Here is a 57,671-nt window from a genome sequence, read left to right on the forward strand (position 1 = left end):
ACTGCCAAGGAAGCGGGCGTGCGCTTCTTCGTCACTATTCTCTTTTCCGCCCTGATGGGGCCGGCCCTGGTCGTGGTCGTGCGCAACTGGATGCCTGGTCTGTTCGACAGCGCGCGCGCCGTCGCCGTGCTGTACGGCAGTGATCCGGCGCTGGGCTTCCTGTTTATCGCCGCGCCGCTGATGGTGGCCGCCGGCTTGCCCGCCTGGTGGGTGCTGGGCGCCACGGTCCGCTGGCTCGACAAGCGCCGCGACAAGGACATCGGCGAGCTGGCGCGCGACGCGGCCGCTGTCGTCCGTGACGTGCGGGGTGGCTTGTGAACCTGAGCCCCCATTTCAGTCTGGCCGAACTGGTCGCCTCGCAGGTGGCCACCCGTAAGGGCATCGACAACGCGCCGGCGCCCGCCATCGTCGCCAACCTCACGCGCCTGGCCGCGCTGCTGGAGCAGGTGCGCGCGCTGGTGGGCGCGCCCATCACCATTTCCAGCGGCTACCGCTCGCCGGCGCTGAACAAGGCCGTGAGCGGCGCAGCCAGCAGCGCCCACGTGCTGGGCTTGGCCGCCGATATCAGCACGGCCAAGCTGGCGCCGAAGGCCCTTGCCCTGCTGATCCGGCAAAGCGATATCGCCTTCGATCAGCTGATCTACGAGGGCACGTGGGTACACATCGGCCTGTCGGTGGGCACGCCGCGACGCCAGGTGCTGACGGCCAAGTTCGCTGGCGGCGGTGTCAGCTACGTGGCGGGCATCGTATGAGCGCGCTGTTCAAGCTCGCTGACAAGGTGCCGAGCTGGCTGTACGGCGCCGTGCTGCTGTGCGTGCTGGCCGGCGCTGGCATGCTGTACCAGCGCATCCTCGGCAACGCCCATGGTCGGGCGGAAGTGCAGGCGTTGTGGGACGCTGATAAGCAATTCCGCGCTGCAGCAGAAACAAAGGCGGTGGCGCAGCGCGCCGCCGAGAACCTGGCGCAAGCCAGGCAACAGGCCGCCGTCGCGCTGGCCATCACGAAAGCCTACGATGAAGAAATCAACGATGTTCGCGCTCGCCTTGTTGCTGCTGAGCGCATGCGCAAGCCCGCCTTCTGTGCAAGTACAGGACCTGCCGCCCCGGCCGGTGCCGGTGGCGCCGAAGGAGGCACTGCAGCCAATCCCGCCGGCGGGCTACTTCCTGACGCGGTGGCGCGAAATATTCAAGCCTTGATCCTGCAGACGGAAGAGGTGGCGGCGACAGGCCGCGCGTGCCAGAGCTTTGTGCGTGAAAATGGCATGGCGCCATAGAAGGGATGGCTGATTGTCGCTGCGCTAACAGCTACAATCAGCCTGTGCCTGGTGAATAGGCTTGGATTACCTCGTGGGAGGAATTCGACTCTACCACTAGGAGGAACACATTTTGGCATTACCTATCATTCCCTGGATCGGCGGCAAACGACGCCTGGCCGACCGCATCATCCCGCAATTTCCACTGCACACCTGCTACGTCGAGGTCTTTGCCGGCGGCGCAGCCCTGTACTTCATGCGGCCGCCGGCCGAGGTCGAGGTGCTGAACGACGTGAACGGCGAGCTGATCAACCTGTATCGCGTCGTCAAGAATCACTTGGAGGAGTTCGTGCGCCAGTTCAAGTGGGCGCTGTCGAGCCGTGAGGTGTTCAAGTGGCTGCAGGACACGCCGCCGCACACGCTGACAGACCTGCAGCGCGCTGCGCGTTTCTTCTACCTGCAGCAGCATGCCTTCGGCGGGAAGGTCGACGGGCAGACGTGGGGCACAGCAACCACCGCGCCGCCGCTCAACCTGCTGCGCATCGAGGAGAACTTGTCTGCCGCGCACCTGCGCCTGTCCGGTGCCTACATCGAGAACCTGGACTGGTACAAGTGCATGGAGCGCTATGACCGGCCGCATACGCTGTTTTACCTCGACCCGCCGTACTGGGAGACGGCTGGCTATGGCGTGGAATTTGAGTTCGAGCAGTATGAGAAGATGGCCGAGCTGATGGCCAGGCTGAAGGGTAAGGCTATCCTGAGCCTGAACGATCACCCGGACATCCGGCGCGTGTTTGCGCGCTTCCAGATGGATACCACTGGAATCCACTACAACGTTGGCGGAGGTGGCAGGGCAGTGGAGCGGAAGGAGTTGATTATTTACAGTTGGGATAGAACGGCTGAGCCGGTTGGGCTATTCTGAGGAGTTTTTCGGGTGGATGCCAGCGCTTATGGACGGCGAGATCGTCCTGGCGCTGGCGCGGGAGTGGCCTCGGAGCCGGAAGTACGAGAGCGAACTGACGGCAGCAATGGAAGGTTGTATGTAGGAACGAAAAAAAACCCGCATGGGCGGGTTTTTTAGAGTCATTAGAAATTACGCTGGTTGCTTGTCCCAGCCAAACATCTTGCCTAAAGCTCTTTGAAAATTCTTCTTGCTGTCTTCTGACCAGTCATTATGCATGCCGTCGCAAGGTGCGTTTGCGGAAAGTGCACCTGATGCCACCAAGTTACCGACATGTTCGCGGGCAAGTTGCTCTTCATTTGCAGCGTCACCTGCTGCCTTCGGAAATGGAAGATCCGGAGTACCCATTGGGGTTGTACGAATTTTCATAGCAATACCTCTCTTCATAATATTGGCACCGATAGTCTCAATAGTGAGATGTGCTTCTGCTAAATAGTCAGATACGTTTGTATCTGCTGTTGAAAAATTTACATATTTGACTTCGCCGCCGCTACAAGGGTCGACTAGCTTTGCGCTCTCCACGGCGCGCATCGAACACTTGTTCGATGTCCAGCAACCGTAGGCAGGGCGCGCGCCAGAGCCAGCACATAAGACGTTGTTAGTGTCGATGTCTTGCTCTTCCTTGACTTCGACCACTCCGGTTGCTTCATCTACCATGCATACCGACATCCCTTTGACGTCTGGCTGCGCAGAGAAATCAGTAGGATTGGAACGAATCCAATTTTTGTATTCTTGGATTTTTTTTCCATAGCCGGCGAACATAAGTGCCATCCCGTTCATGCGGACAATCTTGCTATAGCCTGTGTCGTCAAGATAAAACAACCATGAGCCGTATTCAATCGACCACCGGGAGTCGGTTGCCATCACAAGGGAGTTGCCATCAAATATGTTAGTTGTCATCGTATTGTTATTTTAGTTCTCGTGTAGCACGATTCACCATGACGATGTTGTCTGTAAAAGCACAAAAAAGCCTGCTAGTATAACGCGCTTCGCGCTAATTGTCTTGGCCACAAAAAAACGCCCAATGTGGACGTGTTCTCGCTTGACAGAATAGTACATTACCTTTTCACCAACTGCCAAGATATTTCGCAAGGGAAAGTGTATTGCTATTCTGCGAAGTTTTTTAATTGCCCCTGTCTATGACTGCACTCCGCCGTAACACATTAACGCAGCCGCAGCCGTAAATTTATGAGTCCGTGAGTGCCTGCGCAGGGCGGGCTCTTTTAGTTACAAATTTCACCTTCTGGTTTCCCTTGCTTGGCAATAAACTGTGTTTTTGCACAGTATATTTGAGATGAATGATGAAGGTTTGGGCATCAAGGCGTCGAGAGGATGGGGCGGTGCTGGCAGCCCCTGCACCGGTAGTGGAGGGCGCCATGCTGCTCGAATTGTTGGTGGTCGACGTAACGCTGGAGGGGAATCGACGCCCTTCAAAAGTGGCACGCCTGCAGACGATAGGCGCGCCGCGTATTCTGGCGCAGCTGGCCAAGCCCAAACTGGTGCGGGTTCAAGGATGGAATATGGTGCTCAGCGGCATTGAGGCAACGAGAGATGAGTCCGGCCGCACCCGCGAGGTCGCCCAGACCTGGGTATGCAAACTTTTCGTATCGGAAAACGCTATCGGATTCCGCGTCAGGAAGCTGTATAGATCTGGAGTGGCGCTACCGAAAAAACTTGCGCGTGAGAGCGGTGGCTTGCGCGGGTTGCTGGCGGTGGCTGATAATTACTCAAATGTTCTTCAGCGCCAGACCACGTGCGCTGAGCTGAGCAGCCATCAGATTGCGACATTTCCGGATGGCCGCCTGATCGACTGTTATATCGAGTGGATGTCGGAAGAGTCGCTCGAACTGGGCGGCCTGCAGTTGCGCTCGAATTCCGAGAGCCGTCCGGAGCAGCTGGAGCGCGGCGGGTGGCTGGTCAGCATCGACATGAAAGAACGCGAGTTGACGAAGAGCGAGGCGCGCATGCTGCGATAAAGTTACTTCAGCACGTCTTTTAGGCCTATCCCACCTTTCATGCAATGATTGCCCGATGACGCCCAGCCGGCCACACGTTGCTCCTGGTCGACCAGCACGATGACTTGGCAGCCGGCCGCCGCGCTGCCATAGTTCAGCTGCAGGTATTCGCCCTGGTGCTGGTAGGTGGTCGGCGTACCGTAGCGGGCGGCGAGGGCGAAGCTGTTCATGCCCAGCACTTGGTTGTGATTGAACGGTCTGTTTGGGCCTGAGCCGCATCCAGTTGTGAGGCACAGTGTGATGTACACTACAAAATTACGCATTCCACGCCCCTTTAATGGGTCTTCACCCATGTAACGATAGCGCCCTCAAGGATTTACGTTGCTGATATCACACAGACCTAAGGTTCTTTCATAACTCCGGAACCGAATCGGCTCCAGTTCTAGTTGCCAGCTCTAGATTCTTTTCGATGAGATTCAGTCTTCAGTTCTTTGCATTGGATAAAAACTCGCGTTTTTTTCTGCCATATTTTTGCCATTTTAGTTATTAAGTTGTTGATTTTTAAAAATAATTGATTCCGGCTCCGGGCACCAAGAACTCAGCCGTAAAAATCCAAGAACGTCCAAAAACCCGCCTTCGTCATAGGAGAGCGGGTTTTTTGTTGTCCATGTTTGTCCATCGGCGTACATTCAAAGCCATGAATTTTGTTGGTATTTTTTTGCTGGATTGAGGATTTTCTCTAAAAAATACCATCAGCGAGTGCGTCACGCCATTGTCCGATCTGCTTATCCGCCATGCCCTCTGCCAAGGTATGCCCGGTAGCGACAAGTCTCCCGGCCTGTACGTCAGGCTGGTTTGCTCGGGCGCAAGACTGGCGGGAGAGGATGAGCGGTTTTTTGCGGAGGCGCAAGAGAGCGTGGTCTGTTTTGCGCTCATGCCGTGATGCGTGCCCGCATGCCCGAAGCGGATCAGAATTCTTCCCAATCGCCTGCCGTCACGGCTTCCGCCTGCACTGCGCGCTGTTTCACCGGGGCTGCCGGGCGCTTGGCGGGCTTGCTGGCCGGCGCGGGTACCAGGCGCAGCGGCTTGGCGCTGGCGCGTGTCGCGGTGGGTGCGGGCGCGGGCGCTGCCACCTGGCTGTCGTGTGTCTTGAAGATGCTCACGGTTTGCACCAGGTGGCTGGCCTGGTCGCGCAGCGATTCGGCCGCCGCCGCCGCCTCTTCCACCAGCGACGCGTTTTGTTGCGTGACACTATCCATTTGCGCCACCGCCTGATTGATCTGCTCGATGCCGCTGGACTGTTCCTGGCTGGCCACCGTGATTTCCGCGATGATGTTGCTGACGCGGGCGACACTGGCGACCACCTCGGACATCGTCGTTCCCGCCTGCGCCGCCAGCCTGGCGCCGGCATCGACGCGGCTGACGGAATCGTCGATCAGCGTCTTGATTTCCTTGGCCGCGCTGGCGCTGCGCTGCGCCAGGCCGCGCACTTCGGTGGCCACGACGGCGAAGCCGCGGCCCTGTTCGCCGGCACGCGCCGCTTCCACGGCAGCATTCAGCGCCAGGATGTTGGTCTGGAAGGCGATGCCGTCGATGACGCTGATGATGTCGACGATCTTGCGCGACGATTCGCTGATCAGGTCCATGGTGCCCATCACTTGCCCCACCACGGCGCCGCCCTTGCTGGCGACGTCCGATGCCGTGCTGGCCAGCACATTGGCTTCGCGGGCGTTTTCCGCATTCTTGCGCACGGTGCTGGTGATTTCTTCCATCGAGGAAGCGGTTTCTTCCAGCGAACTGGCTTGCTGTTCCGTGCGCAGCGACAGATCGTTATTGCCGGTGGAAATTTCCTCGGCGGCCAGGGAGACCGTGTCGGAATCCTGGCGCACGGAAGACACTACCGAGGTCAGCGACACTTGCATGCGCTGCAGGGCGGACAGCACGCTGGCCGTATCGTTAGGCGCGACGTTCAGTTTGCCCGTCAGGTCGCCGCCGGCGAGCAGGCTGACGGCGTTGCACAACTGGCGCGGTTCGGCGCCCAGCGCCTTGAGCAAGCTGCGTGTGATGAGCCAGCCTGCCAGCGACGCCAGCACGATGGACAGCAGGCTGGCGCCGATGAGGATATTTCTGTTGAGAATGTACTGCTCGTTGTCTTCCTGCAGGATGACGGCGGAGCGCTGCTCCGTCAGGACAAAATACTCATCGCTGGCGGCCACGAGGGCGGCCAGCAGCGGACGGCATTCCTCGTTCATCTTGACGATGGCTTGCTCGTTCTTCTTCTGCAAGGCCAGGTCGACGATGGCCAATGCCACGGGGGAATAGCGTTTTTCGATGCTGTCGATCTTGTTGATGACGCCGCGCACCTGGTCCGATACGTCCGGGTCCTGCGCCAGTTGCAGCAGTTGCTGCATGTTCTTGACGACATCGGCCTGCGCCTGCAAGACATGCTTGCGTTCGATTTCCATGTCCTCCGGCCTGGAGACGAGCACCAGGTTCCTGGCCGCCACGGCGCGCATGTCGATCGCATCACGCACGCGGTGCGCCATATTGGCGCGGGCGGTGATGCCGTTGACATACCTGTCAAAACTGGTATTGAAGTTGGACAGACTCCGCACTGACAGGATCGACATGCCGATGAGGAAAAAGACCAGCAGGCCGAAAGCCAGGGTCAGCTGGGCGCGAACAGTTAATTTATCCATGATGCCTCTCCCAAATACGTGATAAAGATTAGAAAGTGTGCTTGCGCGGGGCGGGTGGCCGGATGTTGCCTGGCAACGGGACATGCCCTACGCAGTGCTTCTCTATCCTGAACACGGATTCGTGGTGCAAGGATCGTGCTATCTAAAAACCGATTCCATTAATTAATTTATTTATTTATTTGTTTTATTTGTTAAAATCATTGTTGCACAAAAAATTCGGTAAATCAATGAATTCTTGGGTGCCAAAAAACAACGTCATGCCATGGACAGTTTGTGCGGCCGCCGGCCGATGCGCGCCGCCCGGGCCGCTGGCGTGGGCGCGGCAGGGCGTCAGACGCCTACCGGCGTGCCTTGGTGAAATGCCATTTGCCAGCGGCCATCGCGCCACTTCCACAGCGAGCTGCGCAAACTGGCGCTGGCGGGCAGGGCGCCGCTTGCGTGACGCAGCGAGCGGTAGGTAACGAATGCAACATCGCAGGCGAGCCAGCGGGCCTGGAAATCGCTGATGCTGCGCGGGCAGAATTGCTCTGCCGGCAGGTCCGCCAGCGTGGCCGCGCGCGTCCAGATATTGCCGGAGCTGCCGAATTCGATGAACTCATCGGCCAGCAGCGCCGCCAGCCTGGCGCCGTCGGCGCGCACCGCCTGGCTCTGCAGCGCCGCTTCCAGCGCCTGCAGCTGCGCCGCCAAATCCGTCGCGTCCGGCGCCGCCGGCATCAGATGGGAAAGGCGCCCGCGCCCGAGACGTTCAGGCAGGCGACCTTGTCGCTGGAAAAGTATTTGATCTGGCCCAGGCCGATGGCGTAGCAGCCGTCTCCCAGGGCGCTGATGGGGCCCGTCAGTTTTTCACCATTTGCGAGCGTCACCACCCACGGCGTGGTGGCCGGTTTGGCCGCGTGGGCCAGTGCGTGTTGTACCAGGTCAGTCATGTGGCCTCCTATGCGTATGAAAGCCAGATGATAGCAGTGCCGACGGGCCGGCTGCTTATCTCATGCCGGCCTGGCGTGCGGATGGGAAGTCGCCCGGCGCCTCACGCGTCGGCCAGCAGATTCTTCGGCAACGCCACCGATACCAGCTTCCAGCGCCACAGGCCGTCGCGCGCCAGGGTCAGCTCGCCGATATGGCTTTTGCTGTGGGCGCGCTGCACCACGACGCTGTTCCACGAGGTATAGCGCAGTCTATAGTCGGGCTTGGTGTTGCGCTTGCGGCCGCTGATGTCGCTGACCTTGGCGATCGGCTTTTCGTAGCGGTCATTGAGTTTCATCAAGGCGACAATGCCTTCGGGCATCAGCATGGTATCGAGCAAGGGGGCGATGACGTCGGGGCTGATGTCGTCGGCCACTTCCGGCGCCGAAAACAGGGCGTGCAGTTGCTGCCCGAGGCTGCCGCGCAGCCGGGCCAGGTCGATCTGCGCGGCCAGCGCCTGCGTATCCTCGTCCATGGTGGCCGCGCGGATCTTGTTCATGGTGAAATACGGGCTGCCATAGAAGACGCCGGCCAGCGCGACCAGTGCCACTAGAGCAAGAAGCAAGGTTCTTTTCATCTGCGATCTCTCGGATGCCTGGCGACCCGGTGCGCCTGAAGTGTTGGCATTCTACATAATATTTCCGTAAATCAATATAGAGGTTTAAGTAAGTGTTGTTTTAGATCAAGTTTCTTTAGAGTAATTCCGGCGGCAGGGTAATGTCCGTCAATTTCCAGTCCCAGATGCCGTGGCGGCGCAGCAAGAATTGGCTGGCGGCGGGGCCGGCGCCGGCGCGCCGCAGCGCCACTTCATTCCAGGAGCGGTAGGCCATGCCGAAGTCGTGGCGCTGGCCATCGCTACCCTGCTTGCCGTGCAGGATCAGCACCGTGATGCCGGGCGGCGAGACGATGGTGTCGAGCATTTCCTTGAGTTCCTCCGCATCGCTCGTCTCGCCGGCCGCCTGCAACTGGCGCGCCACGCTGGCGCGGATGGCGGGCAGGTCGGCATGCTGCGCCAGGGCTTCCAGGCGCACGGATTTCGCCGCGATGCTGATGCGGTACATGGCGATGTAGGGACTGACCCAGGTAAAGCCGATGGCGGCAACGGCAAAAATGATCGCGGTGGCGTGCTTTCTTTTCATGGTCTGTGTCTTGGATTGAGCTGTGCCGCCGTGATTTTACCCGGCCAGCGGCAGTGGATGGTGTAGCATTCGTGCCGGCGCGGACCATCGCGCCGCAATATTGAGGACAACCATGAATATCACTATCAATCAGGTGCTGCAGTCGTATATCGACCCGCTTACGGCCAGCGAGTACGCGGCGCTCGAGCGCAGCCTGCTGGCCGAAGGCTGCCGCGATGCGCTGGTGCTGTGGAACGACGTGCTGATCGACGGGCATAACCGCTACGCCATCTGCCGCCAGCACGGCATCGAATTCAAGACCATCCAGAACACCAGCTTTACCTCGCTTGACGACGTCATGCTGTGGATGATCGACAATCACCTGGCGCGCCGCAGCGTGTCGGACTTCCAGCGCGGCGTGCTGGCCTTGCGCAAGAAGGAAATCGTCGCCGCGCGCAGCCCGGCGCCCGTCAGCGCCCAGGACGCGCCCGATGGCGAAAACGCGCCCAAGCCTCCCATGAGCACGCGCGAAGAGGTGGCCAAGGCGGCCAGATTGAGCAGCAACCAGATCAGCCAGATCGAGAAGATCCAGAAGGCGGCCTCGCCGGAACTGGTGGAAGCCGTCCGTTCGGGCACGATTTCCATCAATGCGGCGGCCACGGTGGCGTCGCTGCCGCCGGAAGAACAGGTGGCGGCCGTCGCCGGCGGCAAGAAATTGTTACGCCAGGCGGCCAAGGAAATCCGCGAACAGCGCGCCGCCACGCGCACGCCGCGCGAGCCGAAGGTCCACGTGTCGCAGGACACGCCGGAAACGGGCAACGAGCCATGGGCGGACAACGCGGCGCAAACGCCATCCGAAGCGGAGCGCCTGCGCGGCGAGATCGCCAGCCTGAAACAGAAGGTGGCGCAGCTGCAGGCGGAAAATGTGGAACTCAACCAGCGTATCGCCACGCTGATCGACGCATCCTGACCATTGGAGTAGTGCATGCCAGTTCGCCGTACCCTGCTCGCCGCCGTCGCCTGCGGCATCGTTGCCAGTGCTCCCGCGCTGGCGGCGCCCGCCGTTTCTGCCGCCGACATGGCCCGCTGGCAGGCGCAGGCCGCCCATGTCAGCATCGCGCGCGACACCTGGGGCATACCCCACGTGACGGGCAAGACGGATGCCGATGCCGTCTTCGGCCTGATGTATGCGCAAGCCGAGGATGATTTTCCCCGCGTGGAATTGAACTATATCAATGCCATGGGGCGGCTGGCGGAAGTGGAGGGCGAGCGGGAACTGTACCGCGACCTGCGCATGAAGCTTTTTATCGATCCGGCCGAGCTGCAGGCGCAGTACCGCGCCAGCCCGCCGTGGCTGCAGAAACTCATGGATGCGTTTGCCGATGGTCTCAATTTTTACCTGGCCACGCATCCGCAAGTGAAACCGCGGCTGATCGCGCATTTCGAGCCGTGGATGGCCTTGAGTTTCAGCGAGGGCAGCATCGGCGGCGATATCGAATCGGTCAGCCTGGCGCAGCTCGAAGCGTTCTACGGCCAGCAGGCCAGGCCTGCTGCCGTGGCGCTGGCCAGTGTGGACACCGGGTTGGCGTCAGGATTGGACCCCGAGCCGAGCGGCTCGAACGGCTTCGCCATCGCGCCCGCCATCACGAAAAACGGCCATGCGCTGCTGATGATCAATCCGCATACCTCGTTCTACTTCCGTCCCGAAGTGCAGATGACCAGCGGCGAAGGCCTGAACGCGTACGGTGCCGTCACCTGGGGCCAGTTCTTCGTCTACCAGGGCTTCAACGAGCGCCTGGGCTGGATGCATACCTCGGGCGGCGGCGACGTCATCGACGAATACCTGGAAAGCATCGTCGACCAGGACGGCGCCTGGTTCTACCGCTACGACGGCGCGCTGCGCCCCCTGAATGCCGTGCCCATCACCTTGCCCTATAAACTGGCCGATGGCCGCATGGGCTCGAAGACCATCACCGTCTACTACAGCCACCACGGCCCCATCGTGCGCGCGCAGGATGGACGCTGGGTAGCCGTGCGCCTGATGCACTCGCCCTTGAAGGCGCTCATGCAGTCGTACGCGCGCACCAAGGCGCGCGATTACGCGGCCTTCTACAAGACCATGGAATTGCGCACGAATTCGTCGAACAACACGGTGTACGCGGATGCGGATGGCAATATCGCCTATTTTCACGGCAATTTCATCCCCGTGCGCGACCCGCGTTTCAACTGGAAGCAGCCCGTCGACGGCAGCGATCCGGCCACGGAATGGAAGGGGCTGCACACGGTGGCGCAGACCATCACCTTGTTCAATCCGAAGAATGGCTGGATCCAGAATACGAACAACTGGCCGTATTCGGCGGCCGGCGCCAGCAGCCCGCGCCAGGGCGACTATCCCGCCTACATGTCGGTCTACGGCGAAAACGCGCGCGGCCTGCATGCCGTCAAGGTTTTCCAGAACCAGAAGGATTTCACGCTCGACAGCCTGATCGCCGCCTCCTATGACAGCGAACTGACGGCCTTCGAAACGCTGCTGCCGCCCCTGTTCGCGGCCTACGATGCGCTGCCGGCGGGCGATGCGCAACAGCTGGCGCTGGCCGACAAGATCGCGCTGCTGCGGGCCTGGGACTGGCGCTATGCGCTCACTTCCACGGCCACCTCGCTGGCCGTGTTCTGGGGCCAGGAACTGGCGGAACTGACGGGCAAGCAGGCGAGGGAGCAGGGCGTGCCCGTGGTCGACTTCATGGCGACGGACAAGGTGCATGGCGAACAGCGCCTGGCGGCGCTGGCGACGGCGGCCGATAAACTGCAGCGCGATTTCGGCCACTGGCAAACGCCGTGGGGCGAGATCAACCGCTTCCAGCGCCTGACGGGCGACGTGGTGCAGCCGTTTGACGATGCGCAAGCCAGCTTGCCCGTGCCTTACGCGTCGGGTAACTGGGGCGCGCTGGCCGCGTATGGCCAGAGCAGCAAGAGCACCACGAAGCGCATCTACGGCGAACGCGGCAACAGCTTTGTCGCGGCCGTGGAATTCGGCCCCCGCATCAGGGCGAAAAGCATCCTCGCGGGCGGCCAGAGCGGCGACCCGCAATCACCGCACTTCCGGGACCAGGCGGCCATGTATGCGCGGGGCGAGTTCAAGGACGTGCTGTTTTATCCCGAACAGGTGGAACGGCAGCTGGAGCGCCGCTACCACCCAGGAAAATAGCCGCCGGGCCGATCAGATCGCGTCGAGCGCCGTGCGCAAGTCATGGCGCAGGTCTTCCAGGTCTTCGATGCCCACCGACAGGCGGATCAAGCCGTCGCCGATGCCCAGTCTTGCCCGCTGTTCGGCGGGAATGCTGGCATGCGTCATCAGGGCCGGGTGTTCGATCAGGCTTTCCACGCCGCCCAGGCTTTCGGCCAGGGCAAACACCTCGCAGCGCTCCAGGAAGCGGCGCGCGCCCGCCAGGTCGGTAGCCAGGTCGATGGAGATGATGCCCCCGTAACCATCCATCTGGCGCTGCGCCAGCGCATGCTGCGGATGCGATGCCAGGCCCGGATAAAACACCTGTTTGACCTCTTTCTGCTGCTCCAGCCACTGCGCCAGCGCCAGGGCGCTTGCGCAATGGCGCTGCATGCGGATGGCCAGGGTTTTCACGCCGCGCAGGGCCAGAAAGCTGTCGAACGGCCCGGCAATCGCCCCGACGGAGTTTTGCAGGAAGCCCAGCTGCTCGCGCCATGCCGCCTGGCGTGCTTCCGCGCCGACGATGGCGATGCCGCCGATGATGTCCGAGTGGCCGTTCAGATACTTGGTGGTCGAATGGACGACGATGTCGAAGCCGTGTTCCAGGGGGCGCTGCACCAGCGGACTGGCAAACGTGTTGTCGGCCACGGCGATGATGCCCCGTTCGCGGCAGATGTCGCCAATCGCCCGCAAATCGGCCAGTTTCAGCATGGGATTGGTCGGCGTTTCCACCCACACCATCTTCGTTTCCGGGCGCAGCGCGGCCAGCAGGTTCTCGGGATTCGTCAGGTCGACATAGGTGAAGGCGTGGCCGGCCGAGCGGCGGCGCACGCGCTCGAACAGCCGGTAGGTGCCGCCGTACATGTCGTCGCCGGCGACGATGTGGCTGCCCGCGTCCAGCAATTCCAGCACGGACGAGATGGCGGCCAGGCCCGAGGCGAACGCGAACGCCGCGCTGCCGCCTTCCAGCTCGGCCACGCAGCGTTCGAGCGCCCAGCGCGTGGGATTGTGCGAGCGGCCATAGTCCAGGCCCTTGTGCACGCCGGGGCTCTCCTGCACGAAGGTCGAGGTGGCGTAAATGGGCGGCATGATGGCGCCCGTCGACGGGTCGGGCGACTGGCCGGCGTGGATGACGCGGGTGGCCAGATGGCGCTTGCGGGTGGTTTCTTGGCTCAAGATAAAGTCCTGCGTAAGTGATTGAGAAGGTCGAAGCGGGTGATCAGGCCGTAGAAGCCGCTATCGTCGGCGACGACGGCCGTCAAGCCCCGGTCCAGCGTGGCGCGCAGGGCGGGCAAGCCGCTCGATGGCGCCAGGGTTTCGATCTGCGTCGTCATGGTGGCGCCCACCAGACCTGCGAAATGGGCGGCGTCGCCGGAGACGTGCAGCAGCAAGTCCGACTCGTCGACGATGCCGACCAGTTGACCTGCATCAATGACGGGCAGCTGGGCCAGGTCGCTGGCACGCATGCGGTTGAAGGCGGTCAGCAGGGTGTCGCCCGGCGCCACGCTGACGACGTCGCCCTCGTCGTAGCGGCGCCCGATCAGGTCGCGCAAGTCGCCGGACAGCGTGCGCTGCAGCAGACCCTGGTCGCGCATCCAGCCGTCGTTGTAGACCTTCGACAGGTAGCGTGTTCCCGTGTCGCAGACGAACGTGACGACGCGCTTGGGCGTCGTCTGCTCGCGGCAGTACTTGAGGGCGGCGGCCAGCAGCGTGCCGGTGGATGAGCCGCCTAAAATACCTTCGGCGCGCAGCAGGGCGCGCGCCGAATCAAAACTTTCCTGGTCCGTGATGGTATAGGCCTTTTTGACGCTGTCCATGTCGGCGATGGACGGGATGAAATCCTCGCCGATGCCTTCGACGGCCCAGGAGCCGCTCGTGTCGCTGATTTTTCCTGTGTCGATGTATTCGGTGAGGATGGAGCCTTGCGGGTCGGCCAGCACGAATTCGAGCTTGGGCTGCGTCTTGCGGAAGTAGCGCGTCAGGCCCGTCAGGGTGCCGGACGAGCCGACGCCGACGACGATGGCGTCCACGTCATGGCCGGTTTGCTCCCAGATTTCGGGCGCCGTCGTCGTTTCGTGGGCCAGCGGATTGGCGGGATTGTTGAACTGGTCGGCGAAGAAGGCGCCCGGCAGTTCGCGCGCCAGGCGCGCCGCGTAATCCTGGTAGTACTCGGGGTGGCCCTTGCCCACGTCCGAGCGCGTGGTATGTACTTCGGCGCCCAGCGCCTTCAGGTGCAGCACTTTTTCCGTCGACATCTTGTCGGGCACGACGAGAATCACGCGGTAGCCCTTGATGCGGCCGACGAGGGCCAGGCCGATGCCCGTGTTGCCGGCCGTGGCCTCGACGATGGTGCCGCCCGCCTGCAGGCGGCCGTCCGCTTCGGCCGCTTCGATGATGGACAGGCCGATGCGGTCCTTGATGGAACCGCCGGGGTTTTGCGATTCCAGTTTCAGGAACAGCTGACACAGGCCCGTGTCTAGCCTGGTCACTTCGACCAGCGGGGTGTTGCCGATCAGCTTGTATAGCGCTGGCGGCTGGGTGGGGGATGGCATTCGATCATTCATGGTAGCTCCTGTCAGAGAAACAGCCGCTCAGGATTGTGTCCCGAGCCGCCTTCCGTGCCGCGCAGTGTAGGCGGGTGGACGAGTGCGGCGAACGAATGTTTCCATGCTTGCATATGCGCGCTTTGCATATCGGCGGCAAGGTACGCGATGCGAGTATGCGCCGTTTTTGGCCCGCTTGCCGCGCCACAAGCAGGACTATTAAGCTGCCGCAAGCCTGCCATTGCGATTTATAATCACGCCTCGAAAAGATACTAAAAAGTATTGAAAATCAACCAGACAGGGCAGGCGGCAGTGGCAAAACTTTATTTCCGGTATTCCGCGATGAACGCGGGCAAGTCGACGGCCTTGTTGCAAGTCGCGCACAACTATGAAGAGCAGGGCCAGCAGGTGCGCCTGTACACGGCCGCCATCGACAGCCGCTACGGCGTGGGCCGGGTCACCTCGCGCCTGGGTCCGCAGCGCCAGGTCGATATCTTCCATGCCGACACGAATTTCCTCAATGATATCCCGCAGGTGGCTTGCCTGCTGGTTGACGAAGCGCAATTTCTCAGCACGGCACAAGTGCAGCAATTGCACCAGCTGGCGCAAGTGAAGGGCGTGCCCGTCATCTGCTACGGCTTGCGCACGGATTTCAAGGGCGAGCCGTTCCCTGGCTCGGCCTATCTGCTGGCGCTGGCCGACGATATCGAGGAATTGAAGAATATCTGTACGTGCGGCAAGAAGGCCACGATGAACATCCGCGTGGACGAGCAGGGCCGCCGCATCAAGGAAGGCGAGCAGATCAGCATAGGCGGCAACGAGAGCTACCGCCAGGCGTGCGGGCGCTGTTTCTATGCCTGATTTACAACGCCTAGCAAAACCGTAGCGAGCGGAAGGAAGTTGTGGTTGAGAAGCGCAACCGTACGAAGGTACAGTGAGCATCGCAGACCGCAAATTACGACGCGCAGTAGGTTTTGACAGGTGTTCTTATTCGGCGACGGGCGCGCCCACATCCGCATCGTCGGACAGGGCCAGATCGCCCCGCTCGAACGCGGCCAGGATGTCATTCGCGCGCGCGACGTCATGTGCGCGCACCATGACGCGGGCGCCGCCGATGGCGGCCGCCAGCAGCATGTCGGCCTGCATGTGCTGGTCGTCCGTCAGCAGCACGTCGATGCCGGCGGCGGCCAGGCAGCCGCGGATGACGTGCGCATCCGTGGGGATCATCAGCCGGGCAATCAAAACATAGTCGTCGTGCATCGTGTCTCCTGGCAAGGTGGGCTCGTCCCATCTTAGCACCAGGCATGGCCTTACAGCTTGAACACGCCCACCACCTGCGTCAAATCCTGCGCCTGCTCCTGCAGGGCGTCGGCGGCCGCGGCTGCTTCTTCCACCAGGGCCGCATTCTGCTGGGTCACCTGGTCCATCTGGGCGATGGCCTCGTTGACTTGCTCGATGCCGCTGCGCTGCTCTTCGCTGGCCTGCGCAATATCCGCCATGATGGCGCTCACCTGGCGCACGCTGGCCACCACCGTGTCCATGGTGGCGCTGGCCTGGCTCACCTGGGCGTGGCCCAGGTCCACCGTGCCGGCGGACGCCTGGATCAGGTCCTTGATGTCTTTCGCGGCCGCCGTCGAACGCTGCGCCAGGGTGCGCACCTCGGTGGCGACGACGGCGAAGCCGCGTCCCTGTTCGCCGGCCCGGGCCGCTTCCACGGCCGCGTTCAAGGCCAGGATATTCGTCTGGAAGGCGATGCCGTCGATGACGCCGATGATGTCGGCGATCTTGTTTGAAGAGCTGCGGATGGCGTCCATGGTGCTGGCCACCTGCGCCACAGCCGCGCCGCCCTCGGCGGCCAGGGCCGAGGAATCGCGCGCCAGCCGGCTTGCCTGCTGCGCGTGGTCGACGTTCTGGCGCACGGTGGAACTCAGTTCTTCCATCGAGGCGGCCGTTTCTTCCAGCGAACTGGCTTGCTGCTCCGTGCGGCTCGACAAATCCAGGTTGCCGCTGGCGATTTCAGCGGAGGCCGTGGCGATCTGCCCGGCGCTGCCGCGCACCTTGCCCACCACTTGCGACAGCTTGTCGCTGATGCCGTTCATGGCGCGCAGCAGGCGGCCGATTTCGTCCAGGCTGCGGGTATCGAGGTGTACCGTCAGGTCGCCGGCGGCCATTTGCGCGGCGGCCGCTTCGGCTTGCGCCAGCGGGCGCGACACGAGGGTGCGCACCAGCCAGTACAGCAGCAGGGCGAAGACGAGCAGGGCGATGAAGCCGGAAATGGCCAGCTGGTTGCGCAGCTGGCGCGCTTCCAAGGTGATTTCGTCCGTGAACGTGCCGCCCGCGATGATCCATTGCCAATCCTTGAATTGACGGTAATACAGCTGCTTTTCGCGCGCGAGGGCAGCCGTTTCGCCGGGGGCCGTCCACGTGTAGCGCATGGCGCCGTCTTTCTGCGCCAGCATGTCCTGGATGAACAGGCGGCCGTCGCTGGCCTTGAAGTCGAGCGCGCTCTTGCCCTCGCTGTTCGGGTGCAGCACCAGGTGGCCGTAGTTGGCGCCGGGCGCCGTGTCGACAATATAGATGTAGCCCGTCTGGCCGATCTTGACCTTGCGCATCTTCTCTTTCAGCATGGCCAGATTCTTGCTGATGTCCAGGCCGATGAACAGCACGCCCACCACCTTGCCGGACGCGTCGCGCACGGGGTCGTACTGGGTAATGTATTGCTTGCCGAATAAGGTCGCCATGCCGATGAAGCGCTGGCCTGCGCGCAGCGGCGCGTAGCTGGGATGCTGGTGGTCGAGCTGGGTGCCGATGGCCCGTTCGCCATCCTGCTTTTTCAGCGAAGTGCTGATGCGCACGAATTCATCGCCATTGGCGGCAAAGATGGTGGCGATTGCGCCCGTCTGCGCCGTGTAGCGGTCCACCACGGCCGTGTCGAGGTTGAGCACCTTGCCGCCGTTGGCCAGGGCTGGCGTGGCCTTGCCGGCCACGGCCACCATGGCGCTGGCATCGACCGTGAACGGGGCGGCAAATTCGGCCGCGAACAGGCGCGCGAAGCTGGCCGCTTCGTTGACCATGGCCGTATGGAACACTTCGGTGGTGGTCATGACGCTGTCGAGTTCGCTGATGACGGCCGCTTCGGCCCGTTGTTCCAGCACGCGCGAGGTGCTGATGCTGATCAAGGCCGTCAGGCTGGCCAGGATCAGACTGACAAGGACGAAGGTGAAGACGGTGATCTTGCCGCCGACGCTGTAGTGGCGTGGGTGAAGGGAGAATTTTTGCATGACGAAGTCGAGTCTGGTAACGGATGGGCTGCGCAGCGCGCACACGCCACGCACATCGCCGCCGGCAAGGCAGGCAATGGGAGAAGGGCAATCTACGGAAGCTGGTGCGGCGGGAAAAGGGTTAAGGCTGGGCTGTGGCAGTATCAACAGCCGCTGTGTCAGGGGGCGATGATACCATGAAGCTTGCCTTTTGTTACTAAGTGTTTCCCGTGGGAATTAAAAATTGATCGAGAAACTTTATCTACATCAAGCATAATGACCATGCCATATTGACTTTTTTCAATTGCACCCTGTGTTTTCGGATTGCTGCCTGGCGTTTCTGCCGCCTGCTGCCTGGGTGCGGACAATTCCTCACGAATGTTTCACTTTGTAATGAATGAAACAGCATCCTTAATCCGCGTTTAAGCTTCTGGGAAGAAACTGATATTCCATGGGAGACTGCCAGGCCGTATCCTGTAGAATAATATGCAGACCAGTCGTGTATTCCCCTTACTGTCTTGCTGGCTGGCGCATGCATCTCTGCGCAGCCTGGAATTGATATAACTAATTTTCGGAGTAGCCGATGAAGAAGCAAATGATGCTGGTCACCCTGGTGCTTGCCCTGTCAGCCCAAGCTGGCGCAGCCCAGACGGACAAGAGCGCCGCGCCTCCGCCCCCCATGAAGCCGCTGGCCCAGCAGACCCAGGCCGCCCTGTGGGCGTCGCGCGTCCTGACGCGCGTCCATTACAAGGCCACGCCGCTCGACGACGCCATGTCGGAAAAGATCTTCGACCGCTATTTCAAGTCCCTTGACGCGGAAAAGCTGTTTTTCGTGCAAGCCGACATCGACCGCTTCGCGCCGCTGCGCAGCAAGCTCGACGACGCCATCATCAACGAAGACCTGACGGCGCCGTTCGCCATCTACAATCTGTACCAGCAGCGTTTCGACGAGCGCATGGCGTATGCGCGGGAATTGCTGAAGACCAAATTCGATTTCACGGCCGACGAGAGCTACCAGCTCGACCGGGAGAAGGCCGCCTGGCCGAAAAACGACGAGGAAGTGCGCGACCTGTGGCGCAAGCGCGTCAAGAATGACTGGCTGCGCCTGAAGCTGGCGGGCAAGGAAGACAAGGCCATCCGTGAGACGCTGGACAAGCGCTATGAGAGCTATACCACGCGTTCGCGCAAGCTCAACAGCGAAGACGTGTTCCAGATCTTCATGAATGCGTATGCGATGTCGATCGAGCCGCATACCAATTACCTGGGGCCGCGCGCTTCGGAAAATTTTGACATCGCCATGCGCCTGTCGCTTGAAGGCATCGGCGCCGTGCTGCAGACGCGCGACGAATACACGGTGGTGCGCGAAGTCGTGCCGGGCAGCCCGGCCGGCCTGTCGGGCAAGCTGAAGGTGGGCGACCGCATCGTCGGCGTGGGGCAGGGCGACAAGGGGCCCATCACGGAAGTGCTGGGCTGGCGCATTGATGACGTGGTGCAATTGATTCGCGGCGCCAAGGATTCCGTCGTGCGCCTCGATGTGCTGCCTGCCGATGCCGGTCCCGACGCCAAGCACGTGGTCTTGCCGCTGGTGCGCAAGAAAATCAGCATGGAAGAGCAGGCGGCGAAGAAATCCATCATCGAAGTGCGCGACAACGGCGTCAAGCGCCGTATCGGCGTGATTTCCTTGCCGACCTTCTATCAGGACTTCGCGGCGCGCCAGCGTGGGGACAAGGATTTCAAGAGCGCCACGCGCGACGTCGCCCGCCTGCTGGGTGAATTGAAGAAGGACAAGGTCGACAATGTCCTGATCGACTTGCGCAACAATGGCGGCGGTTCCCTGATTGAAGCCGTCGACTTGACGGGTCTGTTCATCGACAAGGGCCCGGTCGTGATGCAGCGCAATGCCGAAGGCAAGGTCGACATCGAAAGCGACAATAATGCCGGATTGGCCTGGGATGGCCCGATGGGCGTGCTGATCAATCGCGGTTCCGCTTCCGCCTCGGAAATTTTCGCCGCCGCCATCCAGGACTACGGCCGCGGCGTCATCATCGGCGAAGGCAGCTTCGGCAAGGGCACCGTGCAGACCTTGTTCAATCTCGACCGTTTCGGCGGCAGCGAGAAAGCCCGCTACGGCGAGCTGAAAATGACGATTGCGCAATTTTTCCGCATCAACGGCGGCACCACGCAATTGCGCGGCGTCACGCCCGACATCAAGCTGCCAGCCATGTCCGACACGGAAAATTTCGGCGAGTCGAGCTATGACAATGCCTTGCCATGGGTGGCCATCAAGCCGGCGCCTTACATGCCGACGGGCGACCTGAAGGATATCGTGCCCATGCTGGACAAGAAGCATGAGGCGCGCGTGGCCAAGGACAAGGATTTCCAGTACCTGCTCGATGACATCGCCCTCGTCGTCAAGCAGCGCAAGGAAAACCAGATTTCGCTCAATGAAGCCGTGCGCCGCAAGGAGCGCGACGCGCAGGAAGCGCGCGCCAAGGCGCGTGAAAAGCGCCTGATCGCGCAGATTTCCAACCCGTCCGACGACCTGGTGGTGATTCCTGACCCGAAAGATGTGCTGAAGGGCGCGAAGGCGGCCAGCAAGACGGCCAAGCAGATTGCTGCCGTGAAGGGCGCCCTGCGCACCGATGACGGCTTGCAGGGCGATGAACGGGCCCTGAGCGCCGAACTGGACGCCGAGACGGCCGCCAAGAGCGCCAAGGACGTGCTGCTGAACGAATCGGCGCGCATCCTGGCCGACGAAGTGGCGCTGATCAAGTCCGATACGCGTCTGGCAGCCAAGGTCTTGCCTTACGCTGCCGATAGCAAGGCAAGCCCGGTGGCGGCAGCGAAGTAAGCTGGTCACGGAGTAAACAACCGGTTCCTGGCGGAACCGGTTTTTTTTGGCTATGTCACCGTCAGGTGTGGGAATGTTCCCACCGTTGCTTTCAATAACGCTTCTGGCGAGCGGATGCGCCCGGCGTCCAGTATCCAGCGCCACCCCAGGTAATTCGGCAGATAACGGCTGGCTACGCCATGGAAGATGCGCAGCCAGCCGCGCAAGCGGCTGTGATACGCGTTGACGTTCTGCACGTGGGCGGCGCCCTGCACGCGGATGCCGGCGTGCAAGTTGACGGCCTGGTGGCTGATGCCCGCTTCACGGGCGAAGGCGCGATAGGCAGCGTGGCCGTCGGTGAGCAGCAAGACGTCCTTGTCGATCACGGGTGGCAGGCAGGCATGCAGCTGCACCTTGGTCAGCGCCCCTTTTCCCGTGACGAAATCGAGGGTTTGTCCCGTGCGGTCGCGCGCCACCACGATGCAGACCTGTTCACTGGAAATGCCGCGCTGGCGGGCATGGCCGCCCCGGCGGCGTGCCGGACGCGCCAGATGCCTGGATCCCTTTTCCGATTCCAGCAGATACAGCTCGTCGGCCTCGGCGATGCCGTGCAGGCAATGGGGCCGGTCCGTCCTGGCGAGCGTCAAAAACCGGTGGCGCCAGCGGAAGGCGGTGTTGCGGTGCACGTTCAGCTGTCGCGCTGCCTGGCGCACGGAAGCCGATGCCAGCAGGCAATCGGCGTAGGCTAGCCACAGCGATTTATGGCGCAAGCGCGCCAGCGGCGTGCCGGTGAGCGCATTGAAGGTGCGCCCGCACGGCACGCAGCGGTAGCGCTGCAGTCCGTGCGCACGACCGTGCCGGTGAGCATGGCTGCTGTGGCAGGCGGGACAAGCCAAATGCGGCTGTGCAACGCTTTCAAGCAATGCGACGGTGGCGTCCTGTGGCGTGTTGCCACGCAGCCGGGCGATGCCTGCCTGCCGCTGGCGGCGGCTCAGCTGGGAAAACTGCGCGATAAAACGGATCCATTTGGCGTGCTGCATGGAAGGCTCCTGTTTGTCTGAGATAGACAGTCAGACAGCCGGGGCAGAGCAAGATTCCTGGAAATCCCCTACTTAACGGAGACAGAGCCTTTTTTTTCGCCTCGATCAGTTATCTGTTTTGCGTATTTCTATCATTCCAACAATCAATTGGATTGATATGCCGCGACGCAGCATAATGCATCTGTCTCCTCTATTCTCCTCCAAGAAAATAGATTCAGCCCGCTCCTTGTAGCGGGCTTTTTTTTGCCTCAGATTTCGCGCGCAGGCATTTGCACATCCGCATTTTCCGCCAGCAAGCCGGTGAGCCAGCCGGCAAACGCCTGCACCTTGGGCGCAGCCAGGCGGCCTTGGGGCGTCAGCAGGGATATGGGCATGGGCGTGGGCGGGTGGGCGGGCAGCACGGCCACGAGCGCGCCGCTGTCGAGGTGGCGGCGCACCTGGTACACGGCCGCCTGCGCCAGGCCCAGCCCCTGCAGCGCGCAATCGACGCTCGCGTCCGCATCGTTGACGGCGATGGGGCCGGCCATCTGCACGCGCACCACCTCCTTGTCTTGCAGGAAATCCCAGTCGAAAGCGCGTCCCGTGCGGCCCGAGTAATGCATGATGCCCCGGTGCGCGGCCAGCTCGGCCAGGGTGTGCGGCGTGCCATGCCGCGCCAGGTAGGCGGGCGAGGCGCAGGTGACGAAGCGCATCTGGCCGATCTGCTTGCCGATGAAGGCGGAATCCTGCAAGTCACCCACGCGCAAGGCGCAATCGATGCCTTCCTGCGTCAGGTCGATCAGGCGGTCCGTCAGGCTCAGCTGCAAATGCACCTCGGGGCAGGCGGCGTGAAATTGCGCAAGATGGGGCACCACCAGGGTGCGCCCCACCGTACTCGGCAGGTTGATGCGCAACAAACCGCGCGGTTTTTTCGCGTCAGGGCCGCGAAACGCCAGCTCCGCCGTATCGACGGCCTTCAGGATCGCCACGCAGTGGTGAAAGTACTCGGCCCCTTCCGGCGTCAGCGACAAACGGCGCGTGGTTCGCTGCAGCAATTGCGTGCCCAGGTAGGCTTCCAGCTTTTGCAGGGTGGCCGTCAGCGCGGCGCGCGGCAAGTTCAAGGTCTCGGCCGCCTTGGAAAAGCTGTTGGCTTCGACGATGCGCACGAAGGTCTGCATGGCCTTGATCTTGTCCATGGCGATTGTTCATCTTATGTGAAAAGTATAAGCGGATTATGCCCTAATTATCTTTGCCGCAGGTTTGCCTAGAATGGCAGCATCCCTACCGAACCGAGGAAACAACATGAACAAGGCCTCATCTGCTACTCCCCGCGACATCGCGCCCGCCATGGTGCTGCTGCTGGCCATCGCCTCCGGCCTCATCGTCGCCAACCTGTATTACGCGCAAACCCTCGTCGGGCCCATCAGCGCCTCGACGGGCCTGTCGGCCAAGGCGGCCGGGCTGATCGTCACCCTGACGCAAGTGGGCTACACCCTGGGCCTGCTGTTTGTCGTGCCGCTGGGCGACTTGCTGGAAAACCGCCGCCTGATCGTCACGGCCTTGCTGGTGACGGCCACGGCCCTCGTGGCGGCGGCCCTCTCCACGGGCGCCGTCGTCTTTCTTGCGGCCGCCCTGGCCATCGGCCTCGGTTCCGTGGCGGCGCAGGTGATCGTGCCGTTTGCCGCCCACCTGTCGCAGGAAGCGACGCGCGGGCAGACGGTGGGCAAGGTGGTCAGCGGCTTGTTGATGGGCATCATGCTGGCCCGGCCCGCGGCCTCGCTGGTGGCGGCCCATGCGAGCTGGCACGTGGTGTTTGGCGGCGCCGCCGTGCTGATGGTGCTGCTGGCGCTGGTGCTGCGCCGCGCCTTGCCCGTGCGCCAGCCCGTGTCGGGCATGCGCTATCCGGCCCTGATGGCGTCCTTGTGGCATTTGCTGCTGGGCACGCCCGTGCTGCGCCGCCGCGCCGCCTATCACGCGGGCCTGTTTGGCGCCTTCAGCCTGTTCTGGACCGTCACGCCGCTGGTGCTGGCCAGCCCCGCGTTCGGCCTGTCGCAAACGGGCATCGCCATCTTTGCCCTGGTGGGCATGGCCGGTGCCGTCGCCTCGCCCATCGCGGGCCGCCTGGCGGACGCGGGCCACACCTTGCCGGCCACGGCCGCCGCGCTGGCGCTGGGCATCGCCGCGTTTGCCTTGCCGATGTTGGCGCCGGAAGCGAAACACGTGGCGCTGGGCTTGCTGGTCGTGGCGTCCATCGTGCTTGACATGGGCGTGGCGGCGAACCTGGTGCTGGGCCAGCGCGCCATCTTCAGCCTGGGCGCGGAAGTGCGGGGCCGCCTGAACGGCTTGTACTTCGCCCTGTTCTTTGCTGGCGGCGCGGCCGGCTCGGCCATCGGCGCCTGGGTGTACGCCAGCTACGGCTGGCCTGCGACCTTGCTGGCCGGCATGGCGTTTCCGGGCTTGGCCCTGCTGGTGTGGCTGGGAGAATTTTTACCCTCGGCAACGCGCCGCACGGCGTGAAACCCTGATGGCAGCTCATTATCACTGATGGATATTTCTATCATCATGAAGATAAAGTGGCGTGATATGCCGCGCTGCCGCATCATGCACTTGTCTCCTCTATCTCCTCCAAGGAAATAGATTCATCCCGCTTCCATAGCGGGTTTTTTTTTGCCTTTTACATTAAATCACCACGAGATCGAGCGCGCGCATGAAGTTGGCCGCCTGCGCATGCGTGATGACGGCGCCTTTCAGCAGGGACGCTTCGCTCAGTTTGAAACCGTCGATGTCGGCGCCGCGCAAGTCCGCGCCCTGGAACTTCGCCAGCTTGATGGTGGCGTTGCGCAGGCTGCCTCCTTCGAAGACGGCGTCGCGGAAGTCGCAGCCGGCCAAGTAGGCGTCGGAAAAGTCCAGCTGTTTGAGTATTGCCTTGCGGAACGAGAAGCCGCGCAGGTCGGCGCCCACCAGCAGGCTGTCTTCGAAGGTCAAGCCCAGGTGGGCCGCTTCCTCGAACGCGGCGCCCGTCAGCTTGCAGCCCCGGTAGGTGGCCGAGGCCAGCTTGGCGCGCCGCCATTTCGTGTTGTTCAGGTCGCACCCTTCGAAGGTGGCGTCGACGGCGTCGACGGATTCGAAATCGGCGCTGCCGGCGCGGCAGCGGCGCCAGGTGCTGCGCGCAAGCTTGCTGGCAAACAAGTTGGTGTCGGCAAAGGTGCAGCGTTCAAAGGTGCAGCCCTGCAAGTCGAGGCGCGACAGGTCTTCGCCGTCGAAGGCGCAATCGATGAAGTGGTGCACCGGCAGGGCCAGCTGCTGCTCGATGCCGGCGCGGTCCAGGGTCATGCCAGTTGCTGCGGTGTCGTGTGTTGCCATCCTTCTCATTCCTAATCAAAGCAGGGGAGGGATGGCGCGGCGGGAAAATGCACGAACCAGTACACCTCACCGGCTGGTGTAACAGCCAAGGGTCAGCGCCGTGGGTCCGCGCGGGCGGGAGCATGCCGGACTGTGCCGGGCACTTACCGGGTTACCAACCGGTGCGCTCATTTTCGATCAGCCTGTATTGTAGCGGCTAGACTACACACTTGCCAGTGCTGGATAAACCGGGTTAGTATCGTTGCAGGCACAGCCACTGCGCCAACGTCGCTCGGACGGATCCGGGCGCTTACGTACAGAGATAACCATGACCGACAGCCAAGCTCCGCGCAGCTTTTCGCGCATCAATCGTCTTCCCCCCTACGTTTTCAATATCACGGCCGAACTCAAGATGGCGGCGCGCCGCCGTGGCGAGGACATCATCGACATGTCGATGGGCAACCCCGATGGCGCCACGCCCGCCCACATCGTGGACAAGCTGGTCGAGACGGTGAAACGTCCCGACACGCACGGCTATTCCGCCTCGAAAGGCATTCCCCGGCTGCGCCGCGCCATTGCGCACTGGTACAAGAAGCGCTACGAGGTCGACATCGACCCGGACAGCGAAGCCATCGTCACCATCGGCTCGAAAGAGGGCCTGGCCCACCTGATGCTGGCAACGCTCGACCGTGGCGACACGGTGCTGGTGCCCAATCCCAGCTACCCGATCCACATCTGGGGCGCCGTCATCGCGGGCGCCGACATCCGCTCCGTGCGCATGGGCCCGGGCGTCGATTTCTTTGCCGAGCTGGAACGGGCGATCCGCGAAAGCTACCCGAAGCCGAAGATGATGGTGCTCGGCTTCCCGTCCAACCCCACGGCGCAATGCGTGGAACTGGAGTTCTTCGAGCGCGTCGTCGCGCTGGCGAAGCAGCACAATATTTTGGTGGTGCATGACCTGGCCTACGCCGACATCACCTTCGATGGCTGGAAGGCGCCGTCCATCATGCAGGTACCCGGTGCCCGCGACGTGGCCGTCGAGTTCTTCACCATGTCGAAAAGCTACAACATGGCGGGCTGGCGCATCGGCTTCATGGTGGGCAATGCGGAACTGGTGGCGGCCCTGGCGCGCATCAAGAGCTATCACGACTATGGCAGTTTCACGCCCGTGCAGGTGGCGGCCATTGCCGCGCTGGAAGGCGACCAGAGCTGCGTGACGGACATCTGCGCCCAGTACCAGCGCCGCCGCGACGTGCTCGTCAAAGGATTGCATGAAGCGGGCTGGATGGTGGAAAAACCAAAGGCGTCGATGTACATCTGGGCGCATATCCCCGAGGCCTATCGCCACCTGGGGTCGCTGGAATTTTCCAAGCTGCTGCTGGAAAAGGCCAGGGTATGCGTTTCGCCCGGCATCGGCTTTGGCGAATACGGCGATGAATACGTGCGCTTTGCCCTGATCGAAAACGAGGCCCGCGTGCGGCAAGCCTTGCGCGGCATCAAGAACATGTTGCGTTCCGGTGAAGGAAAAGCGGAGGCGGCAGCATAAAAAGTTACCGCATGGAATTGTCTGTTGCCCGTAATATCACTGCGGCGTATTTCTGACATCACGAATATAAAGTGGTTTTATATGCTGCAACGCGGCATCATGCATTTGTCTCCTCTATCTTCCTCCAAGGAAATAGATTCAGCCCGCTACGCAGCGGGCTTTTTTTTGCCTGGAAATTCATGTTTGTTGTCTGAAGAGTATTTGGTGGACGTTGAATGGCAATGCATGTTTCAATGCGCGCTTATCCTTCTATGAAAGCCGGGCATGGCACATGAAAATCTCAGCAAAGGACAGCAAGAGGTTACTGAGGCGGACACGTTTTTCATCAATAGCGATGCAACGTCAAATAATGAGTTCAGTTTTCATAACGAATGGTTAGTCAGGGGCGTTGCAGTGACCAGTGGCGGCCCCGAGTTCCTGGAAAAGATCAAGCGGCCCAAGCGCGGTGACACCCTGCTGCTATGGGTAAACAAGATCGGTATTGTTGCTGCTGGGACGGTGCTCGATGACGCGCCAGTCATTGTGTATCGCGGCGGGGGAGTGGTCAGTCCGAATGAACCAGAAGAGTATCACCGCATGGTACGCTGGTATGCGGATCTGCGCAGTACGCCTGTTTCCGCGGCCGAAGTCGTCGTTTTTCACGGCACCAATCCTCGACAGGCGTTTGGCGCGCTGAACAAGGGGAAGGAAGCCATCCTCGCATTGATCGCCAGCAGGGTGGAGCAAAATGATATCCATGATTTGCTTTCGCGGGGGAAGGGGCGATCAACGGAGATAGAAATACTGTGCCAGGCCCGGCTCGGCCAAGGCAGATATCGGGACGAATTGCTCGCATTGTGGGATAGGAAATGTGCTGTCACGGGTTGCGATCTTGAGCCGGTTCTGCGTGCATCGCATGCCTTGTCCTGGCAAGGGGCTACTGATCAGCAGAGGCTTGATCCCCATAACGGCTTGCCGCTGATCGCTACCCTGGATGCCTTGTTTGATCGAGGCCTGATCAGCTTTGCAGACGATGGCGCCATGCTGTGCTCCCCCTCGCTGCTGGGGCGGCATCGTGAACGCATCGGTTTGCCTGCCCCGCTGCGCATCGCTTTGAAGGAAGAACAGAAGTATTATCTGCGCATGCATCGGCAACGCTTTGCGTTTTGTTCGCCGCCCCAGGATTGAACCATCATCACTACGCTGCCCTCTATTTCGCTGTCGACGGCGCTGCATTTTTCGTTGTCCGTTTGAGATATGGATAATTCATATCTCCACTATCACAACATGTAATTGGATTGATATGCAGCAATGCTGCATCATGCATCTGTCTCCTCTATCTTCCTCAAAGAAAATAGATTCAGCCCGCTCCCGTAGCGGGCTTTTTTTTGCCCGTGAGCCGTCCTGGAATACGTTGACACTTTTTCGATGCCGCGCAAGACGGCCGGATGGATTCTGGCAGTCGCATGAATTTTAATAATGGATGCATGAAGTTTTACCATTATTTTTCATGGATGAAAGCCCCTATGATGTCTCCACACTTCACCAGGAGGCACTACCATGACCGTCACGACACACAATCTCGGCTACCCGCGCATCGGCGCCCAACGCGAACTGAAATTCGCCCTGGAAGACTACTGGAAGGGGCAAAGCAGCCTGGACGCGCTGGAAGGCCAGGGCGCCGAGTTGCGCCAGCGCCATTGGCAAGACCAGCACGCGCTGGACTTCGTGCCCGTGGGCGACTTTTCCTTCTATGACCAGGTGCTGGACCTGAGTTTTACGCTGGGCAACCTGCCGCAGCGCGTGCGCGGCCTGGAAGGCGACGCGCTCGACAACTATTTCCGCGTGGCCCGTGGCCGCTCGGCCAGCGACAGCGATTGCAGCTGCGTCCACGCCGGCGAGATGACGAAATGGTTCGACACGAATTACCACTACATCGTGCCGGAATTTTCGGCCGAGACGCAATTCAAGCTCGACAGCAGCCGCCTGCTGCGGCAACTGGCGCAGGCGCGCCAGCTGAACGTGAAAGCCAAGCCCGTGCTGATCGGCCCCGTCACCTATTTGTGGCTGGGCAAGGCCAAGGATGATTCCGACAAGCTGGCGCTGCTGCATGGCTTGCTGCCCGTCTACGTGCAATTGCTGCAGGAACTGGCCGCGCAAGGCGTGGAATGGGTGCAGATCGATGAACCGGTCCTCGTCACGGAACTCGACGGCGCCTGGCGGCAGGCGCTGGTGACGGCCTACGACGCCTTGAGCAAGGTCAAGCACGTCAAATTGCTGCTGGCCACGTATTTCGGCAAGCTGCAAGACAATTTGCCGCTGGCGTGCCAGCTGCCCGTGCAAGGCCTGCACCTGGACGCGATCAATGCCCGCGATGAGGTGGAGCAAGTGATCGCGCAATTGCCAGCGTCCAGCGTGCTGTCGCTGGGCGTCGTGAATGGCCGCAATATCTGGAAGACGGATTTGAACGACGTGCTGGCGTGGCTGGAACCGGTGCACGCCAGCCTGCAAGGCCGGCTGTGGATCGCCCCGTCGTGCTCGCTGCTGCACGTGCCCGTCGACCTGGCCAGCGAGCAACAGCTCGACGCCGATATCCGTTCCTGGCTGGCCTTTGCCCGCCAGAAGCTCGATGAAGTGCGCACCATCGCCGGCGCCCTGAATCACGGCCGCGCCTCGGTGCAGGCAGCGCTCGATGCCAATCATGCGGCCGTGCAGGCGCGCCGCGACTCACCGCGCGTGCACAATCCGCATGTGAAAGCGGCCGTGGCGCGCATCGATGCGACGTTGGGCCAGCGCGTGAGCGGCTATGCCGAGCGTGCCGCCAGGCAAGCTGCGCTGCTGCAACTGCCGCTGTACCCGACGACGACCATCGGCTCCTTCCCGCAGACGGCGCACATCCGCCAGGCGCGCAGCCAGTTCCGCCGCGGCCGGCTGGACGAGGCCAGCTACAAAAAGCTGATGCGGGCGGAAATCGCCCATTGCGTGCAGGAACAGGAAACCCTGGGCCTGGACGTCTTCGTGCACGGTGAGGCGGAACGCAACGACATGGTGGAATACTTCGGCGAACAGCTGGACGGCTACGCCTTCAGCCAGTTCGGCTGGGTGCAGTCGTATGGTTCGCGCTGCGTCAAGCCGCCCTTGCTGTTCGGCGACATCAGCCGCCCGCGCGCCATGACGGTCGAGTGGAGCACCTACGCCCAGTCGCTGACGGACAAGCCGATGAAAGGCATGCTGACGGGCCCCGTCACCATCCTGAACTGGTCTTTCGTGCGCGACGACCAGCCCCGCAGCGTGTCGTGCTACCAGCTGGCGCTGGCCATGCGCGCCGAGGTGCAGGATCTGGAGCGGGCCGGTATCCGCGTGATCCAGATCGACGAGGCAGCCTTGCGCGAAGGCTTGCCACTGCGCAAGTCGCAATGGGACGAGTACCTGCGCTGGGCCGTGGAAGCGTTCCGCATCACGGCCAATGGCGTGGCTGACGAAACGCAGATCCACACGCACATGTGCTATTCGGAATTCAACGACATCATCGCGCAGATCGCCGGCATGGACGCGGACGTGATCACGATTGAAACGTCGCGCTCCGACATGGAATTGCTCGACGCCTTCGATGATTTTAATTATCCGAACGCAATTGGCCCCGGCGTCTACGACATCCACTCGCCCAATATTCCGAGCCAGGAACAGATGGTGATATTGATGCGCAAGGCGGCCGCGCGCATTCCCGCGCAGCGCCTGTGGGTCAATCCCGATTGCGGCCTGAAAACGCGCGGCTGGAAAGAAGTGATTCCCGCGCTGGCCAACATGGTGGCGGCCGCGAAAACCTTGCGTGCCGACAACGTGGCATAGGGATCGCAGGGGCAGGAGAGGCCGCTATGGCTGAGATATAGAACAATCGTATTTCTGTCATCACAACATACAATTGGATAGCTATGCTGCGATGCGGCATCATTCACCTGTCTCCTCTACTTCCTCACAGGAATTAGATTCAGCCCGCTCCCGCAGCGGGCTTTTTTTTTGCTTCCTCGCTTAAGATACCCTTGCCAGACCATGCACAAGGAGACAAGCTGATGACGCCTTGGTTGCGCGCCGTGGGCATGCTTGCCCTGGTGTCGCTCGGTGCAGGTACGGTGCACGATGCGCAGACCGTGCCAGAGGGGTTTGCGCCACAGGCTTGCGTCAGCGTGGAGCAAGCCCGCGTGCTGGTGACGCGTGAACAATGATCGCATCGAAAACTCGTCATTTTTGGAACGGCCTGAAGAGATATTGATAAAGCATATTTCTATCATCACAACATGCAATTGGATTGATATGCTGCAATGCGGCATCATTGCACCTGTCTCCTCTACTTCCTCACAGGAATTAGCTTCAGCCCGCTCCCGCAGCGGGCTTTTTTTTGCTCTTTTTACCGTGCATGTTGCCGCACACGCTAGCTTGTCATCCGGGCATGATGTTGCTTTTGTGCATGCTAAACTGGGCCTTCCCCAGACCAAGGTTCCTGATGCTTCAATTATTTCGCCACACGCTGGAGTCCACCCCCATCCTCGCCCTGTTTCTCGTCATCGGTGCCGGTTATGCGCTGGGGCGCGTCAGCGTGTTCGGTTTTTCGCTGGGCGTGGGCGGCGTGCTGTTCGCGGGGCTGGCGCTGGGCGCCTTTGCGCCCGGTTCCGTGCCGCCGCCCATGGTCGGCTCCATCGGCCTGCTGCTGTTTCTGTATGGCATAGGCGTGCAGTACGGCGTACAGTTCTTTGCCGGCTTGCGCGGCGCGGGGCAGAAACACAATCTGATCGCCTTTGCCGCCGTCATGGGCGGCCTGGCCGTGTCCGTCTGGGGCGGGCAGTGGATCGATATCTCGCTGCGCATGGCCAGCGGCGTGTTTGCCGGCGCCATGACCAGCACGGCCGCCCTGCAGGCGGCGCTGGAAGCGTCGCACGGCAATGGCGACGCGGCCGTCGGCTATGCGGTGGCGTATCCGTTCGGCGTCGTCGGCCCCATGCTGGGCCTGTACCTGGCCGGGCGCATATTAAAACCCGTGCTGACGCCGCCGCCGGCGCCCATCGTCGTGTCGGAAATCACCATCGATGCAGCGGCATTGGCGGGTGCGACGCTTTCCGAACTGGCCGACGGCCCGCTGGCGGGCGTGCAAGTGATCGGCGTGCGCCAGGGCCACCAGAATCGCTTGCCCGACCCCTCGCTGGTGCTTGGCGTGGGTGACGCGCTGATGGTGTCCGGCACGGTGGCGGGCGTGGAAGCGGCGCGCACGGCGCTGGGCCACCTGGACCCGGGCCGGCTGATGAAGGACCGCAGCGCCTTCGACGGCACGGAAGTGTTCGTGTCGGACGCGGAAATCGTCGGCGTGCCGCTGGGCGAATTGAACCTGGCAAAAGACTTTCCGCTGCAGATCGCGTTCATCCGCCGTGGCGACGCGATGATCCTGCCGCACCCCTTCCTGACCCTGGAATTCGGCGACCGGGTGATGGTCATCGCGCCGGCGAAACATGCGGCCGACGTGCGCAAGCTGTTCGGCAATTCCATCACGGCCACGGCCGAGTTCAGCTATGTCTCGCTGGGCATGGGCATGGTGCTCGGTGTGCTCTTGGGCCTGGTACCGATACCGTTGCCGTGGATAGGCTCGTTCAGCCTGGGCCTGGCGGGCGGTCCGCTGGTGATGGCGCTGATCCTGGGACGCCTGGGCAGGGTGGGCAAGATCAGCTGGCGCCTGCCCCTGTCTGCCAACCTGGTCATGCGCAACTATGGCTTGACGATTTTCCTCGCCTCCGTCGGCATGGCCTCCGGCTTGCCTTTCGTGCAGCAGGTGGGCGCCGACGGCTTGCCCATGCTGGTGCTGGGGGCCGTGACGGTGCTGGTGGTGGTGGCCCTTGTGGTGATCCTGGGCAAGGTCTTCCTGCGCCTGCCGTTTCCCGAGTTGCTCGGCATCGCGGCCGGCGCCACGGGCAACCCGGCCGTGCTCGTATTTGCCAACCGCCTGGCCAAGTCCGACCGCCCGAATCTCGGCTATGCGATGATTTTCCCCAGCATGACCATCGTCAAGATCGTGGCCGTGCAGGTGCTGCTGCATTTGTATGGGTGATTGCGGCCAAGACCTGCTGTTGGCGGTCTTTCTCCGAACCGGCCGTTGAACAGTTGCTACAAAGCGGTTCGTTGTCATGGACTCCGAAGTCGTAGATTATTTCCGCTGGTTCGCGTTGAACATAGGTTGGAAGTTTCATCGCCCCTCGGCCTGCTCCGTGGCACAGGGGGGGGCGCTTAGCATGGGGCTCACTCAGCAGGAGTGCAAGTCCTCTACTCATCCGACAAGGGACTCGTCACTTGCCGCCTTTCTCCCACAGGTACTTGTCAAAAACCCGTTCAGCGAACCACTTTTGATTGACCACGTCATAGAATTCATCGCGCCCTGCCGGTGGAATCGTCGTGCAATCGATATGCTGAATCAGTTTTTCAATGGCACGCAAGATTGCCTCTTCAGACTGTTTGAATTCAGATGACCACCGTCCGCAATAATCAAGATAGGAGCCATTCTTGAAGTCCAGCGCATCAGCCGCGCGCTTATCGAAGATTTTTACGGGACTCTTGCTATGGAACCAAAGAATCTTGGACGCCGCGGACATTAACTTGCGCGTCTTGACGAGTTCGCTCTGTAGTTGATCCACTGCATGCACATAAGTTGATGCACTGAGCTTTTTCATGCTGAGTAATTTCTTGGCGGTATCATCCCAACCAGCATATCTCCGGCCGTCAGGGATGCCGCGAATGACGCTATACGCCGTGGCGATATCGCCCAACGTGGCCGCCATCGCCGTCATGTCCTTGTCTTTCATGCGTTTCAGGAACAAGCGGTCCTGTCTCCACCACAAGTTTGCATAGCCGATAGCGGCGTGATTGTATAAATGCTCCATTTTGTCATTTCTATTATGTTTGTGATTATTGCAGCATAGCATTATTTTTCTCGATGTTGTCCATAAAGAAATTTTATCTTGTCGATAGCTGCAGCGCCATAAAATGGGGCTGCGATGGGCGCCATCTGTGCTGCAAAACCGCTGGCACGACACGGATTCTGTTGTACAATCCTTGAGAACGGTCGTGCTTTTTTGTGCGCTGAGCTTCCTTGCGTGCAGGCATCACGGCAACTCATAAGAACAAGGAGACAGACATGGACCTGCATTACACGGCCGGGGAGACGGCGTTCCGCGACACGGTGCGCGCCTTCCTCGACACCCATCTGCCGGCGGACTTGCAGCGCAAGGTGCGCCAGCATCTGCGCCTGAACCGCGATGACTATGTGCGCTGGCACAAGATTGTCGCGCAACAAGGCTGGGCCGCGCCGGCCTGGCCCGTCGAATACGGCGGCACGGGCTGGACGTCCGTGCAGCGCCATATCTGGGAAGACGAGTGCGCGCGCGCCGCCACGCCGCCGATCTTGCCTTTCGGCATCAACATGGTGGCGCCCGTCATCATGGCCTTCGCCAGCGCCGAACAAAAGGCATATTACTTACCGCGTATCCTCAACTGCGACGACTGGTGGTGCCAGGGATACTCGGAGCCCGGCGCCGGTTCCGACCTGGCTTCCCTGAAAACCACGGCCGAGTGCGACGGCGACCATTACGTCGTCAACGGCCAGAAAACCTGGACCACCCTGGGCCAGCACGCGGACATGATCTTTTGCCTGGTGCGCACGGACAGCACGGTGCGCAAGCAGGAAGGCATCAGTTTCTTGCTGATCGACATGAAAACGCCGGGCATCACCGTGCGCCCCATCATCATGCTCGATGAAGAACACGAAGTGAACGAAGTCTTTTTTGACAATGTGCGCGTGCCCGTCAGCAATCTGGTCGGCCAGGAAAACAAGGGCTGGACCTACGCCAAGTACCTGCTGGGCCACGAGCGCACCGGCATCGCCGCCGTGGGCCGCTCCAAGCGCGAATTGACATTCCTCAAGCAGCTGGCCATGCAGCAGAGCAAGCGCGGCGCGCCGCTGCTGCACGATCCCGCGTTTGCCGCCAAGGTCGCTACCCTCGAAATCGAATTGATGGCGCTGGAAATGACGGTCTTGCGCGTCATCAGCGACGAGGGCAAGGGGCCGGGGCCGCAGGCGTCCATGCTGAAGGTGCGCGGCTCGGAACTGCAGCAGCAGCTGACGGAACTGATGGTCGAAGCCATCGGCCCGCAAGCCTTGCCATTCGACCCGGCATTTCTCGAAGGCAGCGCGCCCCACAGCGCGGGCGGCGACGATCTGGCCGCGCCGCTGGCCGCGTATTACTTCAATTACCGCAAGACATCGATCTATGGCGGCTCGAATGAAATCCAGAAAAACATCATCACGCAGATGATCCTGGGCCTGTAAGCCAGAAGGAGACGACATGGACTTCCAATTCAATCAGGAACAGCAGCAATTCGCCGACGCGCTCAGGCGCTGGGTCGACAAGGATTACCCGTTTGAAACGCGGCAAACCATCATCCATTCCGCCACGGGCACGTCCGATGCCGCCTGGGCCACCTTGGCCGAGTTGGGCATGACGGCCTTGCCGCTGCCGGCCGCCGCGGGCGGCTTCGACGGCACGGCCGTCGACATGCTGCTGGTAATGCAGGAACTGGGCCGTGGCCTGGTGGTCGAACCGTATTTCGCCACCGTGCTGGGGGCGCGCTTTTTGACCCTGGCGGGCGGCCACGACGCCGTGCTGGAACAGGTCGCCAGCGGCAGCCTGAAACTGGCTTGCGCGCTGGGCGAGCGCCAGGCGCGCCATGACATGCACGACATCGCCACCACGGCCATCGCCAGCGGCGACGGCTTCGTGCTGGACGGCGAGAAAACCGTCGTCATTCATGGCGCCCAGGCGGACTCTCTGATAGTGTCGGCGCGCAGCGGCGGCGGCCAGGATGAGACGGACGGCATTTCGCTGTTCCTCGTGCCCGTGGACGCGCCCGGCGTTTCCGTGCGCGACTACCGCACCATCGACGGCCAGCGCGCCGCCACCGTGACCCTCGTGCAAGTGGTGCTGGGTCACGACGCCCTGATCGGCCAAGCGGGGCAGGGCTGGCCCGTGCTCGACGCGGCGCTCGACTATGGCGCCGCCTTGCTGTGCGCGGAAGCCGTGGGCGCCATGGACGCCATCTTTGCCGCCACGCTCGACTACTTGAAGACGCGCCAGCAGTTCGGCGCGCCGATCGGCAAGTTCCAGGCCTTGCAGCACCGCATGGCCGATATGTTCATCCACCTGGAGCAAGCCCGTTCGATGGCCATGCTGGCCGCCGCCAATGCCGGCAGCGAGGACGCGGCGGAGCGCCGCCGCACGGTGTCCGCCGCCAAGGCGCGCGTGGGCCTGGCCGCCACCTTTGTCGGCCAGCAAGCCGTGCAATTGCATGGCGGCATGGGCGTGACGGACGAATTGCCGGCCGCCCACCATTTCAAGCGCCTCTCCATGATCGCCCTGACCCTGGGCGACGTGGACCATCACATCGAGCGCTTTATCGCCCAGCCGGGCTTCTTGCCGACGGAGACCGCATGACCGCATTGACCGAAATCAGCCCCAAGCATTGGTATTTCGAAGACTTTACGCAGGGCCTGGAAATCGACCTGGGTCAGCGCCACGTGACAGAAAAGGAAATCATCGCCTTCGCCACGGATTTCGACCCGCAGCCATTCCACGTCGACCATGCGGCCGCTGAAAAAACCATCTTCAAGGGCGTCATCGCCAGCGGCTGGCACACTTGCGGCCTGATGATGCGCCTGGTGGTGGACAACCTGCTCAGGCATTCGTCCAGCATGGGCTCGCCCGGCCTGGACAGCATCCGCTGGCTCAAGCCCGTGCGCGCGGGCGACACCCTGCACCTGACCTACCAGGTCAAGGAAGTGCGGCCGTCCACCTCGAAGCCGGACCGCGGCATCGTCATTTCCGTGTGGAGCGTGCGCAACCAGCATGGCGAGGTGGTGACCACCGTCGAGGGCATGGGCATGTTCGGCCGCCGCCCCGTGGCGCAAGAGGAGCAGGCCCGTGCGTGATATCGCCGGCATCGCCGGTTTCCAGGCCTTGTCGGGACAGCACGTGGCCGTCTCCGACTGGCTCACCGTCACGCAGCAGCGCATCGACACCTTTGCCGACGCCACGGACGATCACCAATGGATCCATGTGGACGCCGAGCGCTGCGCGCGCGAGTCGCCGTACGGCGGCACCGTGGCGCACGGTTTTCTGACCTTGTCGCTGTTGCCCGCCATGCTTGCGGGGGCGCTGCACATGGCCGGCATCCGCATGGCCATCAACTACGGCTTGAATAAGGTGCGCTTTCCCGCTCCCGTGCCCGTCGGCAGCCGATTGCGCGCGCGACTCGACATTCTCTCCGTGGACGACCTGCCGGAAGGAGCGCAGGTGAACTGGGCCGTGACCATGGAGAGGGAAGGCGACACGAAACCCGTGTGCGTGGCGGAGTTCCTGATGCGCTGCTATCCCTGAGCCACCACTGGACGGCATAGTCCGTTGATCAAGAGGCCAGAGTGAAAAGGCCATCAGGCAGTGCCTACTTCCTGGGCCGGTTTAGCGGCGAGTAGGGCGTAAGCCCACATGCGGCGCACTGTGCCGCAGCTTGCAGCCAGCTGGCCAGGTGGCCGACCTGGGGATGCTTTCGAAGACTTTTTCCTAATCGATATCAATAAGATTAATCCGATTGCGGCTAAAAGAACTGTCGGGGGTTCGTCAACTGCATTAATTGGCGCACCTGCAACTGAAAGCAATTCCAGGTTTGTCGTGTCGCTGAACTGCATGGTCATGGTGCGCGATGAATTGACCACTCCGTTGCAGCACACATTGGCATCGAGCATGGCGCCGACGTAAAATTCCTGCCCCGGGAGGACATCATAGAGAATCTCCAGTATCCACCGATCGGTCGATGATAATGAGACCGATAAATTTCCCAAATTGGTTGAATTTGTACTGCATCCTGTAAATCCGCCAATAGGGCAAATGCCATCGATGCTGTAATTGTAGTCATTGCTTGTGAATACGCCTATGCGCATGAGTGAGTGGCCGAGTAGCGGATTATCTTCAGGTAGATGAATTTCAGTATCGAGCGCGGCGCGCAGGGACAGTTGATTCGGGCTCGATCCGTTGTAACGATACCGTGCGACAGACCAGATATTCGCATCCATCATCGTTCCAGTTTGGCCGGTATATTTTGAAGGGTCTGGATTGTTTATTTGCGGGGGGATGCCATATGCATAGGCATAGGCACCCAGTTTTGGAAGATAGTTCAGGTCATTGAATTGCCCGCCAACATGGGCAGCGCCGTATTGGGAATTAATGGAATCAATAAGTCTCCCTGTCTCGTTTTTTTCTTGCGCAACAAGCGGTGAGGAGGGCGTTATGGCGAAATTGCAGCTTCCCGTAAAGGTGTATCTGCAGCCATAGCCAGCCAGATAGCTTCCGAAAACCGCGGCAGGTTTTGGCACAGGCAGCGTGACCTGGGCCACTGCATTTAGTGAGATGAAAAAAAATAGCAGAGTTTTTGCAAAAAATATGAAAGATTGCATCGTCATCTCCCGTTATTTGAAAAATAATTTGAACACGAGTTCCTGGCCATGGATTTGTCCCCGCACAAATAAAACGATTACGCGCACCACCGTTCGCCAAATTACTGTGTGTTATTGGTGTGATGTGGAATTTTTAGTTTATATGCGGGAATTTTTCAGAGGGCTGAAAAATATATTGCATTGAGGCGTGGCCTGGGAAATGACGCCGCATGTGATATGTCGTTGGCATTGCCGAATTGAAGTAATTGCAGGATAAAAAAATTTATCTGCCGGTAATTTAATTGGAGTTCCGGGCGGAACGAAAAAATCGCCATACAATTTTAATTCTATGGCGCACTTTATTTATTCCCTGCCAAATGTCAGCTGGCCGAGATCAAGAATCTCCGACCTTGAAATCGCCCAATCAACTGTTGGCGGATAGCGGCGCGGCATTCGCAGCAGATGCGCAATCGGCGGAAACGGCACAGCCTCTCCGCTCACTCCCCCTCCGACGCGCAATACCTGTCCCGCCCCGTATGCTTGGCGCGGTACAGCAGGGCGTCGGCGGCGCGGATCAGGGCGCTGGGGTCCATGCCTTCCGTGGGCATGACGCTGGCCATGCCCAGGCTGACGGTGACGTGGGGGCCGGCGCTCGACCTGGCGTGGGCAATTTCCAGCGCGCGCACTTCCTCGAGGATGCGCTGGGCCACCACTTCGGCGCCGTCGCGCGTTTCCTGCGGCAGCAGGATGATGAATTCCTCGCCGCCGTAGCGCGCCAGCAGGTCGGGCGGGCGCACGGCGCAGCGGCGCAGGGCGGCGCTCACCTGTTGCAGGCACAGGTCGCCCGCCTGGTGGCCATAGGTATCGTTGTAATCCTTGAAATGGTCGATGTCGGCCATGATGATGGCCATCGGCACGCCGTCGCGCGCGCAGCGCCGCCATTCGCTGTCCATGGCCTCGTTGAAGCTGCGCCGGTTGGCCACGCCCGTCAGCGAGTCCGTCAGCGACAGTTCGCGCATGGCGTCGGCCTGCCTCTTGATGGTCAGCTGGCTGCGCACGCGGGCGCGCACGACGGCGGCATTGAACGGCTTGGTGATGAAATCGACGGCGCCCGCTTCCAGCGCCCGCGTCTCGTCCTCGGGCTGGTTCAGGGCCGTGACGAAGATGACGGGGATGGCGCTGAGGATGGCCGATTCGCGCAGCGCATTGCAGACGGCGTAGCCATCCATGCCGGGCATGACGGCGTCGAGCAGGATCAGGTCCGGCAGCTGATTGTGCGCAATTTCCAGCGCCTTTTCTCCGCTCAGGGCAAACAGCACCTCGTGCTCCTCGCGCAGCAACTGGTGCAGGATCTGGATGTTTTCCATGGCGTCATCGACGATGAGGATGCGCCCATTCATGGCAAGGTTGGTCCAGCTCACTTGTTTTCCTCTCGTTTCAGCTGATCGAGCACGAGTTTTTCCGCTTCGGAGAAATTCAGCGTTTCGATCGCGTTTGCCATCGCCAGGGCCGCTTCCCGGTCTGACTGTTGGATGGCGGGGTGCAGGGCGTGGAAACGGGCCAGCGCCTTCAGGTTGTTGTTACGTATCAATACGAGCAGTTCGGCCAGGCCGGCGCGCAAGTCGATCTGCCCGTCGCCGGGCGCGGCCGCCAAAGGCTCGCTGCGCGGCAGGGGCAGGGTGCGCGCCGCCACGATGACTTCGCTCATCGCGTTTTCTAGCTGCTGCAGCAGGCTGGCCGTGGCCTGCGGCGGCGCCGCTTTCAGCGCCTTTTCCGCCGCGCCGGCCAGGCTGGCGACATGCGTGGCGCCCAGGTTGGCCGCCACGCCGCACACGCGATGCAGCAACTGCGCCGCCTGCTGCGCCTGGCCGGCGGCCAGCAGGCGCCGCGTTTCCTCGACGGCGTCGCCTTGCGAATTCTCAAAGCGCTTGAGCAGGGCCAGGAAGGCGCCGTAGTCGCCGCCGAAGCGGTGCAGGGCGGCCGCCAGGTCGATGCCGGGCAGGCTGGCGGGCACTTCCGGGGTGGCGGCGGCGGGAGCGCCGGGCGGGGCCGCGCCATTGCCGGCCGCGCCCGCCAGTGCCGGCACGAGGCGCGTCAGGGTCGCGATCATGTCGTCGACGTCGATGGGCTTGGCCACGTGCGCATTCATGCCGCTGGCGATGGCGCGCAGGCGGTCCTCGTCCATGGCGTTGGCCGTCATGGCCACGATGGGCAGGTCCGCCAGGCCCAGCGCGCGGATGGCCCGCGTGGCTTCGTAGCCGTTCATGACGGGCATCTGCAAGTCCATCAGCACCACGTCCCAGGCGTCCGGCGTGTGCGCGAGCAAGTCCACGGCCAGCCGGCCATTGGCGGCCACGGCCACGTGTGCGCCCGAGTGCAGCAGTATGTACTGCGCCACTTCCTGGTTGATTTCATTGTCTTCCACCAGCAGCACGCGCACGCCGGCCAGCAAGCCAGACAGGGGCGTGGACACGGGCAGCATGGATGGCGCGCTGCGGCCATTGCGTCCGTCGCGCACGGCGCTGACGGCCGCCAGCAGGCGCGCCGGCGTGGCCGGTTTGGCGACGATGCCGGCGAGCATGAGGCTGTCGGCCAGGTGTTCGAGGTTTTCGCTGTCCTGGTCGGCCACCAGCATGATCACGGGCGGCAGCGCCAGCAGTGCATCGGCGCGCGCCTCGGTGAGCATGGATATGCCGTCCATGCCCGGCATGGCCGCGTCGAGCAGCACCAGGTCCGCCGCCTGCGCGCCGTCGGCATGGGCGCGCAGCAGGGCCAGGCCGGCCGCGCCGCCGTCGGCGCTGCGGCTGTGCCAGCCCTGCGCCGCGCACCAGTCTTCCAGCATGGCGCGCACGCTGGCGTTGTCGTCGATGATCAGCAGCGACAGGGGGGGCGGCCGGCCGCCGGCGCGTGCATCGGCCGCCGTTCCGGCCGGTTCCTCCGCCACGCGCTCGAAGCGGCAGCGGAAGCGGAAGTCCGACCCTGCGCCCAGGGTGCTGCTGACGCTGATGTTGCCACCCATCAAGTCCACCATGCGGCGGCAAATGGCCAGCCCCAGCCCCGTGCCGCCGTACTTGCGGCTGGTGCTGCTGTCGCCCTGGGAAAACGCGTCGAAGATGTGCTCCTGCTCGGCCGCGCCGATGCCGATGCCCGTGTCGCGCACGGAAAACTCCACGGTCACGCTGGCCGCATCCTCGGCCACGCTGCGGATGGACAGCACCACCTCGCCCTGCCTGGTGAACTTGACGGCGTTGCCCACCAGGTTGATCAGGATCTGCTCGACGCGCAGGGCGTCGCCGACCAGTTCGGCCGGCACGCGGGGATCGAGCACGAAGACGGGCTCCACGCCGCGCGCCCAGGCGCTGTTGGCCAGCAGCACGGCGACGCTGCCCAGCATGTGCTCGATCTGGAAGCGGCGCCGCTCCAGCACCATCTGGCCCGCCTCGATCTTGGAAAAGTCCAGCACGTCGTTGACGATGTTGAGCAGCGACTGGGTCGCCATCTGGATCTTGCCGACATAGCTGCGCTCGCGCCGCTCCAGCGGCGACTCTTCCAGCAGCCGCGCCAGGCCGATGATGGCGTTCATCGGCGTGCGGATTTCATGGCTCATGTTGGCGACGAACTCGCTCTTCGCCACGCTGGCCGCCTCGGCCTTGTCGCGCGCGCGCCCCATCTGTTCGTTGAGTTCGTGCAGGCGCAATTCCGTGCGCTTGAGTTCGGACACGTCCGAGGCCAGCACGAAAAAGCCCCGCACGCCGCCGTTGTCGTCGAAATCGGGGATGTAGTTGGTCCACGTGTGGCGCACCTGGCCCGCCGGGTCGAGCAGGTCGCGCTCGAAGCTTTGCGGCCGGCCCGCCAGCACGCCTTCCACGTGGGGCGCATACACGTCGAACAGTTCCTGCCCCAGCAGTTCGCTCATGTGGATGCCCAGCAGCTCGGCGCTGCTGCGGCCAAACCACTCATTGTAGAATTTATTTGCAAATTGGCAACGCAAATCGTGGCCCCAGTACGACACCATGCCGGGCAGGTTGTCGGTGACGGTGCGGATGAAGCGCTCGCTCTGCTCCAGGCGCCGGGTGGTGGCGTGCAGCACCTCGCTGGCCCGCTTGCGCTCCGTGACATCGATGGACACGCCCAGCACGTGGCTGGCGCGCCCCGCGTCGTCGCGCAAGACCACCTTGCGCGTGGTGAAATGGCGCGTCGTGCCGTCGGCCGTGTTGATCGCTTCCTGATCGATTTCCACCATCTGGCCCGTGGCCAGCAGCTTGCGGTCGGCGCCGACGAAGGCGGCCGCCTGCTGCGGCGGAAAGAAGTCATGGTCAGTCTTGCCCAGCAGTTGCTCGCGCGAGCGGCCCAAGGTCAGCTCCGCATGGCGGTTGACCATTTCAAAGCTGAGCTTGTCGGCGCGCTTGACGAAGACCATGGCCGGGATGTTTTCGATGATGGTGGCGAACAGGTGCTTGGAGCGGCGGAATTCCGCTTCCGCGCGCTTGCGCTCGCTAATGTCCAGCCACAGGCCCGAGACGCCCAGCAATTGCTGTTCCGGCCCGAAGATCGGGTGGCAGGAAACGACCCAGTGGCTGATCTGCTCGCGCTGCTGCCCGCTATGGCCCTTCAATTCCATGTCGACGATGGGCAAGCCCGTTTCCAGCACCTGGCGCAGGCAGCGCTCCACTTCGGCCCGCACGGCTTCGTCGTACAGCATGGCGCCCACGGGGCGGCCCAGGTGCTGCGTCACGCTGGCCCCGTTGATGGCCGCCAGGTACTGGTTGATCATGACGATGTGCAGCTCGCGGTCGACGAACAGCATGCCGATGGGCGCCGTCGCATACACGGTTTCCAGCAGGCGCGTGGATTTCTCCAGGGCCAGCGTGCGCTCGGCCACCAGGCTTTCGAGCTGCGTGCGGTGGCGCCGCAGGTCGCGCTCCAGCGCGCCCAGGGCGTCGGCCATGTCGGCCGATTCGCGGTCCGAATGTTTGCTCCAGATCAAAGGCTTGCCCTGCGCCAGGGCCTGGATCTGCTGCGTCAGCTCCTGCTGGGTGCGCGCCAGGCGCCCGCCCACGCGCCAGGCCAGCGCGTAGGCGGCGCCCAGCAGCAGGGCCAGGATCAGGGAGCCCGTGACGACCGAGCGCAGCAGGGCGTCCGCCACGGTGCTCGTGCGTATCGTGACGGCCACGGTCCAGCCGTCGCCGCGCGCGCGGTGAAAACCCGTGTAGACGTCGATGCCTTCCAGCGAGGCATGGCGCAGCACGCCTTCGCGGGCCTGGCGCATCGCGTCGAGCAGGGGCGCCGCGCTGCGCTGGCCCACGTAGCGCTGCGGCGCCAGGGTGCGCGCCACGTTGATGCCGTCCGCATTGATGATGACCGCGCCCAGGTAGGGCGGCATGTTCAGGCTGCGCATCAGCATGGGCAGGTAATCGGCCGGGTACAGCGCCGTGAGCACGCGGTCGCCGCCCGTGCCGCCCGGCTGGCGCGGCAGCGGCAGGTTCAGGGCCAGCTGGGGCGCGCCGTCGGCCGTCGTGAGCAGGCTCGTCAGGCGTGGCTTGCCGGCGTCGCGCGCGCGCTGCAGGCTGGCCATCCATTTCTGCGGCAGGGGCGGCGGCGCCTGGCCGGCCGGCAGCGCCGTATTGAGCAGCTGGCGTCCCGAGGCGTCGGAGACGATGAAGGTGGCGGCGGCAGGTCCGGGAGGCAGCACGGCGTCGGCCAGCGCGCGCAGGGCGCCACTGTCGCCGGCCTGCAGGGCGGGTGCGCGGGCGAGGATGCGCGCGGCCATCTGCGCGCCGTCCAGGTCGCGTTCGACGGCGGCGGCCACGGCGCGCGCCGCCTGCGCCGTCTCGCTGACGACGTGGTCGCGTTCGCGCGTGTAGCTTTGCGCCACGAGCAGGAGAAAGACCAGCGCCGTCGGGAAGACCCAGGCGAGCACCAGCCATGAAATTCTTGAGCGTATCGAAGGCAAATCTTGCACCCGGAAAGCTCCCAGAATGGATGAGTCGACAGGCAGGCTCGCGCTGGCGCTGGCTGACCTTGAATGAAAAGATGCTAGACGAAATTGATTCTTCTGACAAGCCTAGTTTCTGGCCCGAAAAAAGAGTTGCACAAGGCACACAGGGGAGGGCGCCGCGCCGCGCAGGGGCAGGGGCAGGCGGGAGGCGTTCCGCCGGCGCGCGGCGGGACGCCAGGCAGGGCTTACTGGACGACGGTCAGCACGTCGACATCGATTTCCGGGCTTTCCATGAAATCCTTTTCCACTTCGCCGCGGATTTCCACCAGTGTTTTGGCGTCGATCTTGCGGTTCATGAAGACTTTATTGTCGATTTCCACGCGGATTTCCGCCGTGCCATCGGAGAAAGTGTATTTTTCGTTGCCCACCTTGCGCAGCAGGTGGCCGCGCAGCACGACGGCCTGGTCGTCGACGGGATTTTTCAGGACGGCGGCGACCGTCTTGGGCGCGTCGGGACCGACGGACGGCCCCACGTACTGGGCTTGTGCGCTGCCGGCCAGCACGGCGCAGGCGGCGGCCACGGAGATGATGAATTTACGGTGCAGTGTCATGGTATTCCTTCCATAGTGACGGCCTTGTCAGAAAAACACGGCGGTGCGGGGAATGATAGCACCGGTATTGCCATATGGCATGTTCGCCCGGACGGAGCCCGTGCTGGCCACGCCATCGTCGAGTTTGCTGTCTATCTGCTCGGCGTAGCCTTCCGGCAAGTTATCGAAGCGGATGCCGTTGCCGGCGCGGCCGCCCACTTCGTCGTTGTACAGGTAGACGGCGCCGCCCTGGGCGCTGGTCATGAACTGCGAGGTGCCGTTGTACGAGCCGGTAATGAAGCCGCCCAGTGCCAGGTGCTGCGGCGCCAGCGTGAATTCGCGCGGCTGGCCGTCGCCGATCTGGCCGTCGCCATTGCCGTTGCCGGCCGAATTGGGCACGTGCACCGTGCCCTGGATGTCGTCGCCGGGCAGGGCGCGGAATTTGTCCTGGTAGGCGTTGACGGCGGCCGTCAGCGAATTGGACTGCTGGATGATGTTTTTCACCTTGGCGCTGTCGATCAGGCCTTGCCCCTTCAGCACGCCGCCCAGCAGCAGCCCGATGATGACGAGGACAATGGCGATTTCGACGAGCGTAAAGCCGTGCTGGCGATGTTGTGGCATGGGAATTCCTTATAAAAAAAGTGCGGCAGCCTGGTGTCACAGTTTACTGCAATTGGCATCGTGTGCGCTGGCATTTCAGGCGCCCGGTCACGGCGCCGCCTTTGCTTTCTTTGCGGCAATTTGGCTGGCAAGCTCGTCGAGCCGGCCGGCGAGAAAGGCCAGTTCGTGCGGGTCGCTGATCTGGCCGCTTTGTATCAGGCCGCCGATCACCAGGCGGGCGCTGTCGAGCTGGTCCATGTCTTCCAGGATGAACGCTTCCATTTCGCGCGCCCACGGCGGCACCTGCGGCCCCGTCGCCAGCCGGCGCAGCGCGCGCGCATAGCCGAGCGCCAGCGGCAGGTCGTGCAGCTGGTGTTTGGCCAGCAGCACCGCCTGCGCCATGGCGGGCCAGCGGCGCGCCGGGTCGGCCGCGAAGCTGGCGGCAATGAAGTCGAGCATGCGCCGCGCGCGCACGGGGTCGGCCACGCCCGCATACACCTCGCTGGCGGCCACCAGCGCGTAGCGGCTGCGCGGGTCCAGCGCCTGCGCCGTGTCCAGCCAGCCGGCCAGGCGGTCGTAGTCGAGCTCCCGCCACGGCAGGCTCACGCCGGGCTGGTCCTCGAACGATTGCAGGTACAGCAGCATCGCCTTCGACATGGCCAGCGGCTCGCCCAGGCTGGCCAGGCGCGCCACGGCCGCCGGCGGCGGCGCGGGCAGCGGCCGCGCCCGGGCAGGGTCCTGCTGCTGCGCCAGGCGCCAGCCCAGCTGCAGCAGCAGGCTGGCCGCCAGCAGCCAGCACAGGGCGCGCGGCACGGTGGACCAGGGACGCAGGGCGGCGCGCATCAGATATTCCTGCGGTAAAAGTCGCACAGCGCGCAACTGGCCAGCAAGCCAGCATAGATGATGGTTTGCGCCGCCACGCCGGCCAGCGCCTGCCAGCCGCCGCTGGCGTACAGCAGCCATTCCGTGCGCGTAAAATCGTCGAGGCGCGGCAAGAGCAGGGCCAGCACGTCGATGGCACCCGTCATGGCCTGCTGCGGCCAGGAATGGCCCGTCAGCGGGCCGTGCGCCAGCAGCTGCAGGCTGCCCACCGTGCGCGCCAGCACGTAAAAGCCGCCGGTGGCGGCCAGGGCCGGCAGCGCCTGCTGCAGGCTGGCCGCGCACAGCAGGCTGAAGGCGGCCACGATCCACAATTCGCCCAGCAGGGAGGCGGCCCACAGCGCACTGTGCGCGGCCGGCGCGACCAGCGCCACCAGCAGGCCGAACAGCACGGCCGGCACGCCGGCCAGGACCGCGTAGCCCAGCAGCTTGCCCAGCAGGTAGGCGGCGCGCGGCATGGGCAGCGCCAGCAGCAGTTCCAGCCCCTTGTCGGCCGCTTCGCGCGCCATGCTCGTGACGACGAAGGTGGCCAGCAGGAAGACGCCGGCCAGGCGCAGCGTGGCCGCCAGCAGGGCCGTCTGCACGGCGGCGCTTTCCGTCAGCGCCAGTTGCTGCAGGAAGCCGGCCAGGCCTGCGCCGCCGCAGGCCGCCAGGATGAACAGCCACAGCAGGCGGCTGCGCAGCGCCTCGAGCAGGGTGTAGCGGGCGATGGTGAGGGCGGGCCGGAGCATCGTTGGCGGCATCAGCGGGGCAACCTTTGCGCCGCCACCATGCGGTTGAACAGGATGTTCGGCGACAGCCAGACGACGAGGTCGTCGAACTCGCCGCCCGGCTGCTGCGCGCCGCTGGCGGCGCGGCTGATGTAGATGTTGGCGCTCGTTGCATTGTTGCGTTCGTCGACATTGTTGCCCATGGGCACGACCTGGCGCTGGCCCTGCACGCTGGTGGCGCCATAGCCGTTCTTGCCATGTGACATGATCATGGCAGGGATGTCGTTCAGCGCCGTCGCCTGCAGCAGCGGGCCGCCGTTGCGCGTGACGATGCTGATGTCGCGCGGCGTGCCCAGGTTGAACTGCTGTTCGCTGTCGCTGAAGGCGGGCGTCACGCTGTAGCGCAGCAGGTGGTTCCAGCTGTCCGCCTGGCGCAGTCCCAGCGTGGCCCAGGGCAGGAAGCCGACGCGCTTGTCGCCGTTGCAGCGCGCGCCGCGCCGGTCTTCCAGGCCGTTCATGGGCGAGACGGCGGGACAGGGCAGGTAGCCGTAGCGCAGCGCGTAGCCCGTCAGCGCTTCCTTCGCCTCTTCCAGCGCCTGTTGCGTCTCGGCCACCTTGCGCTGCTCCAGCTGCACCGTCAGGGGCGTGACGAGGCCGCCTATCATGAGGCCGACGATGACCAGCACGATGGCGATCTCGATGAGGGAAAAGCCCGCCTGGCGGCGGTGCTGCGGCTGGCGGACGCTCATGGCAGGTTGCGCGCGGCGCGCATGCGCTGGTACAGGACCGGCACGCTGATCCAGACCAGCATGTCGTCGTAGGCGCCGCCGGGCACGCCATCCTGGGCGCTGGCCGGGCGGCTGATGTAGCGGCGGCTGTCGCTGTCGTTGGCGGCCTCGTCGACGTTGCCGCGCGCCGTATTGACCTGCCGCATGCCGCTGGCGGCCGTGCCGAAGCGCTCCCTGCCTTGCGAGAACAGGACGGCGGGCAGGCACTGGGCGCTGACGTCGCACTGTTCCTGGCCCGCCACGTAGGCGAGTTCGCCGCGCGCGTCGCGGCGCAGCACGACGCGGTTGGCGACGGCGGAAAATGAAACGATGGGCGCGCGCGCCATTTCCGGCGTGACGCTGTAGCGCAGCAGCTTGCCCCAGGCATCGACCCCCGTCACGCCCAGCGCCACCCACGGCAGGAAGCCGCTGCAATCGGCGTCGCCGGCGCAGTCGGCGGGGCGCTCGCGGCCGTCGAGCGCGGAGGCGGCAGGGCGGGGCAGGCGGCCATTGGTCGCCGCAAAGCCCAGCAGGGCGTCGCGCGCCTGCGCCAGGGTCAGCAAGGTGCGCTGCTGGCGCGCCGCCTCGCCCGTATTGCGGCCGAAGGCGCCGATCAGCAGGCTGGCCGCGCCCAGGCCCAGCACAGCGACGAGCAGCAGCAGGGCGGCGCCGCGCTGGCGCTGTGCTTGCGGCATCATGGCTGTCTCTCCGGCGCTTCCGTGACGGCGCCGGTGGCCGGGTCGTAGCGCTGGCCCGGTTTCAGCAGTACGACCTGCCCCGTCGACAGGCGCAGGCTCAGGGTGCTGTCCCTGCCGCGCGCCAGGCTGTTGTGCGGCTCGGTTTGCGGCGTCTCGTTCAGCCAGACGGTGGAGCGCCCGCTGCTGCGCTGCACCACGCCCTTCAGTTCGACGGGCGGGCCGGGCGGCGGCGGTGGCGGCGGTGGCGGCGGCGCGGTCACGGCCGGGCCGGCGGCCGGCTTGCCGTAGCGCTGCGCATCGAGCGCGCTGCGCTGCTCGGGCGTGGAAAACAGCCGTCCCAGCTGCGGCACCTGGGCCTGGAGGGAAGGCACGGCGCCGGCCAGCAGCGCGCACAGGAGGGCGGCGCGCTTCATGGCCGCCCCAGCACGGGCACGGCCACGCTGCCCAGGGTCAGCCACAGCAGGCTGCAATCGGCGCTGAGGACGCCAGGCATGGCGGCCGGCGCGCCCGGTGCGGCCGCGCCGCTCGCCCCGCTGCGCTTGAGCGAGCATTCCTGCACGGCGAAATAGCCCGATCGGCGCAGGTCATCGAGCAGGTCCAGCAAGTCCATTTCATGCAGCAGATCCATGCGCAGCTGCATCACGCTGCCGCGCAGCTGGTACTGGCCCATGACCATGGGCGAGGGCACGGACAGCACTTGCTGCGCGCCGATATCGTAGCTGATAGGCAACAGCTTGCGCTGTTCCTGGCTCAGGCGGATGGCGTCGATCCAGGCCAGGCGGTTTTCCTCGCCGATCAGGCCGCGCTGGCGCAGGGCCAGGAACTGCGGTTCGTAGGCGCGGATTTCCTGCTTTTCCGCTTCCGCATGGTTGAACAGGCTTGCCGCCGTCGAGCGCGTGCGGTGGGCGATGTCCAGCTGCTGCGCCTCGCGTTCGCGGTAGGCGATGCTCAGGCTGAGCAGCAACAGGCTGCTCAGCATGGTCAGCGTAAAGCACAGCAGGGCCCGGCGTATCAGCTGCAGTTCGCCCAGCCAGGCGGGCAGGGCGCGGGCGGGCGGGGCGGCTTTCTTCATGCCGGGCAGCGGCTGTTTCACGGGGCCGCTCATGGCTGCCACACGAGCAAAAGGGTGAAGCGGGCCTGGCTGTCCGGGGCCGGCGCCGCGCTCTTGCCGGACAGGGTCGCGCTGGAGCGCAAGTCCAGCGGCGCTTCCTCGATCGCCACGCGCAGGCCAGGCTGGCGCGCCAGCGTTTGCGCGAAGGCCGTGATGGCGCCCAGCGCGGCGCGGTAGTCATTGTGCGGCATGTCCACGTCCGCTTCCAGGCGCAGCGCCTGCGGCGGCGCGACGGGAATGCCGGCCAGGGCGCTGCCGGACGGCGCGCCCGTGCCCTGCTGCTGCGCAGGCTGGCTGCCGGCCGCGCGCGCGGGGGGCGGCCCCGCATTCCAGTGCAGCTGGCTCAGCCTGACTTGCGGCGCCTGGTCCAGCGCCGCGCTCAGCACGCCCAGCAGGCGGCCCGGTTCGGGCGCCTGGATGGCGATCATGCGTCCCAGGGTCACGGCCACTTTCATGTTCTGCGTCTTGGCCGGCGCCGGCGGCTGGGTCGACATGACGCTGCGGTAGCGCTCCTGGTAGGACGCCGTCTCCTGCTGCAAGCGCTGCGTGGCGGCTCCGTCGCTGATGCCTCCGAGCAAATTTATCACGCACCACAGGGCTGCCGACGTGCCGATCAGCGCGCTGGCGCCGTACAGCGTCTTGCGCGCGCGCTGGAAGTGGTAGTAGCGGGCCAGCGGTCCGGGCGGATAGTGGCTGGGCGGCGGATGCTTGCCCAGCAAGGTCAGCAGCAATTCGTCGGCCAGCGCCGGCGTCTGCTTCAAGCCCACGCGCTGGCCCGCCAGTTGCAGGTCGATGAAGTGGTAGGCCACCTCGACGCCGTTATCGCACAGCAATTCGAGCTTGGCGATCTGCGCGGCCGGCGCCAGGATGACGGTATTCAAGACGTCGCCGCGCGCCAGCATGCGCGTGCTGGTGAGAAATTGCCGGGTTTTTTCTGTTTCCAGCGCGATATTCACGGCCACGCCGTCGAGCGCGATGGTGGCCGTCTGGCGCGAGAAGCGCAGCTGGCCCTTTTCATAATAGCTTTGCCGCAAGCCGCCCGATTGCTGCGTCACCAGCAGCAGGTGTTCGTGCGCGAGCGCGAGCTTTTTCACCAGGGCAATACTCAGCAGGCTGGTCGAGTAAATGCCGGCCACGGGCACGCGCAAGTGTTCGAGCGCTTCCGTCCACGGCTGCAGCAGCGAGGGGTTGGTCAGCGCAAAGAACAGCACCTGGTCGTCGTGCCGTCCCGTGCTTTCGCGGCCCAGCAGGGTGCTGCCGCGGTAGGGCGTGTCGCGGTGCAGCTGCTGGCGACGGCGCTCCAGCAGTGCGCGTCCGGCCTTGCCCCGTACATGGGGCAGCAGCTGGTGCTGGAAGTCTTCCTCGATGAGGTCCGTCAGCAGGTAGGCGGGCACGTCGAGCCGCCGCTCCTGCGGGTCTTCCAGCCAGGCGGCGAAGCCGTCGAGCCCGGCCGCGCTGGCGGGAAACACCTGGCCTGCACCCAGCACGCCGTGGTTCCAGTCGTAGGCGCAGAGGGCGTCGCTGGTGAGATAAAGCAATTGTTTGCGGAACACGGCGGCCTCAGGTTTTCATGGTGCTGATGGTGTCGTAGATGGGACCGAGCACCGAGAGCATGATCCAGCCCAGCAGCAGGCCCAGGATGACCGTCATGGCCGGCTCTATCATGGCTTGCACTTTTTCTATCAGTTCCTTCACTTCGCGGTTGTAGAAATAGCTGACATTGCGCAAGGCCGTGTCCAGCGAGCCCGTCGCTTCACCCACCTTCAGCATGCGGATCACCAGCGGCGGAAAGATGCCCGTGTGCTGGAAGGCGGCCGTGACGCCATGGCCTTCGCTGATCAGCTGGGCCGCGCGGCGCAGGCCGGCGGCCACCACCTGGTTGCCGGCGATGCCTTCGGACAGGCGGATGCATTCCAGAATCGTGATGCCGGAAGCATACATCAGCGCGAAGAACGTGGCGAAGCGGGCCAGGATGATCTTGTGCAGCACGGGGCCGACCAGCCACAGCCGCAGCTTCAGGCCGTCCCAGGCGTAGCGCGCCGCCTCGCTGCGGCGTATCCACGCGCGCAGGCCGAAAAACAGCAGCACGGGCAGGGCCAGCAGCAGATACCAGTAATGGATGAAGACATTCGACACGGCAATGAGCACGCGCGTGTGCAGCGGCAGCTCGCCGCCCATGTTGCGGATGAAGGCCGTCAGCTGGGGCACGAGGTAAATCATCAGGAAAAACGTCACGCCCGCCACCACCAGGGCGACGATGACCGGGTACATGACGATCTTGCGCGTCTGCGAGGCCAGCTCGTCCTGCCATTTCAGGCTTTCCGACAGGTTCTTGAAGACGTCGGCGATCTTGCCGCTCTGTTCCCCCGCCAGTATCAGGCTGGTAAACGTGGCGTCGAAGATGTCGCCATGCTGGGCCAGCGCGCCGGACAGGGGCAGGCCGCCCTCGATGCTTTCGATCAGGTCCGTGACGACCTCGCGCAGGCGCGGATGGTCCGTGCTTTCGCGTAAGTCGTTCAAGCCTTCGAGGATGGGCACGCCCGCGCCCGTCAATTGTTCCATGTGGAAACAAAAGTTGATCAGGTCGCGGCGGTGGATGACGCGCTTGCCCAGCAGCACCAGGTACTGGCCCGTGATCTTGCAGTCGATCAGGTCCAGCTGCATGCGGTGCAGGCGCGCTTCCAGGTCCGGCACATTGGCCGCCTCCATGCTGCCGGGAATCAGGGTGCCGGCCGCATCCATGGCGCGGTAGACATATTGCGGCATCAGGCCAGCCTATCGGTGAGGTCGACCACGCGCGCCACTTCTTCGAGGGTGGTCACGCCTTCGCGCACGCGGCGCATGCCGTCGTCGACGATGGCCGTGAAGCCGGCCTCCCGCGCCGCGGCCTTGAGCTCGCGCGAGCTGGCGCGCCGCGCCGTCAGTTCATCGAGTTCGGCCGTCATCTTGAGGATTTCCATGATGGCCAGCCGGCCCTTGTAGCCCTGGTGCGCGCAGCGTTCGCAGCCGACGGCGCGGCAGATGGAGACGGGCGCATCGTCCGCCGCCAGACCCAGCAGGCGGCGCTCGACGCTGTCGGCCAGCACGGTGTCCTTGCAATGCGGACACAGCCGTCGCACCAGGCGCTGCGCCACGACGCCGATGATATTGCCGGCCATGATGTCAGGCAGGATGCCGATATCGAGCAGGCGCGAGATGGAACCGATGGCCGAGTTCGTGTGCAGCGTGGAATACACCTGGTGGCCCGTCATGGCGGCGGCAAACGCCATTTCCGCCGTTTCGCGGTCGCGGATCTCGCCCACCAGGATGATGTCCGGGTCTTGCCGCATCATCGAGCGGATGCCGTCGGCAAAGCCCAGCTTGACCGATTCGTTGACCGAGGTCTGGCGTATCATGTTCATCGGATACTCGACCGGGTCTTCCAGGGTCATGATGTTGACGCTTTCCGTATTGATGTGGTTGATGATCGAGTACAGGGTGGTGGTCTTGCCGCTGCCCGTCGGGCCCGTGACGAGGATCACCCCGTCGGGGCGCGCGATCATCAGTTTGAGCAGGCTCAATTCCGACTCGGCCAGGCCCAGCGCATCGAGCGGCACGATGCCTTTCTGTCGGTCCAGCACGCGCAGCACGAAGTTCTCGCCGTGCGTGGTGGGCTGCGCCGAGGCGCGGAAGTCGATTTGCCGTCCAGAAAACTTGATGCTGATGCGGCCATCCTGCGGCGCGCGCGCCTCGGCGATGTTCATGTTCGACATCACCTTCAGGCGCACGGCCATGGCTGGCCAGTACGATTTGTGCAGGCTGCGGATCTGCCGCAGGATGCCGTCGATGCGGTAGCGGATGCGCAGGAATGACTGTTCCGGCTCGAAATGGATGTCGGACGCGCCGTTCTGCACGGCGTCGGCCAGCAGCGCGTCGATCAGGCGCACCATGGGCTGGCTGTATTCGTCCGACGGCGAAGCCATGCTCTGGTAGCTGACCTCGCCCGTCTCGATCTCGTGCAGGATGCCGTCGATCGACAGTTCGAAGCCATAGTACTGGTCGATGGCGCGCGAGATGTCGGACTCGTTGACCAGCACGGTGGAAATCGTGATGCCCTTGACCAGCATGGCGCTGATTTGATCGAGCGCAACGATATTGCTGGTGTCGGCCATGGCCAGGATCAGATTGTCCGCCTGCCGTTCGTAGACGATAGGGAAGACGCGGTAGCGCTTGGCCACGTCCTTCGGGATCAGTTTCAGGGCGATGGCGTCGACCACCAGGCTGGACAGGTCAGCGCTCACCTGCTTGAGGTTTTCGCTGAGCGCCTCGCGCACCGTGGCTTCGGTGACGAAGCCCAGGGTGATGAGCAGCTTGCCCAGCGGCTCGCTGCTGCGCTTTTGCTCGATCAGGGCGATGCGCAGCTGGTCCTCGCTGATCACGCCTTTCTGGATCAGCAGCTTGCCGAGGGGAAGTTTTGCCTGTTCTGCCATGTTGCTTATTCTTGACGGGTAATGTTGATGACGGGCGCGGCGGAGGCGGGCGCCACGGGAGCGCCGCCCAGTTCGCGCAGGCGCGCCTGCGCCACGGTCCGGTCGAAGGCGGCCGGCGCCGTTTGCGCCAGGGCCAGGGCGCGCTGGTAATACGTGGCGGCCAGTTTCGGCTGGTTCAGGCGGTCCAGGCCCACGGCCAGGTTGAAGGCATAGTCGGGATTGCCCGGCACGGCGCTGTAGGCGCGGAAGAATTGCTGCTGCGCTTCATTCCAGCGCCGTTGCTTGGCATACACGTTGCCCAGTGCAAACAGCACGGGGCCGCTGTCGGGCGTGCGGGCCAGGATGGCTTTCAATTTCGCTTCGCTTTGCACCACGTCGCCCTGGCTCAGCCCGATCAATCCGGCCAGCGCTTCGCCATCGTCGGGATTGATCTCGAGCAAACGCACGTACAGCGAGGCGGCCTGCGCGCCCTGCTGCTGGCGCTGGGCCACGGCCGCCAGGCCCAGCAGGGCGTCGCGGTTGGTGGCGTCCTGCTGCAGCACGGCTTCGTATTGCTGGCGCGCCGCGCCCAGCTGGCCGCCGTTCAGGGCCTGGTAGGCTTGCTGCACGCCGGGGTTGATCTGCGGCGCCGTATCGGTGCGCAGCACCTGGATCTGGCTGTTGTCGGGCGCCATGACCGGCGGCAGGCTGGGCGGCGCCGGCGGCGGCATCTGCGCCAGCTGGGCGGCCACGGCGGCCTGTACGGCAGCCTGTATCATCGCCTGCTGTTCCGCCGCGCCCGCTTGCTGGCGCGGCTCGCGCGGCGCTTCCGGCGGCAGCGGCGCGGGGGCGAGGGCGTCCGGCATGGCGCCGCCCGCCGCAGGCAGCACCACGATGGGACCGGCCGCGCCGGCCGTGCCGGGGGCGTCCGTCAGGGGCATGGGCACGCCGGGCAGGTTGGCGCCCGCGCCGGGACTGCTGCTGGCGCGCCAGTACCAGTACGCCATCGATCCCGCCACCAGCAGCAGGATGGCCAGCAGCACGCCCAGGCGCACGGTGGCCGGGTCGACGCTGATGGGCCCGGTGGGGCCCTTGGGCGGCGTCTTGCTGCGGCTGGCGCCGGCCGGGGCGCGTGGCCGGGCCGGCGGCGGCTCGCTGTGCGGGCGCGGCGCTTCGGGACGCGGTCCCCCGTCAGGCTGGGCGGCGGCCGGTTCCGGTGCCGGTGCCGGTGCCGGCGCCGGCCGGGGCGGCGGTGACGGAACATCGCCCAGCGGTTCGAGGCTCAGGCCGCTCGTTGCTGGCGGGGACGGTGCGGCCACCGGTGCCGGGCGCAGCGGCACGGCATCGGCCGGCGCCAGTTCCAGCACCTGGTCATAGGCTTCGGATGGCTTTTCCAGCTCCTCGTCCGGCAGGCTGTTCTGTTTGGCGCGCTCGGCCTTCTTGAGCGCCTGCATCAGCAAGCTCATGGCAAGTCTCCCTGCAGGCGCGCCTGCGGCTGGCCGGAGGCGGCCGGCGCACCGTCCGTATAGGGCTGGCTGTTGAGCGGGGCCTGGCCCGGCAGCAGGTAGCGGTAGTCGCGGTAATCGCCGTCGATGCTGGCATCCTTGACCACCACGGGACGCATGAAGATCACCAGTTCCGTCTTGCTGTTTACTTCATTCCGGTAGGTAAACAGGTTGCCCACCAGGGGCAGGCTGGACAGGCCGGGCACGCCATCCTTGGCATTGTCGATGGAGTCCTGCATCAGGCCGCCCATCACGGCGATCTGGCCGTTGCCGACCTTCATGATCGACTCCAGTTCGCGCGCCTGGATCACGGGCACGCGGCTCTGCACGCTGGCCGAAGTCAGGGCGGGATTCGGGTCCTGCACGTAGCCGACGATGCGCGTGATGGTGGGGCGCACATTGAGCGTGACTTCATCGCTGTCGGAAATCTGCGGCGTGACGCTCATGACGAAGCCGACGGGCACCGTTTCCAGCTTCGATTCATAGGTGGCCGGGGTGGTGATGCTGCCCGTCGAACTGATCACGGCCGGCGTCACCTTGATGGTGAAAAAGACATTGTTGTCGACCACCTTCAGCATGGCCGTCTGGTTGTTCAGCACGCTGATCTTCGGGCTGGACAGCACTTTTACCTTGCCGAACGATTCGAGCAGCTGGATGGTCGTGGCGAAACTGTCCTTCATGTAGTTGAGCACGAAGATGCCGGGCGACGTACCCGGCAGTACGCCGCTGGACAGGGGTTGGGTGCCGACACGGCTCTGGTTCAGGCTCAGGTTGCCCGTCAGGCGCGACCAGTTGATGCCCTGCTGGTATTCGTTGCTCAGGCGCACCTCGATGATGGTGGCTTCGATCAGCACTTGCCGCTTGGCGCTGTGCAGCACGGCGTCGAGGAATTCGGCGATCTTCTCGTGCTGGCGGCCCGTGGCCCGCACGGCGATCAGCCCCCCTTCGACGTTCACCACCACCGACGAGGGACTGCCCTTGTTGGCCAGTTTTAACTGCGGCATGCCGTTCGCGTCCGTGGGCTGGGCCTGGGACGCGTTGCCCTGCTGCTGGCCCGTCGCATACTGGCCGCCGGACGGCATCGGGGGCTGGGCGCCGGGCTGGCCAGCGTACTGCCCGCCATACTGGCCCGCGCCGCCGGCCGCCGTGGGATTGCCTCCCTGCAACTGGCCGGCCTGTCCCTGCTGGCCCTGCGCATTGCCCTGGGCGTTCGTCAGTTGCTGGTTCAGCTGCGCCAGCGGGTCCACCTGGACATCGTTGAGCGTGGTTTCGCGCAGCAGGTCGCGGATATTCTTTTCCAGGCTATACCAGAAATTATTCTCCGAGCGATTCACCACCAGGGTCGTCGAATTGTTATTGCCATTGCCGCCGCTGCCTTGCGTGCTGCCGACCGGGTTGCTGGCGTTGTTCGAGCCGCCGCCCGCCGTGGAAATCTGCGTGGCGATATTCACGCTGCTGTTGGTGCTGCGCGCCATGTTGACGTAATCGACCTTGTAGTTGCGCCACACGGGCGCATCCGGCAGCACGAGCAGGTTCTTGCCGTCGATTTCATAGCGCATGTCGACTTGCTTGCTGATACGCGTGAGCAATTGCGGCAAGGTCTGGTTCAGCGCGTTGAGGGTTACGCTGCCTTCGATCTGCGGGTGGATGTCGATATTCATGCCCGCGTCGCGCGCCAGCGCGAACAGCAGCGACTGCACCGGCACCTTGTGCACGGTGACGCTGTAGGTTTCGACCTTGGCTGCCGGCAATGGGGCGGCCAGCATGCTGCTCTGCTGCACGGGTTCGGGAATGGCGCCCGCAGGGGGCGGCGGCGCATTCAGATGCCCGGGCGACAGGGGCATCTGATGCGAGGCGCAACCGGCCAGCAAGGCGCAGCAGGCAACGGTGATGCAAGAGGCCAGCACAGGAATAGGGTGTTGAGTCATGAAAAGTTCGCCCTTGGAGTCGTGTTGTGCTTTTGTAATTTTAACCACCATGATCCTCTAAAAGCAATCGCATGTGCAGGCCCGGGAGGGCATATGCAGAAATAAAGTTGGCCTTCGCCACGTCAATGTTTTCTCTGGGAAACGCCTTTAATTTCCTCGCGGATACTATGCATGTTTCTCAGCAATAATTTCTGTGGCGACGCCATTGCCAGCCGCGACCAAACGGCTTCGGCGCTGGCGCGGTCGGCGAAGCTGCCATAGACGATGGCCAGCTGCGGCGCCGTCGCTC

The 57,671-nt window shown here is 63.4% G+C and carries 51 protein-coding genes (1 of these 51 running past the window's edge); 19 read left to right on the forward strand and 32 right to left on the reverse strand.

The features are described from left to right. From BXA07_RS22290 to BXA07_RS22305, 4 genes are all read left to right on the forward strand, one after another. Nucleotides 1–318 (forward strand): hypothetical protein (locus BXA07_RS22290; protein WP_076570979.1); only part of this gene is annotated, 318 nt, incomplete at its 5' end. Next, nucleotides 315–752: a D-Ala-D-Ala carboxypeptidase family metallohydrolase gene (locus BXA07_RS22295; protein ID WP_076570981.1), complete on the forward strand. Its 438-nt coding sequence runs from the start codon at nt 315–317 to the stop codon at nt 750–752. The genes BXA07_RS22290 and BXA07_RS22295, both read left to right, overlap by 4 nt. Continuing rightward, nucleotides 749–1,273, forward strand: coding sequence for a hypothetical protein (locus BXA07_RS22300; RefSeq protein WP_076570982.1), 525 nt, complete (start codon nt 749–751; stop codon nt 1,271–1,273). Before BXA07_RS22295 ends, BXA07_RS22300 begins: the two co-directional genes overlap by 4 nt. A 112-nt stretch (nt 1,274–1,385) precedes the next feature. Further along, complete coding sequence (locus BXA07_RS22305; protein ID WP_076570984.1) at nt 1,386–2,174, forward strand: DNA adenine methylase; 789 nt, start codon at nt 1,386–1,388, stop codon at nt 2,172–2,174. Nucleotides 2,175–2,345: 171 nt separating this feature from the next. On the opposite strand, the gene BXA07_RS30385 is transcribed toward BXA07_RS22305, so the two are convergent. Continuing rightward, nucleotides 2,346–3,113, reverse strand: a complete 768-nt coding sequence (locus BXA07_RS30385; protein WP_139335700.1) for a hypothetical protein — start codon at nt 3,111–3,113, stop codon at nt 2,346–2,348. 476 nt (nt 3,114–3,589) lie between these two features. On the opposite strand from BXA07_RS30385, the gene BXA07_RS22310 reads away from it, so the two are divergent. Beyond that, a complete protein-coding gene (locus BXA07_RS22310; protein WP_139335701.1) occupies nt 3,590–4,189 on the forward strand; it encodes a hypothetical protein in 600 nt (199 codons plus the stop codon). A 2-nt stretch (nt 4,190–4,191) separates the two neighbouring features. Here BXA07_RS22310 and BXA07_RS22315 read toward each other — a convergent pair whose 3' ends face one another. From BXA07_RS22315 to BXA07_RS22340, 6 genes are all read right to left on the reverse strand, one after another. Continuing rightward, nucleotides 4,192–4,398 (reverse strand): hypothetical protein, encoded by a 207-nt coding sequence (locus BXA07_RS22315; protein ID WP_139335702.1) that lies wholly within the window; start codon nt 4,396–4,398, stop codon nt 4,192–4,194. Nucleotides 4,399–5,136: 738 nt separating this feature from the next. Beyond that, complete coding sequence (locus BXA07_RS22320) at nt 5,137–6,867, reverse strand: methyl-accepting chemotaxis protein (protein WP_076570990.1); 1,731 nt, start codon at nt 6,865–6,867, stop codon at nt 5,137–5,139. 330 nt (nt 6,868–7,197) lie between these two features. Then, nucleotides 7,198–7,581, reverse strand: a complete 384-nt coding sequence (locus BXA07_RS22325; protein ID WP_076570992.1) for a nuclear transport factor 2 family protein — start codon at nt 7,579–7,581, stop codon at nt 7,198–7,200. After that, the gene (locus BXA07_RS22330; protein ID WP_076570994.1) at nt 7,581–7,793 is read right to left on the reverse strand and encodes a hypothetical protein; all 213 of its coding nucleotides are present in this window, start codon (nt 7,791–7,793) and stop codon (nt 7,581–7,583) included. The genes BXA07_RS22325 and BXA07_RS22330 overlap by 1 nt, the downstream gene beginning before the upstream one ends. Before the next feature lie 101 nt (nt 7,794–7,894). After that, the gene (locus BXA07_RS22335; protein WP_170909715.1) at nt 7,895–8,395 is read right to left on the reverse strand and encodes a DUF2939 domain-containing protein; all 501 of its coding nucleotides are present in this window, start codon (nt 8,393–8,395) and stop codon (nt 7,895–7,897) included. A gap of 127 nt (nt 8,396–8,522) precedes the next feature. Continuing rightward, the gene (locus BXA07_RS22340) at nt 8,523–8,969 is read right to left on the reverse strand and encodes a DUF2939 domain-containing protein (RefSeq protein WP_076570997.1); all 447 of its coding nucleotides are present in this window, start codon (nt 8,967–8,969) and stop codon (nt 8,523–8,525) included. A 112-nt stretch (nt 8,970–9,081) separates the two neighbouring features. Here BXA07_RS22340 and BXA07_RS22345 point away from each other — a divergent pair, with 112 nt between their 5' ends. Together BXA07_RS22345 and BXA07_RS22350 are read left to right on the forward strand one after the other, a co-directional pair. Further along, nucleotides 9,082–9,918 carry a hypothetical protein gene (locus BXA07_RS22345; RefSeq protein ID WP_076570998.1) on the forward strand — a complete coding sequence of 279 codons (837 nt, stop codon included), beginning with the start codon at nt 9,082–9,084 and terminating at the stop codon, nt 9,916–9,918. A gap of 15 nt (nt 9,919–9,933) precedes the next feature. Beyond that, complete coding sequence (locus BXA07_RS22350) at nt 9,934–12,153, forward strand: penicillin acylase family protein (RefSeq protein WP_076571000.1); 2,220 nt, start codon at nt 9,934–9,936, stop codon at nt 12,151–12,153. A gap of 12 nt (nt 12,154–12,165) precedes the next feature. On the opposite strand, the gene BXA07_RS22355 is transcribed toward BXA07_RS22350, so the two are convergent. Together BXA07_RS22355 and BXA07_RS22360 are read right to left on the reverse strand one after the other, a co-directional pair. Then, nucleotides 12,166–13,347: a trans-sulfuration enzyme family protein gene (locus BXA07_RS22355; RefSeq protein WP_076571001.1), complete on the reverse strand. Its 1,182-nt coding sequence runs from the start codon at nt 13,345–13,347 to the stop codon at nt 12,166–12,168. Beyond that, nucleotides 13,344–14,735, reverse strand: a complete 1,392-nt coding sequence (locus BXA07_RS22360) for a pyridoxal-phosphate dependent enzyme (protein WP_244556367.1) — start codon at nt 14,733–14,735, stop codon at nt 13,344–13,346. The genes BXA07_RS22355 and BXA07_RS22360 overlap by 4 nt, the downstream gene beginning before the upstream one ends. 291 nt (nt 14,736–15,026) lie before the next feature. Between BXA07_RS22360 and BXA07_RS22365 the strand changes: the two genes are divergently transcribed. Further along, on the forward strand, nt 15,027–15,575 hold the full coding sequence (locus tag BXA07_RS22365) for a thymidine kinase (RefSeq protein WP_076571172.1): 549 nt from the start codon (nt 15,027–15,029) through the stop codon (nt 15,573–15,575). 126 nt (nt 15,576–15,701) lie between these two features. On the opposite strand, the gene BXA07_RS22370 is transcribed toward BXA07_RS22365, so the two are convergent. Both BXA07_RS22370 and BXA07_RS22375 read right to left on the reverse strand, forming a co-directional pair. Then, the gene (locus BXA07_RS22370; protein ID WP_076571004.1) at nt 15,702–15,974 is read right to left on the reverse strand and encodes a putative signal transducing protein; all 273 of its coding nucleotides are present in this window, start codon (nt 15,972–15,974) and stop codon (nt 15,702–15,704) included. A 50-nt stretch (nt 15,975–16,024) separates the two neighbouring features. Then, nucleotides 16,025–17,995, reverse strand: coding sequence for a methyl-accepting chemotaxis protein (locus BXA07_RS22375; protein ID WP_076571006.1), 1,971 nt, complete (start codon nt 17,993–17,995; stop codon nt 16,025–16,027). Nucleotides 17,996–18,557: 562 nt separating this feature from the next. Here BXA07_RS22375 and BXA07_RS22380 point away from each other — a divergent pair. Then, nucleotides 18,558–20,825 carry a carboxy terminal-processing peptidase gene (locus tag BXA07_RS22380; protein WP_076571008.1) on the forward strand — a complete coding sequence of 756 codons (2,268 nt, stop codon included), beginning with the start codon at nt 18,558–18,560 and terminating at the stop codon, nt 20,823–20,825. A gap of 50 nt (nt 20,826–20,875) precedes the next feature. Here the strand turns inward: BXA07_RS22380 and BXA07_RS22385 are convergent, their stop codons facing one another. Both BXA07_RS22385 and BXA07_RS22390 read right to left on the reverse strand, forming a co-directional pair. Continuing rightward, nucleotides 20,876–21,844 carry an IS1595 family transposase gene (locus BXA07_RS22385; protein WP_076571010.1) on the reverse strand — a complete coding sequence of 323 codons (969 nt, stop codon included), beginning with the start codon at nt 21,842–21,844 and terminating at the stop codon, nt 20,876–20,878. Between the two features lie 248 nt (nt 21,845–22,092). Next, nucleotides 22,093–23,019: a LysR family transcriptional regulator gene (locus BXA07_RS22390; protein WP_076571012.1), complete on the reverse strand. Its 927-nt coding sequence runs from the start codon at nt 23,017–23,019 to the stop codon at nt 22,093–22,095. Between the two features lie 106 nt (nt 23,020–23,125). Here BXA07_RS22390 and BXA07_RS22395 point away from each other — a divergent pair, with 106 nt between their 5' ends. Beyond that, nucleotides 23,126–24,340, forward strand: a complete 1,215-nt coding sequence (locus tag BXA07_RS22395) for an MFS transporter (RefSeq protein ID WP_076571013.1) — start codon at nt 23,126–23,128, stop codon at nt 24,338–24,340. A 162-nt stretch (nt 24,341–24,502) separates the two neighbouring features. On the opposite strand, the gene BXA07_RS22400 is transcribed toward BXA07_RS22395, so the two are convergent. Continuing rightward, nucleotides 24,503–25,156: a pentapeptide repeat-containing protein gene (locus BXA07_RS22400; protein ID WP_083708459.1), complete on the reverse strand. Its 654-nt coding sequence runs from the start codon at nt 25,154–25,156 to the stop codon at nt 24,503–24,505. Between the two features lie 337 nt (nt 25,157–25,493). Here BXA07_RS22400 and alaC point away from each other — a divergent pair, with 337 nt between their 5' ends. The 5 genes from alaC to BXA07_RS22420 all read left to right on the forward strand — a co-directional run bounded on the left by alaC (nt 25,494) and on the right by BXA07_RS22420 (nt 32,781). Further along, nucleotides 25,494–26,711 (forward strand): alanine transaminase, encoded by a 1,218-nt coding sequence (alaC, locus tag BXA07_RS22405; RefSeq protein ID WP_139335703.1) that lies wholly within the window; start codon nt 25,494–25,496, stop codon nt 26,709–26,711. 264 nt (nt 26,712–26,975) lie between these two features. Next, on the forward strand, nt 26,976–27,878 hold the full coding sequence (locus tag BXA07_RS22410) for an HNH endonuclease (RefSeq protein ID WP_076571017.1): 903 nt from the start codon (nt 26,976–26,978) through the stop codon (nt 27,876–27,878). Between the two features lie 372 nt (nt 27,879–28,250). Next, entirely contained in the window at nt 28,251–30,539 is a 2,289-nt protein-coding gene (gene metE / locus BXA07_RS22415; RefSeq protein WP_076571019.1) for a 5-methyltetrahydropteroyltriglutamate--homocysteine S-methyltransferase, read from the forward strand. Between the two features lie 221 nt (nt 30,540–30,760). Further along, entirely contained in the window at nt 30,761–30,913 is a 153-nt protein-coding gene (locus BXA07_RS30885) for a hypothetical protein (RefSeq protein WP_170909713.1), read from the forward strand. Nucleotides 30,914–31,191: 278 nt separating this feature from the next. Then, nucleotides 31,192–32,781, forward strand: coding sequence for an aspartate:alanine exchanger family transporter (locus tag BXA07_RS22420; protein ID WP_076571020.1), 1,590 nt, complete (start codon nt 31,192–31,194; stop codon nt 32,779–32,781). Nucleotides 32,782–33,016: 235 nt separating this feature from the next. Here the strand turns inward: BXA07_RS22420 and BXA07_RS22425 are convergent, their stop codons facing one another. Continuing rightward, complete coding sequence (locus BXA07_RS22425; RefSeq protein WP_212592351.1) at nt 33,017–33,529, reverse strand: hypothetical protein; 513 nt, start codon at nt 33,527–33,529, stop codon at nt 33,017–33,019. A 332-nt stretch (nt 33,530–33,861) separates the two neighbouring features. Here BXA07_RS22425 and BXA07_RS22430 point away from each other — a divergent pair, with 332 nt between their 5' ends. Genes BXA07_RS22430 through BXA07_RS22445 form a run of 4 tightly spaced genes read left to right on the forward strand, consistent with a single transcriptional unit; the run spans nt 33,862 to nt 37,156 of the window. Next, nucleotides 33,862–35,052 carry an acyl-CoA dehydrogenase family protein gene (locus BXA07_RS22430; protein WP_076571023.1) on the forward strand — a complete coding sequence of 397 codons (1,191 nt, stop codon included), beginning with the start codon at nt 33,862–33,864 and terminating at the stop codon, nt 35,050–35,052. Nucleotides 35,053–35,068: 16 nt separating this feature from the next. Then, a complete protein-coding gene (locus BXA07_RS22435) occupies nt 35,069–36,214 on the forward strand; it encodes an acyl-CoA dehydrogenase family protein (RefSeq protein WP_076571025.1) in 1,146 nt (381 codons plus the stop codon). Next, on the forward strand, nt 36,211–36,708 hold the full coding sequence (locus tag BXA07_RS22440; RefSeq protein ID WP_076571026.1) for a MaoC family dehydratase: 498 nt from the start codon (nt 36,211–36,213) through the stop codon (nt 36,706–36,708). The genes BXA07_RS22435 and BXA07_RS22440 overlap by 4 nt, the downstream gene beginning before the upstream one ends. Further along, complete coding sequence (locus tag BXA07_RS22445) at nt 36,701–37,156, forward strand: MaoC family dehydratase (protein ID WP_076571028.1); 456 nt, start codon at nt 36,701–36,703, stop codon at nt 37,154–37,156. Before BXA07_RS22440 ends, BXA07_RS22445 begins: the two co-directional genes overlap by 8 nt. A gap of 53 nt (nt 37,157–37,209) precedes the next feature. On the opposite strand, the gene BXA07_RS30390 is transcribed toward BXA07_RS22445, so the two are convergent. From BXA07_RS30390 to BXA07_RS22525, 17 genes are all read right to left on the reverse strand, one after another. Then, nucleotides 37,210–38,229 carry a hypothetical protein gene (locus tag BXA07_RS30390; RefSeq protein WP_139335704.1) on the reverse strand — a complete coding sequence of 340 codons (1,020 nt, stop codon included), beginning with the start codon at nt 38,227–38,229 and terminating at the stop codon, nt 37,210–37,212. Between the two features lie 476 nt (nt 38,230–38,705). Continuing rightward, nucleotides 38,706–39,629, reverse strand: a complete 924-nt coding sequence (locus BXA07_RS22450) for a diguanylate cyclase domain-containing protein (protein WP_083708460.1) — start codon at nt 39,627–39,629, stop codon at nt 38,706–38,708. Next, complete coding sequence (locus BXA07_RS22455; RefSeq protein ID WP_244556368.1) at nt 39,626–44,170, reverse strand: PAS domain-containing protein; 4,545 nt, start codon at nt 44,168–44,170, stop codon at nt 39,626–39,628. Before BXA07_RS22455 ends, BXA07_RS22450 begins: the two co-directional genes overlap by 4 nt. A gap of 221 nt (nt 44,171–44,391) precedes the next feature. After that, nucleotides 44,392–44,757: a YgiW/YdeI family stress tolerance OB fold protein gene (locus tag BXA07_RS22460; protein WP_076571032.1), complete on the reverse strand. Its 366-nt coding sequence runs from the start codon at nt 44,755–44,757 to the stop codon at nt 44,392–44,394. A gap of 27 nt (nt 44,758–44,784) precedes the next feature. Beyond that, the gene (locus BXA07_RS22465; RefSeq protein WP_076571034.1) at nt 44,785–45,357 is read right to left on the reverse strand and encodes a prepilin-type N-terminal cleavage/methylation domain-containing protein; all 573 of its coding nucleotides are present in this window, start codon (nt 45,355–45,357) and stop codon (nt 44,785–44,787) included. Nucleotides 45,358–45,444: 87 nt separating this feature from the next. Continuing rightward, a complete protein-coding gene (locus tag BXA07_RS22470) occupies nt 45,445–46,179 on the reverse strand; it encodes a hypothetical protein (RefSeq protein WP_076571035.1) in 735 nt (244 codons plus the stop codon). Further along, entirely contained in the window at nt 46,179–46,958 is a 780-nt protein-coding gene (locus BXA07_RS22475) for an ABC transporter permease subunit (protein WP_076571037.1), read from the reverse strand. The genes BXA07_RS22470 and BXA07_RS22475 overlap by 1 nt, the downstream gene beginning before the upstream one ends. After that, complete coding sequence (locus tag BXA07_RS22480) at nt 46,958–47,674, reverse strand: type II secretion system protein (protein WP_076571039.1); 717 nt, start codon at nt 47,672–47,674, stop codon at nt 46,958–46,960. The genes BXA07_RS22475 and BXA07_RS22480 overlap by 1 nt, the downstream gene beginning before the upstream one ends. After that, nucleotides 47,671–48,390 (reverse strand): hypothetical protein, encoded by a 720-nt coding sequence (locus tag BXA07_RS22485; protein ID WP_244556369.1) that lies wholly within the window; start codon nt 48,388–48,390, stop codon nt 47,671–47,673. The genes BXA07_RS22480 and BXA07_RS22485 overlap by 4 nt, the downstream gene beginning before the upstream one ends. Next, on the reverse strand, nt 48,387–48,803 hold the full coding sequence (locus BXA07_RS22490; protein ID WP_076571040.1) for a hypothetical protein: 417 nt from the start codon (nt 48,801–48,803) through the stop codon (nt 48,387–48,389). Before BXA07_RS22490 ends, BXA07_RS22485 begins: the two co-directional genes overlap by 4 nt. Next, nucleotides 48,800–49,483 carry a hypothetical protein gene (locus tag BXA07_RS22495; RefSeq protein WP_244556370.1) on the reverse strand — a complete coding sequence of 228 codons (684 nt, stop codon included), beginning with the start codon at nt 49,481–49,483 and terminating at the stop codon, nt 48,800–48,802. The genes BXA07_RS22490 and BXA07_RS22495 overlap by 4 nt, the downstream gene beginning before the upstream one ends. 8 nt (nt 49,484–49,491) lie before the next feature. Continuing rightward, the gene (locus BXA07_RS22500) at nt 49,492–51,054 is read right to left on the reverse strand and encodes a hypothetical protein (protein ID WP_076571042.1); all 1,563 of its coding nucleotides are present in this window, start codon (nt 51,052–51,054) and stop codon (nt 49,492–49,494) included. Between the two features lie 7 nt (nt 51,055–51,061). Beyond that, nucleotides 51,062–52,267 (reverse strand): type II secretion system F family protein, encoded by a 1,206-nt coding sequence (locus BXA07_RS22505; protein WP_076571043.1) that lies wholly within the window; start codon nt 52,265–52,267, stop codon nt 51,062–51,064. After that, nucleotides 52,267–53,970, reverse strand: coding sequence for a GspE/PulE family protein (locus tag BXA07_RS22510; RefSeq protein WP_076571045.1), 1,704 nt, complete (start codon nt 53,968–53,970; stop codon nt 52,267–52,269). The genes BXA07_RS22505 and BXA07_RS22510 overlap by 1 nt, the downstream gene beginning before the upstream one ends. A gap of 5 nt (nt 53,971–53,975) precedes the next feature. Next, complete coding sequence (locus BXA07_RS22515) at nt 53,976–55,415, reverse strand: tetratricopeptide repeat protein (RefSeq protein WP_076571046.1); 1,440 nt, start codon at nt 55,413–55,415, stop codon at nt 53,976–53,978. After that, complete coding sequence (locus BXA07_RS22520) at nt 55,412–57,382, reverse strand: pilus (MSHA type) biogenesis protein MshL (RefSeq protein WP_076571048.1); 1,971 nt, start codon at nt 57,380–57,382, stop codon at nt 55,412–55,414. The genes BXA07_RS22515 and BXA07_RS22520 overlap by 4 nt, the downstream gene beginning before the upstream one ends. Before the next feature lie 122 nt (nt 57,383–57,504). Beyond that, nucleotides 57,505–57,671, reverse strand: partial view of an ExeA family protein gene (locus BXA07_RS22525; RefSeq protein WP_244556371.1) — the end only. Its footprint extends 1,192 nt past the window's final position; 167 of the gene's 1,359 nt are visible here — the last part of the coding sequence; its start codon lies beyond the right edge, outside the window; its stop codon occupies nt 57,505–57,507.

The organism is Janthinobacterium sp. TND4EL3 (assembly GCF_900156175.1).
GTDB lineage: Bacteria > Pseudomonadota > Gammaproteobacteria > Burkholderiales > Burkholderiaceae_D > Janthinobacterium.

Coding starts and splice junctions, on each gene's coding strand:
- BXA07_RS22320 (WP_076570990.1), bottom strand. CDS start 6,867: ATGGATAAATTAACTGTTCGCGCCCAGCTGACCCTGGCTTTCGGCCTG.
- BXA07_RS22345 (WP_076570998.1), top strand. CDS start 9,082: ATGAATATCACTATCAATCAGGTGCTGCAGTCGTATATCGACCCGCTT.
- BXA07_RS22360 (WP_244556367.1), bottom strand. CDS start 14,735: ATGAATGATCGAATGCCATCCCCCACCCAGCCGCCAGCGCTATACAAG.
- BXA07_RS22340 (WP_076570997.1), bottom strand. CDS start 8,969: ATGAAAAGAAAGCACGCCACCGCGATCATTTTTGCCGTTGCCGCCATC.
- BXA07_RS22350 (WP_076571000.1), top strand. CDS start 9,934: ATGCCAGTTCGCCGTACCCTGCTCGCCGCCGTCGCCTGCGGCATCGTT.
- BXA07_RS22465 (WP_076571034.1), bottom strand. CDS start 45,357: ATGCCACAACATCGCCAGCACGGCTTTACGCTCGTCGAAATCGCCATT.
- BXA07_RS30385 (WP_139335700.1), bottom strand. CDS start 3,113: ATGACAACTAACATATTTGATGGCAACTCCCTTGTGATGGCAACCGAC.
- BXA07_RS22310 (WP_139335701.1), top strand. CDS start 3,590: ATGCTGCTCGAATTGTTGGTGGTCGACGTAACGCTGGAGGGGAATCGA.
- BXA07_RS22460 (WP_076571032.1), bottom strand. CDS start 44,757: ATGACACTGCACCGTAAATTCATCATCTCCGTGGCCGCCGCCTGCGCC.
- BXA07_RS22380 (WP_076571008.1), top strand. CDS start 18,558: ATGAAGAAGCAAATGATGCTGGTCACCCTGGTGCTTGCCCTGTCAGCC.
- BXA07_RS22300 (WP_076570982.1), top strand. CDS start 749: ATGAGCGCGCTGTTCAAGCTCGCTGACAAGGTGCCGAGCTGGCTGTAC.
- BXA07_RS22375 (WP_076571006.1), bottom strand. CDS start 17,995: ATGCAAAAATTCTCCCTTCACCCACGCCACTACAGCGTCGGCGGCAAG.
- BXA07_RS22425 (WP_212592351.1), bottom strand. CDS start 33,529: ATGAAAGACAAGGACATGACGGCGATGGCGGCCACGTTGGGCGATATC.
- BXA07_RS22370 (WP_076571004.1), bottom strand. CDS start 15,974: ATGCACGACGACTATGTTTTGATTGCCCGGCTGATGATCCCCACGGAT.
- BXA07_RS22520 (WP_076571048.1), bottom strand. CDS start 57,382: ATGACTCAACACCCTATTCCTGTGCTGGCCTCTTGCATCACCGTTGCC.
- BXA07_RS22515 (WP_076571046.1), bottom strand. CDS start 55,415: ATGAGCTTGCTGATGCAGGCGCTCAAGAAGGCCGAGCGCGCCAAACAG.
- BXA07_RS22470 (WP_076571035.1), bottom strand. CDS start 46,179: ATGCGCGCCGCCCTGCGTCCCTGGTCCACCGTGCCGCGCGCCCTGTGC.
- BXA07_RS22395 (WP_076571013.1), top strand. CDS start 23,126: ATGAACAAGGCCTCATCTGCTACTCCCCGCGACATCGCGCCCGCCATG.
- BXA07_RS22420 (WP_076571020.1), top strand. CDS start 31,192: ATGCTTCAATTATTTCGCCACACGCTGGAGTCCACCCCCATCCTCGCC.
- BXA07_RS22435 (WP_076571025.1), top strand. CDS start 35,069: ATGGACTTCCAATTCAATCAGGAACAGCAGCAATTCGCCGACGCGCTC.
- BXA07_RS22480 (WP_076571039.1), bottom strand. CDS start 47,674: ATGAGCGTCCGCCAGCCGCAGCACCGCCGCCAGGCGGGCTTTTCCCTC.
- BXA07_RS22430 (WP_076571023.1), top strand. CDS start 33,862: ATGGACCTGCATTACACGGCCGGGGAGACGGCGTTCCGCGACACGGTG.
- BXA07_RS22390 (WP_076571012.1), bottom strand. CDS start 23,019: ATGGACAAGATCAAGGCCATGCAGACCTTCGTGCGCATCGTCGAAGCC.
- BXA07_RS22510 (WP_076571045.1), bottom strand. CDS start 53,970: ATGGCAGAACAGGCAAAACTTCCCCTCGGCAAGCTGCTGATCCAGAAA.
- BXA07_RS22490 (WP_076571040.1), bottom strand. CDS start 48,803: ATGAAGCGCGCCGCCCTCCTGTGCGCGCTGCTGGCCGGCGCCGTGCCT.
- BXA07_RS22400 (WP_083708459.1), bottom strand. CDS start 25,156: ATGACCCTGGACCGCGCCGGCATCGAGCAGCAGCTGGCCCTGCCGGTG.
- BXA07_RS22475 (WP_076571037.1), bottom strand. CDS start 46,958: ATGCCGCCAACGATGCTCCGGCCCGCCCTCACCATCGCCCGCTACACC.
- BXA07_RS22505 (WP_076571043.1), bottom strand. CDS start 52,267: ATGCCGCAATATGTCTACCGCGCCATGGATGCGGCCGGCACCCTGATT.
- BXA07_RS22325 (WP_076570992.1), bottom strand. CDS start 7,581: ATGCCGGCGGCGCCGGACGCGACGGATTTGGCGGCGCAGCTGCAGGCG.
- BXA07_RS22385 (WP_076571010.1), bottom strand. CDS start 21,844: ATGCAGCACGCCAAATGGATCCGTTTTATCGCGCAGTTTTCCCAGCTG.
- BXA07_RS22440 (WP_076571026.1), top strand. CDS start 36,211: ATGACCGCATTGACCGAAATCAGCCCCAAGCATTGGTATTTCGAAGAC.
- metE (WP_076571019.1), top strand. CDS start 28,251: ATGACCGTCACGACACACAATCTCGGCTACCCGCGCATCGGCGCCCAA.
- BXA07_RS22410 (WP_076571017.1), top strand. CDS start 26,976: ATGGCACATGAAAATCTCAGCAAAGGACAGCAAGAGGTTACTGAGGCG.
- BXA07_RS22485 (WP_244556369.1), bottom strand. CDS start 48,390: ATGATGCCGCAAGCACAGCGCCAGCGCGGCGCCGCCCTGCTGCTGCTC.
- alaC (WP_139335703.1), top strand. CDS start 25,494: ATGACCGACAGCCAAGCTCCGCGCAGCTTTTCGCGCATCAATCGTCTT.
- BXA07_RS30390 (WP_139335704.1), bottom strand. CDS start 38,229: ATGCAATCTTTCATATTTTTTGCAAAAACTCTGCTATTTTTTTTCATC.
- BXA07_RS22330 (WP_076570994.1), bottom strand. CDS start 7,793: ATGACTGACCTGGTACAACACGCACTGGCCCACGCGGCCAAACCGGCC.
- BXA07_RS30885 (WP_170909713.1), top strand. CDS start 30,761: ATGACGCCTTGGTTGCGCGCCGTGGGCATGCTTGCCCTGGTGTCGCTC.
- BXA07_RS22315 (WP_139335702.1), bottom strand. CDS start 4,398: ATGAACAGCTTCGCCCTCGCCGCCCGCTACGGTACGCCGACCACCTAC.